Annotated in this window: 52 protein-coding genes, 2 tRNA genes and 1 riboswitch (2 of these 55 cut by a window edge); of the genes, 17 read left to right on the top strand and 37 right to left on the bottom strand. The window is 69.7% G+C overall.

Going from position 1 to position 55,814, the window contains the following annotated elements; genetic code table 11:
* Window positions 1-1,612 carry the 3' portion of a beta-galactosidase gene (locus tag ACT3UF_RS06595; protein WP_444608178.1) on the top strand. 773 nt of this gene lie to the left of the window's left edge, so 1,612 of the gene's 2,385 nt are visible here — the last part of the coding sequence; the start codon falls outside the window, past its left edge; its stop codon occupies window positions 1,610-1,612.
* Window positions 1,613-1,672: 60 nt separating this feature from the next.
* On the opposite strand, the gene ACT3UF_RS06590 is transcribed toward ACT3UF_RS06595, so the two are convergent.
* The 6 genes from ACT3UF_RS06590 to ACT3UF_RS06565 form a co-directional block, all read right to left on the bottom strand.
* Window positions 1,673-2,038 carry a bleomycin resistance protein gene (locus ACT3UF_RS06590; protein WP_444608177.1) on the bottom strand — a complete coding sequence of 122 codons (366 nt, stop codon included), beginning with the start codon at window positions 2,036-2,038 and terminating at the stop codon, window positions 1,673-1,675.
* Window positions 2,039-2,050: 12 nt separating this feature from the next.
* On the bottom strand, window positions 2,051-4,063 hold the full coding sequence (locus ACT3UF_RS06585; protein ID WP_444608176.1) for an ABC transporter ATP-binding protein: 2,013 nt from the start codon (window positions 4,061-4,063) through the stop codon (window positions 2,051-2,053).
* 1 nt (window position 4,064) lies between these two features.
* Window positions 4,065-5,141: an ABC transporter permease gene (locus tag ACT3UF_RS06580; RefSeq protein WP_444592065.1), complete on the bottom strand. Its 1,077-nt coding sequence runs from the start codon at window positions 5,139-5,141 to the stop codon at window positions 4,065-4,067.
* A complete protein-coding gene (locus ACT3UF_RS06575; protein ID WP_444592064.1) occupies window positions 5,141-6,127 on the bottom strand; it encodes an ABC transporter permease in 987 nt (328 codons plus the stop codon). The genes ACT3UF_RS06580 and ACT3UF_RS06575 overlap by 1 nt, the downstream gene beginning before the upstream one ends.
* A 10-nt stretch (window positions 6,128-6,137) precedes the next feature.
* Window positions 6,138-7,823, bottom strand: a complete 1,686-nt coding sequence (locus ACT3UF_RS06570; RefSeq protein WP_444608175.1) for an ABC transporter substrate-binding protein — start codon at window positions 7,821-7,823, stop codon at window positions 6,138-6,140.
* Between the two features lie 232 nt (window positions 7,824-8,055).
* Entirely contained in the window at window positions 8,056-9,393 is a 1,338-nt protein-coding gene (locus tag ACT3UF_RS06565) for an aminotransferase class I/II-fold pyridoxal phosphate-dependent enzyme (protein ID WP_444592071.1), read from the bottom strand.
* Window positions 9,394-9,563: 170 nt separating this feature from the next.
* On the opposite strand from ACT3UF_RS06565, the gene pdxS reads away from it, so the two are divergent.
* Window positions 9,564-10,511 (top strand): pyridoxal 5'-phosphate synthase lyase subunit PdxS, encoded by a 948-nt coding sequence (gene pdxS / locus ACT3UF_RS06560; protein ID WP_444608174.1) that lies wholly within the window; start codon window positions 9,564-9,566, stop codon window positions 10,509-10,511.
* Entirely contained in the window at window positions 10,508-11,161 is a 654-nt protein-coding gene (gene pdxT / locus ACT3UF_RS06555; RefSeq protein ID WP_444592061.1) for a pyridoxal 5'-phosphate synthase glutaminase subunit PdxT, read from the top strand. The genes pdxS and pdxT overlap by 4 nt, the downstream gene beginning before the upstream one ends.
* A 15-nt stretch (window positions 11,162-11,176) precedes the next feature.
* Here pdxT and ACT3UF_RS06550 read toward each other — a convergent pair whose 3' ends face one another.
* Complete coding sequence (locus tag ACT3UF_RS06550; RefSeq protein ID WP_444592060.1) at window positions 11,177-11,671, bottom strand: flavodoxin domain-containing protein; 495 nt, start codon at window positions 11,669-11,671, stop codon at window positions 11,177-11,179.
* A 274-nt stretch (window positions 11,672-11,945) separates the two neighbouring features.
* Between ACT3UF_RS06550 and ACT3UF_RS06545 the strand changes: the two genes are divergently transcribed.
* Window positions 11,946-12,494, top strand: a complete 549-nt coding sequence (locus tag ACT3UF_RS06545; RefSeq protein WP_444608173.1) for an AMIN-like domain-containing (lipo)protein — start codon at window positions 11,946-11,948, stop codon at window positions 12,492-12,494.
* A 110-nt stretch (window positions 12,495-12,604) separates the two neighbouring features.
* Here ACT3UF_RS06545 and ACT3UF_RS06540 read toward each other — a convergent pair whose 3' ends face one another.
* From ACT3UF_RS06540 to soxR, 5 genes are all read right to left on the bottom strand, one after another.
* The gene (locus ACT3UF_RS06540; protein ID WP_444606426.1) at window positions 12,605-13,246 is read right to left on the bottom strand and encodes a response regulator; all 642 of its coding nucleotides are present in this window, start codon (window positions 13,244-13,246) and stop codon (window positions 12,605-12,607) included.
* Entirely contained in the window at window positions 13,243-14,628 is a 1,386-nt protein-coding gene (locus ACT3UF_RS06535; protein WP_345075941.1) for a sensor histidine kinase, read from the bottom strand. Before ACT3UF_RS06535 ends, ACT3UF_RS06540 begins: the two co-directional genes overlap by 4 nt.
* Before the next feature lie 102 nt (window positions 14,629-14,730).
* A complete protein-coding gene (locus ACT3UF_RS06530) occupies window positions 14,731-14,901 on the bottom strand; it encodes a hypothetical protein (RefSeq protein ID WP_345075939.1) in 171 nt (56 codons plus the stop codon).
* Between the two features lie 238 nt (window positions 14,902-15,139).
* Window positions 15,140-15,769 (bottom strand): superoxide dismutase, encoded by a 630-nt coding sequence (locus tag ACT3UF_RS06525; RefSeq protein ID WP_345075938.1) that lies wholly within the window; start codon window positions 15,767-15,769, stop codon window positions 15,140-15,142.
* Window positions 15,770-15,829: 60 nt separating this feature from the next.
* Window positions 15,830-16,318, bottom strand: coding sequence for a redox-sensitive transcriptional activator SoxR (soxR, locus tag ACT3UF_RS06520; RefSeq protein WP_444592056.1), 489 nt, complete (start codon window positions 16,316-16,318; stop codon window positions 15,830-15,832).
* Window positions 16,319-16,445: 127 nt separating this feature from the next.
* Here soxR and fdxA point away from each other — a divergent pair, with 127 nt between their 5' ends.
* From fdxA to ACT3UF_RS06505, 3 genes are all read left to right on the top strand, one after another.
* Window positions 16,446-16,775, top strand: a complete 330-nt coding sequence (fdxA, locus tag ACT3UF_RS06515) for a ferredoxin (protein WP_345075936.1) — start codon at window positions 16,446-16,448, stop codon at window positions 16,773-16,775.
* Between the two features lie 137 nt (window positions 16,776-16,912).
* Window positions 16,913-17,302 carry a MerR family transcriptional regulator gene (locus tag ACT3UF_RS06510; RefSeq protein ID WP_444592055.1) on the top strand — a complete coding sequence of 130 codons (390 nt, stop codon included), beginning with the start codon at window positions 16,913-16,915 and terminating at the stop codon, window positions 17,300-17,302.
* Between the two features lie 91 nt (window positions 17,303-17,393).
* Window positions 17,394-17,849: a YciI family protein gene (locus tag ACT3UF_RS06505; RefSeq protein WP_444592054.1), complete on the top strand. Its 456-nt coding sequence runs from the start codon at window positions 17,394-17,396 to the stop codon at window positions 17,847-17,849.
* 31 nt (window positions 17,850-17,880) lie between these two features.
* Here ACT3UF_RS06505 and ACT3UF_RS06500 read toward each other — a convergent pair whose 3' ends face one another.
* The 3 genes from ACT3UF_RS06500 to aceA all read right to left on the bottom strand — a co-directional run bounded on the left by ACT3UF_RS06500 (window position 17,881) and on the right by aceA (window position 22,688).
* Window positions 17,881-19,362 carry an Hsp70 family protein gene (locus ACT3UF_RS06500; protein WP_444592053.1) on the bottom strand — a complete coding sequence of 494 codons (1,482 nt, stop codon included), beginning with the start codon at window positions 19,360-19,362 and terminating at the stop codon, window positions 17,881-17,883.
* Window positions 19,363-19,537: 175 nt separating this feature from the next.
* Window positions 19,538-21,226, bottom strand: a complete 1,689-nt coding sequence (gene aceB / locus ACT3UF_RS06495; protein ID WP_444608172.1) for a malate synthase A — start codon at window positions 21,224-21,226, stop codon at window positions 19,538-19,540.
* A gap of 91 nt (window positions 21,227-21,317) precedes the next feature.
* Window positions 21,318-22,688, bottom strand: a complete 1,371-nt coding sequence (gene aceA, locus ACT3UF_RS06490) for an isocitrate lyase (RefSeq protein ID WP_441445958.1) — start codon at window positions 22,686-22,688, stop codon at window positions 21,318-21,320.
* A gap of 176 nt (window positions 22,689-22,864) precedes the next feature.
* Here aceA and ACT3UF_RS06485 point away from each other — a divergent pair, with 176 nt between their 5' ends.
* On the top strand, window positions 22,865-24,382 hold the full coding sequence (locus tag ACT3UF_RS06485) for a helix-turn-helix domain-containing protein (RefSeq protein ID WP_345075929.1): 1,518 nt from the start codon (window positions 22,865-22,867) through the stop codon (window positions 24,380-24,382).
* Window positions 24,383-24,394: 12 nt separating this feature from the next.
* Here ACT3UF_RS06485 and ACT3UF_RS06480 read toward each other — a convergent pair whose 3' ends face one another.
* Window positions 24,395-24,784: a barstar family protein gene (locus ACT3UF_RS06480; RefSeq protein ID WP_345075928.1), complete on the bottom strand. Its 390-nt coding sequence runs from the start codon at window positions 24,782-24,784 to the stop codon at window positions 24,395-24,397.
* Window positions 24,785-24,969: 185 nt separating this feature from the next.
* Window positions 24,970-25,581, bottom strand: a complete 612-nt coding sequence (locus tag ACT3UF_RS06475; RefSeq protein ID WP_442332629.1) for a LysE family translocator — start codon at window positions 25,579-25,581, stop codon at window positions 24,970-24,972.
* Between the two features lie 169 nt (window positions 25,582-25,750).
* Here ACT3UF_RS06475 and ACT3UF_RS06470 point away from each other — a divergent pair, with 169 nt between their 5' ends.
* Window positions 25,751-26,179, top strand: coding sequence for an Lrp/AsnC family transcriptional regulator (locus tag ACT3UF_RS06470; protein ID WP_441445960.1), 429 nt, complete (start codon window positions 25,751-25,753; stop codon window positions 26,177-26,179).
* Here the strand turns inward: ACT3UF_RS06470 and ACT3UF_RS06465 are convergent.
* From ACT3UF_RS06465 to ACT3UF_RS06455, 3 genes are read right to left on the bottom strand one after another with little or no spacing between them, the layout of a single operon-like run.
* The gene (locus tag ACT3UF_RS06465) at window positions 26,157-27,653 is read right to left on the bottom strand and encodes a PepSY domain-containing protein (RefSeq protein ID WP_444592051.1); all 1,497 of its coding nucleotides are present in this window, start codon (window positions 27,651-27,653) and stop codon (window positions 26,157-26,159) included. The two genes, ACT3UF_RS06470 and ACT3UF_RS06465, sit on opposite strands and share 23 nt — an antisense overlap.
* Before the next feature lie 9 nt (window positions 27,654-27,662).
* Entirely contained in the window at window positions 27,663-28,436 is a 774-nt protein-coding gene (locus ACT3UF_RS06460) for a class F sortase (protein ID WP_444592050.1), read from the bottom strand.
* A gap of 1 nt (window position 28,437) precedes the next feature.
* A complete protein-coding gene (locus ACT3UF_RS06455; RefSeq protein WP_444502049.1) occupies window positions 28,438-29,217 on the bottom strand; it encodes a hypothetical protein in 780 nt (259 codons plus the stop codon).
* 269 nt (window positions 29,218-29,486) lie between these two features.
* On the opposite strand from ACT3UF_RS06455, the gene ACT3UF_RS06450 reads away from it, so the two are divergent.
* Complete coding sequence (locus tag ACT3UF_RS06450; protein WP_442332632.1) at window positions 29,487-30,095, top strand: flavodoxin family protein; 609 nt, start codon at window positions 29,487-29,489, stop codon at window positions 30,093-30,095.
* A 37-nt stretch (window positions 30,096-30,132) separates the two neighbouring features.
* Window positions 30,133-31,269, top strand: a complete 1,137-nt coding sequence (locus ACT3UF_RS06445; protein WP_444592049.1) for a glucose-1-phosphate adenylyltransferase family protein — start codon at window positions 30,133-30,135, stop codon at window positions 31,267-31,269.
* 166 nt (window positions 31,270-31,435) lie between these two features.
* Here ACT3UF_RS06445 and nagE read toward each other — a convergent pair whose 3' ends face one another.
* The 5 genes from nagE to ACT3UF_RS06420 form a co-directional block, all read right to left on the bottom strand.
* The gene (gene nagE, locus ACT3UF_RS06440) at window positions 31,436-33,385 is read right to left on the bottom strand and encodes an N-acetylglucosamine-specific PTS transporter subunit IIBC (RefSeq protein WP_441445966.1); all 1,950 of its coding nucleotides are present in this window, start codon (window positions 33,383-33,385) and stop codon (window positions 31,436-31,438) included.
* A gap of 187 nt (window positions 33,386-33,572) precedes the next feature.
* Window positions 33,573-34,481, bottom strand: a complete 909-nt coding sequence (locus tag ACT3UF_RS06435) for a MurR/RpiR family transcriptional regulator (protein WP_441445967.1) — start codon at window positions 34,479-34,481, stop codon at window positions 33,573-33,575.
* A gap of 82 nt (window positions 34,482-34,563) precedes the next feature.
* Window positions 34,564-34,636, bottom strand: a tRNA-Ala gene (locus ACT3UF_RS06430).
* 49 nt (window positions 34,637-34,685) lie between these two features.
* On the bottom strand, window positions 34,686-34,871 hold the full coding sequence (locus tag ACT3UF_RS06425) for a DLW-39 family protein (protein ID WP_441444919.1): 186 nt from the start codon (window positions 34,869-34,871) through the stop codon (window positions 34,686-34,688).
* Between the two features lie 21 nt (window positions 34,872-34,892).
* Window positions 34,893-34,966, bottom strand: a tRNA-Ile gene (locus ACT3UF_RS06420).
* A 273-nt stretch (window positions 34,967-35,239) separates the two neighbouring features.
* Here ACT3UF_RS06420 and ACT3UF_RS06415 point away from each other — a divergent pair.
* The 4 genes from ACT3UF_RS06415 to ACT3UF_RS06400 all read left to right on the top strand — a co-directional run bounded on the left by ACT3UF_RS06415 (window position 35,240) and on the right by ACT3UF_RS06400 (window position 39,159).
* Complete coding sequence (locus tag ACT3UF_RS06415; RefSeq protein ID WP_441444918.1) at window positions 35,240-35,929, top strand: fasciclin domain-containing protein; 690 nt, start codon at window positions 35,240-35,242, stop codon at window positions 35,927-35,929.
* A 160-nt stretch (window positions 35,930-36,089) separates the two neighbouring features.
* Window positions 36,090-36,653, top strand: a complete 564-nt coding sequence (locus ACT3UF_RS06410) for a sigma-70 family RNA polymerase sigma factor (protein ID WP_441444917.1) — start codon at window positions 36,090-36,092, stop codon at window positions 36,651-36,653.
* Window positions 36,650-37,597 (top strand): anti-sigma factor, encoded by a 948-nt coding sequence (locus ACT3UF_RS06405; protein ID WP_441444916.1) that lies wholly within the window; start codon window positions 36,650-36,652, stop codon window positions 37,595-37,597. The genes ACT3UF_RS06410 and ACT3UF_RS06405 overlap by 4 nt, the downstream gene beginning before the upstream one ends.
* A complete protein-coding gene (locus ACT3UF_RS06400) occupies window positions 37,597-39,159 on the top strand; it encodes a molybdopterin-dependent oxidoreductase (protein WP_441444915.1) in 1,563 nt (520 codons plus the stop codon). The genes ACT3UF_RS06405 and ACT3UF_RS06400 overlap by 1 nt, the downstream gene beginning before the upstream one ends.
* Window positions 39,160-39,238: 79 nt before the next feature.
* Here the strand turns inward: ACT3UF_RS06400 and ACT3UF_RS06395 are convergent, their stop codons facing one another.
* Window positions 39,239-40,027 (bottom strand): hypothetical protein, encoded by a 789-nt coding sequence (locus ACT3UF_RS06395; protein ID WP_441444914.1) that lies wholly within the window; start codon window positions 40,025-40,027, stop codon window positions 39,239-39,241.
* Window positions 40,028-40,155: 128 nt separating this feature from the next.
* On the opposite strand from ACT3UF_RS06395, the gene ACT3UF_RS06390 reads away from it, so the two are divergent.
* Both ACT3UF_RS06390 and ACT3UF_RS06385 read left to right on the top strand, forming a co-directional pair.
* On the top strand, window positions 40,156-40,596 hold the full coding sequence (locus ACT3UF_RS06390) for a GNAT family N-acetyltransferase (RefSeq protein WP_441444913.1): 441 nt from the start codon (window positions 40,156-40,158) through the stop codon (window positions 40,594-40,596).
* A gap of 34 nt (window positions 40,597-40,630) precedes the next feature.
* Window positions 40,631-41,119, top strand: coding sequence for an aminoacyl-tRNA deacylase (locus ACT3UF_RS06385; protein ID WP_442332270.1), 489 nt, complete (start codon window positions 40,631-40,633; stop codon window positions 41,117-41,119).
* A gap of 33 nt (window positions 41,120-41,152) precedes the next feature.
* Here the strand turns inward: ACT3UF_RS06385 and ACT3UF_RS06380 are convergent, their stop codons facing one another.
* The 11 genes from ACT3UF_RS06380 to dnaA all read right to left on the bottom strand — a co-directional run.
* Entirely contained in the window at window positions 41,153-41,710 is a 558-nt protein-coding gene (locus ACT3UF_RS06380; RefSeq protein WP_441444911.1) for a DUF3566 domain-containing protein, read from the bottom strand.
* A 3-nt stretch (window positions 41,711-41,713) separates the two neighbouring features.
* A complete protein-coding gene (gene gyrA / locus ACT3UF_RS06375; protein ID WP_444608171.1) occupies window positions 41,714-44,608 on the bottom strand; it encodes a DNA gyrase subunit A in 2,895 nt (964 codons plus the stop codon).
* 86 nt (window positions 44,609-44,694) lie between these two features.
* Window positions 44,695-46,839, bottom strand: a complete 2,145-nt coding sequence (gyrB, locus tag ACT3UF_RS06370; RefSeq protein WP_444598855.1) for a DNA topoisomerase (ATP-hydrolyzing) subunit B — start codon at window positions 46,837-46,839, stop codon at window positions 44,695-44,697.
* Between the two features lie 429 nt (window positions 46,840-47,268).
* On the bottom strand, window positions 47,269-47,778 hold the full coding sequence (ribH, locus tag ACT3UF_RS06365) for a 6,7-dimethyl-8-ribityllumazine synthase (RefSeq protein ID WP_444598854.1): 510 nt from the start codon (window positions 47,776-47,778) through the stop codon (window positions 47,269-47,271).
* Window positions 47,775-49,025 carry a bifunctional 3,4-dihydroxy-2-butanone-4-phosphate synthase/GTP cyclohydrolase II gene (locus tag ACT3UF_RS06360; protein ID WP_441444907.1) on the bottom strand — a complete coding sequence of 417 codons (1,251 nt, stop codon included), beginning with the start codon at window positions 49,023-49,025 and terminating at the stop codon, window positions 47,775-47,777. Before ACT3UF_RS06360 ends, ribH begins: the two co-directional genes overlap by 4 nt.
* Window positions 49,022-49,636, bottom strand: a complete 615-nt coding sequence (locus ACT3UF_RS06355) for a riboflavin synthase (RefSeq protein ID WP_444598853.1) — start codon at window positions 49,634-49,636, stop codon at window positions 49,022-49,024. Before ACT3UF_RS06355 ends, ACT3UF_RS06360 begins: the two co-directional genes overlap by 4 nt.
* Window positions 49,637-49,759: 123 nt before the next feature.
* Window positions 49,760-50,818 (bottom strand): bifunctional diaminohydroxyphosphoribosylaminopyrimidine deaminase/5-amino-6-(5-phosphoribosylamino)uracil reductase RibD, encoded by a 1,059-nt coding sequence (gene ribD, locus ACT3UF_RS06350; protein WP_444598852.1) that lies wholly within the window; start codon window positions 50,816-50,818, stop codon window positions 49,760-49,762.
* A 126-nt stretch (window positions 50,819-50,944) separates the two neighbouring features.
* A riboswitch (FMN riboswitch) is annotated at window positions 50,945-51,074 on the bottom strand.
* Between the two features lie 168 nt (window positions 51,075-51,242).
* Window positions 51,243-51,914, bottom strand: coding sequence for a DciA family protein (locus tag ACT3UF_RS06345; protein ID WP_442332265.1), 672 nt, complete (start codon window positions 51,912-51,914; stop codon window positions 51,243-51,245).
* Between the two features lie 218 nt (window positions 51,915-52,132).
* Window positions 52,133-53,392 (bottom strand): DNA replication/repair protein RecF, encoded by a 1,260-nt coding sequence (gene recF, locus ACT3UF_RS06340; RefSeq protein WP_441444903.1) that lies wholly within the window; start codon window positions 53,390-53,392, stop codon window positions 52,133-52,135.
* A 19-nt stretch (window positions 53,393-53,411) separates the two neighbouring features.
* Window positions 53,412-54,536: a DNA polymerase III subunit beta gene (dnaN, locus tag ACT3UF_RS06335; RefSeq protein ID WP_441444902.1), complete on the bottom strand. Its 1,125-nt coding sequence runs from the start codon at window positions 54,534-54,536 to the stop codon at window positions 53,412-53,414.
* A gap of 608 nt (window positions 54,537-55,144) precedes the next feature.
* Window positions 55,145-55,814 carry the final stretch of a chromosomal replication initiator protein DnaA gene (gene dnaA / locus ACT3UF_RS06330; RefSeq protein WP_441444901.1) on the bottom strand. Its footprint extends 1,019 nt past the window's final position, so the window shows 670 of its 1,689 coding nt (coding positions 1,020-1,689); its start codon lies off the right edge, out of view; it ends in the stop codon at window positions 55,145-55,147.

Here is a 55,814-nt window from a genome sequence, read left to right as displayed (position 1 = left end):
CCGGCACGGCATCGAGGGCGTGCCGCTGCTGATCAACATCCATGGCTCCAGCGGAGGCAGCGGTGAGTCCTTCCCGATCGGCATCAGCCAGCTGGTGGAGACCTACAGCGGGCGCCCCGGATTCCTCTCCGGCTCGGACCACTACGTGGGCGACATGACGCTGGATACGACCACCGACATGTACGTGATCAACGCCTTGCAGCAGGCCGTCCACGACGATGACCAGCCGCTGACCTCACTCGAGTTCGAGGCCGGCTCCGGCGACTACGGGGACGGCCTGGAACGGATGAACGAGCCCTCGACGGCGGACCTCAAGAGCCGCTTGTTCGCGGCCCAGGGCAACCGGATGCTGAATTATTACCTGCTGGCCGGCGGCGTCAACCCGCTGCTGGATACGCCGGTGGGTGACGGCAATGACCGCCTCGCCTTCACCGGCCGACGTCACGGCTTCGCCGCCCCGATCGGCCCCGAGGGCCAGGAGTCCCCCACCTACGCCCCGCTGCGCGCCGGCGTGCACCAGCTGCTGCTGCACGAGCGGCACCTCGCCGACAGCGTCGAGGAGCACGATGACCTCGCCCTCGCCTTCGTCATCGACTCCTACGCCACCGAGTACGCCCATCCCGGCAGCGAGGCCATGGCCGCCGTGGTCGAGGACCTCCGCGCCCACCGCGGCGCCGGGCAGCGCAAGGCCCTGGCCCGCAGCGCCCTGCTGCGCGGCCACCGCTTCGATGCGGTCGACGTCCGTGAGATGCGGCCCCGGCCCGACGGCTCGGCCCGCACCGTCCTGATGCTCGCGAGCTCCGCGCACCTGGACCCGCAGGTGCAGAGGAACCTGGTGGCTCATCTCGAGGCGGGCGGCGGGCTGCTGATGCTCGGGGTGCTGCCCGAGAAGGACCTCGAGGGAGCGCCCTGCCGGATCCTCGCCGACGCCCTCGGGGCCCGGGCCGGGGAGCTGGTGCGCGAGGACCCCTCCTTCTTCCCCTCGGTCACCTGCGCCTCGGCCCCGGAGGTGTTCGGGGAGACCCGCGTGGGCTGGTGGCAGGAGCTCCACGCCCCCCGGTCGACGCCCGTGCTGAGCGCGCTGGATGGCACCGTGTGCGGGATCGAGACGCAGGTGGGGGCCGGGCGGGCGGTGCTGCTCGCTGCGGGGATCCCCTCCCACCTGGGCCTGTTCGGCCATCTGCTGGACCGGCTCGGTGCCCGCCGGGGCCTCGAGCTCACCAGCTCGGTGCCCGGCGTGTTCGCCACCTCCACCCGGGACCGCGAGGGCGGGCGTGCGCTGCACGTCCTGAACATCACCGGCTACCGGCCCGAGGTGCGCATCGTGCTGGACGGCGAGGAGCTGCTGCTGCGCCCCGCCCCGCACACCGGCTACCTGCTCGCCCGCGGCCTGGAGCTCGGCGGAGTGCGCATCCTGGAGGCGAACGCCGAGGTCACCGAGGCCGGTGACAGCGTGCTCGCCTTCGGCGCGCCGGCTGCGGACCGCCTGAGGGTGGTTCTCGAGTCGTCGACGCCCGTGCGGGCCGAGGGTCCAGCCGCCGAAGTTCGGCCGGAGGCGGAGGGGCGGACCGTGGTCACCGCCGACGGGCCTGTGCGGGTGCACCTCGGCTGAGTTCCCGCGCGCCGCCGACGGGGGCCGTTCCCGATCCCTGCGGAACGGCCCCCGGGCCGTTCAGGCCGGGTTCTCGATCAGGTGGAGCTGGGTGCAGTCGAGGTCGATGAGATAGCCCGTTCGCAGGTGCCACGGTCTCGGCCGGACCGGGTGCAGGCGCGGCCACCCGGTTTCCCGCTCCGGGACTCCCGCCTCCCTGATCTGTCGGTACAGCGCGTCGACATCGTCCACGCGCACACTGCACATGAACGAGCTCGACGCGGGCACGAGATCCGGGAACGGGAAGAATTCCAGCTGGAGTTCTCCGCGGCGAAGGATCAGCCAGGCCGGGTCCCGGAAGGCGAGTTCGAACCCGAAACCGCCGTAGAAGGCGATCGTGTCCTCGAACCGGCGGGAGGGCAGGTTCGGCACGGCGTGATCAGTCATCCCGCAACCGTCCTAGTCCTTGTACATGTCCGCGAAAGGGTTGGGGATGGCGTCCAGCAGCTGCCTGGTGTAGTCGTCCTGCGGAGAGCGGATGACGTCCAGGGCGGGGCCGTGCTCGACCACCCTGCCCTGGTTCAGCACGATCACATCGTCGGCCAGCATGCGGGCGCTGAGCAGGTCGTGGGTGATGTAGAGGATGCCCACGTCGGAGTCGGCGACCAGGCGCTGCAGCAGCTCGAGCACCTCGGCGCGGATCGACACGTCCAGGCTCGAGATCGGCTCGTCGGCGATGATCAGCTCCGGATCCGCGGCGAGCGCGCGAGCGATCACCACCCGTTGACGCTGGCCGCCGGAGAGCTCGAAGCCGTGGCGGCTGCGGTAGCGACGGGCCGGGGTCAGGGCGACCCGCTCCAGCAGCTCGTCGATCGCGGTCTCGAGCTCGGCCCGACCCATCGAGCGATAGTTCTTCAGCGGCCGGGACAGGATGTACTCGAGGGTCTTGTTGGGGTTCAGCGAGGAGTAAGGGTCCTGGAACACCATCTGCACGAGGCTGCGATAGGCCCGCAGCTTCCCGCCGCCGAGGCTGCCCACATCGATCTCCCCGTCCCGGGCGTGGAAGCGGATGCTGCCGGAGGTGGGTCGATCCACGCCCGTGATCAGGCGTGCAAGGGTGGATTTGCCGGAGCCTGACTGCCCCACCAGGGCTGTCACCATGCCGCGGCGCAGCTGGAAGCTGACGTCGTCGACCGCGAGGGTCTGGGTCTGCCGGAAGCCCTGGCGGGAGTGGAAGATCTTGGTCACGGAGTCGACCTCGAGGAAGACCTCGGCCGCGAAGGCCCGCTCCGTCTCCTCCGCCGACTTCTCGAAGGCGGGGCCGGCGAAGCGGACGGTCCGTGCCGGCAGGCCGGGCGTCTGGCGCTCCTCCCGCTGCAGGCGGGCCACATGACAGGCTGCGCGGGGCGGGCGCCAGGTCCCCTGGGAGTCGAAGCGAAGGGCGGTGACCGCCTCGTCCTTGCGCAGGGACGGCATCTCCAGCAGCTGAGGGGCGTCGGTGGTGCACAGATCGATCCGCTCAGGGCAGCGCGGAGCGAAGGGGCAGCCGACCAGCGGCTGGGACAGGTCCGGGGGCCGCCCCGGCACGTACGTGATCCGCACGGTCTCCTGGCGGGGATCGCCGTAGGAGCCGAGCAGGCCCTTGGTGTAGGGGTGGAGGGGCTCGCGCAGCAGGTCGTCGGTGTCGTGCTCCTCGACGATCCGGCCCGCGTACATCACCAGGATGCGGTCCGACAGGTCCATGACGGTGCCGATGTCATGGCTGATGAACAGCACCGCGAAGCCCTGCTCCTCCTGCAGCTTCCGCACCCCTTCGAGTATCGAGCGCTGCACGACCACGTCCAGGCCGGTGGTGGGCTCGTCCAGCAGCACGAACTTCGGGTCATTGACCAGGGCGAGCGCGAGGTTCACGCGCTGCTTCATGCCGCCGGAGAGCTCGTGGGGGTAAGCGCGGATGAAGCGGTGGTCGATCAGGACCAGATCGAACATCTCCTTGATCCGCTCGGTGACCTGGGCGCCGCGCCTCGGGGTGTGCAGCTCGATGGCGTCGCGGAACTGGTCCTCGACGCGCACCACCGGGTTCAGCGCATTCATCGAGGACTGGAAGACGGTGGAGAAGTCGCGCCAGCGGTACGGGCGCAGCGCCGCCTGGCTCATCTCGGTGATGTCCATGCCGTCGAAGCGGATGCTCCCGCCGGTGATCCGACCGGGTCGCTCGGTCAGGCGCAGGATCGCGGTGCCGAGGGTGGACTTCCCGGAGCCTGATTCGCCGATCAGGCCCACGAACTCGCCGGGCTGGATGTCGAAGGAGACTCCCTCGACGGCGTTCAGCGCCGGGTGGAGCCGCGGCTCGTAGCGCACCGTGAGGTCCCGGACCTCGAGGATCGGGGTGGCCTCCTCGGCCCCGTCGCGGGGAACGGCGCCACTGCGCGGGACTGCCTCTTCGTGGGGCGCTGCCTCGTGAGCGACCATCTCAGGCGTCCTCTCGCAGATGGGGGTTCGAGATCAGGTCGATCCCGAAGTTGATCAGAGTCAGCGCCATGATCAGGCCCGACAGGGCCAGACCGGGCACGATCAGCCACACCCAGAGGCCCTGGGCGAGCGCGCCCTGCAGCTGTGCCTGGTAGAGCATGGTCCCCCAGGACACCGACTCGGTGTTGCCGAGCCCGAGGAAGGACAGCCCTGCCTCGGCACCGATCGCACCGGTGGCCGCGCCGAAGAACCCGGCGGCGGTCAGGGACGTCATCTGCGGGAGGATCTCGCGGAAGATGATGGTGGGAGTGCGGTCCCCGGCGAACTTCGCGGCGGTGACGAAGTCCCGGTTTCGAAGGGTGATCATCAGGGAGCGCTTGGAGCGGGCGGCGCCGGCCCAGGAGATGATGCCGATGATGAGGATCGTGAACCAGATGCTGCGCACCTCGGAGTACGCCATCAGGGTGATGATCAGCGGCAGGGCGGGAACCACCAGGGCGACGTTGGTGATCAACGACAGCACGTCGTCCACCCAGGTGCCCTCGAGGTAGCCCGAGGTCAGGCCCACCAGCAGCCCCACCACGGTCGCGAAGAGGCCACCGAACAGCCCCACGATCAGGGACACGCGGGTGCCCCAGATCAGCTGGCTGAAGATGTCCGCGCCCTGGGTGGTGGTGCCGAACCAGTGCTCGGCGCTGGGCAGCAGCACCGGGGCGAAGGTGGTGTCGTTGCCGCGATAGGGAGCGATCAGCGGTGCGCACAGCGCCACCAGCAGGTACAGGCCCAGCAGCACGATGCCCATGCGCGCCTTCTTCGAGGCCCAGATGATCTGGAACCAGGAGGGGCCGTGATCGCGTCGGCCGGTCTCGGCCGTGTCGGCGGCGTCGACCGCCACGAGGGTTCCCGGGGCCCCGGGGAGGCCGGGAGTCCCGCCGGCGTCGAGCGCCGCCTGCTGCTCGAGCAGGGCCGGGTCGGCCACGGCGGAGGCCGGTCGCGCCTCGAGCGGGAGCTGCCCTTCCGAGCGGCCATCGGAGCTGTCCGGGGAGTGGTCCGGGGAGCGGTCGTCGTCGGCCATCATCAGCTCGCCTTCCGTGCGCGGGGGTCCAGGACGCCGTAGAGCATGTCCGCGACCAGGTTGGCGATCAGGGTGCCGACGATCGTGAACAGCAGCAGGGCCTGCAGCAGCGGGTAGTCCTTGTTGCTCGCGGCCTGCTGCATGAGGCGGCCCAGGCCCGGATAGTCGAAGGTGACCTCGATGAGGATCTGGCCACCGAGGATCCCGCCGAGCGCCATGGCGAGCCCGGTGATCGAGGGCAGCAGCGCATTGCGGGCGGCATAGCGCAGGGCGATCTGCTTGTCCGGCACGCCCTTGGCGCGGGCCAGGCGGATGTAGTCCTCGCCGAGGTTCAGGATCATGGTGTTGCGCATGCCCAGCACCCAGCCCACCGGGCCCAGCAGCATCAGCACGGTCGCCGGCAGGATCGAGTGCTGGACCGCCTCGAGCACGAACTCGGCGTTCAGGCCCGGGATCGCGGCCTCGTAACCGCCGGAGGTGGGGAACCAGCCCAGCACGAAGCCGAAGACGAACAGCAGCAGCAGGGCGACCCAGAAGGACTGCAGGGTGCCCACGAAGGTGGAGCCCAGGGTGACGATCGAGTCGAACCAGGAGTTGCGCCACCAGGCCGCGAAGGCACCGAGGACGGTGCCGAGCAGGAAGGAGAGCACCAGGGTGACCCCCACCAGGATCAGCGTCCACAGCAGCGCGCGGCCGATCACGTCGGTGACCTCGGCGGGGAAGTAGGTGTAGGAGTAGCCGAAGTCCCCTCGGGCCAGCTGGCCGAGATAGGCGATGTACTGCTCGAACAGGTTCCCGTCGGGCTGGCCGAGCATGATCCGCATCGCCTCGATGCGGGCCGGGTCGATCTCGCTGTCACGACCCGAGAGCTGCCTGATCATGAGCTCGGCGGGGTCGCCGGGCTGCAGCCGGGGGATGAGGAAGTTCAGCGTCACCGCGGCCCACAGGGTGAGCAGGAAGTATCCGATCCTTCGGGCGAAGTATCTCATCGCGGGCCGCTCAGGCGCTCGGCGGGACCAGACGGGTCATGATCATCAGCATCTCGGAGTTGGTCCCGTAGGGGTCCTCCTCCGAGGGCCATCCCTCCGCCTTGTCGGTGCGGTAGATCATGCGGGCCGGGGCGTAGAACAGGGTGGTGACCGGGAACTGGGTCATCATCACCTCGACGAGCTTCCCCGTGAGCTCCTTCTGCGCCTCCGGATCGGTCTCCCCGGAGAGCTCGGCGACGATCTCGTCGGTCTCGGGGTCGATCCAGCGGCCGACGTTCGCGAAGACCGTGTCCGCGGTGGGGACCTGATCGGAGGAGAGCTTGGAGCCGAGGTTGCGGGCCACTTCGCAGCCGCCGTGGAGGTACTCCAGCAGCAGGTCGAACTCGCCGTCCTTCTTGTGCTGGTCCACGGCCTCGGGCGGGGAGGTCTGCACGCTCGCGTTGATCCCCATGGTCTGCAGGTTGCGGACGACGACATCCGCCGCAGCCTGGTAGTCGATCCACCCTGCCTGCACCATGAACTTCGGGGCGAAGGCGGTGCCGTCGGGCAGGGTCCGGAACCCGTCGCCGCCCTTGGCGTAGCCGGCGGCGTCCAGCATCTCCTCGGCCTTGGCGGTGTCGAAGGGGATCACGGTGTCTTGGCCGGCATAGGCCTCGGGCAGCAGGTTCTCGGCGTAGGGGAGCTTCAGCCCGGTCTGGGAGGCGGGCGCCATGACGCCATAGGTGGACTTGGCGCTGATCTCGTCCTTGTCGATCCCCTGGCTGATGGCCTCGCGGAAGGCGACGTCGTCGAAGGGTGCCTTGGTGAGGTTGAAGGTGAGCACGGTCGAGCCCGCCGGGGCATACCAGAAGTGGTTGAGCTCCGGATCCTTCGAGGCGAAGGCCTGCTCGGGGTTCGGGATCTCGCCCCAGTAGGCGTCCAGATCACCCGCGGCGAGCTTGAGCGCGGCGTTGGTGGCGTCGTAGTTGCCCTCGAGCACCAGCTCCTGCACAGCAACCTTGTCGGCCTGCCAGTAGTCCTCGCGGCGGGCCAGCACCAGCTGGCGTCCGTTGTAGGAGCCGACGGTGAAGGGTCCGGTGCCCACCGGCTCCTCGTCGACGTACTCGACGGGATCCCCGACCTCGCCCCACACGTGCTGGGGGAAGATCTTCGCGGTGATCAGGCTGTCGAACTTCGCGGCGGCGAGTCCCGAGAACTCGATGGTCACGGTGCTGCCCTCGGCCGTCACCGACTCGGCGGGCGCACCGAAGGTCTCGTTCCACAGCCCGATGTCATCTGCGCCGGGGAACTCCTTCTTCAGGTTCAGGGTGAAGGCGATGTCCTCGGCGGTGAACGGCTCGCCATCGGACCAGGTCACACCGTCGCGCACGGTGAAGATCAGCGTGGTCTCGGAGGCCCATTCGAACTCGGTGGCGAGCCACGGCACGATCTCGCAGTTCATGGAGCTGCGGATCATCAGCGGCTCGTAGAAGTAGGTGCGGGAGGTGGCGTTCGGGGACAGCGGGTTGAAGTTCTTGATGCCGGCGACGTTCTCGGCGACCTCGGAGGGGAAGGTGAGCTGGGGAATCGTGGTGCCGTCCCCGCTCGCTCCACCACCGCCCCCCTGGTTGGTCTGGATCTTCCCGGAGCAGGCGGCGGTGCCCGCGACGAGTGCAGCGGCGAGGGGGCCGGTGGTAAGGAGGGTCCTTCTCTTCATCGAGTACTCCTGGGGTCGTGCCCGGCGTCCGTGGGCGGATGTCCGCACGCCGGGTGGGTCGGGTGCGGGCTTCGACGCGGGAGGCAGGACGTCTCAACGATGAGCGGGCCAACAGTGAGCGGGGTCACGCACCGGTCGAAGAGGATCCATGTTAGCGCTTACATCAAGAATGTCAACGCTTACATTCCCGCCACGAGGGGTGCGAAGCGACAGCCGGCAGGGGACGGGCAGCTCAGGGCGAGAGCTGGGAGGAGGTCGCGGCCGCCGCCAGATCCTCCGCCAGGCGCCGCATCTCCTCGGACGTGAGGTCATGCACGGTCAGCCGCAGATGGCGGGACGGTTCCGCACCGGGCGCGAGCTGGAAGTCGTCCCCGGTGCGCACCAGCCATCCTCGGCGCATGAGCCGCTCGGCGACCACCCGTGCGGGCTCGGGCACGGGGACCCACAGGCTCATCCCGTCACCCGCCTGCACCGGCAGGCCCAGCGCCGTGAGCTGGGCGGCGAAGGCGGTGTTCTGCGCGGCGTAGTGGGCGGCGGCCCGATCGATCAGCGCGAGCGCGTCGGAGTCGGTCATCACGGCGCGGGTGATCCGCTGGAGCAGGTGGCTGACCCAGGTGGTGCCTGGGCTGAGCCGCTGGGCGAGCCGACCGGCTGTCTCGGGGTCGGTCGCGGTGACGGCCAAGCACATGTCGGGGCCCGCGAACTTCGAGACCGAGCGCAGCAGCGCCCAGCGCCGGTGACCGGGGCCGACGATCGAGTGGAAGGGCTGCTGGGAGAGGAAGGAGTAGTAGTCGTCTTGGATGACCAGCACATACGGGTGCTCGTCGAGGACCTCGCGCAGGGCCGCCGCGCGTTGCACGGTGAGGGAGGCGCCGGTGGGGTTCTGGGCGCGAGGGGTGCACACGACGGCCCGCACCCCCTGGTCGAGCGCCGCACGGAGGCCCTCGACGGTCATCCCCTCGGCGTCGACCGGGACCGGGACCGCGCGGTAGCCGCCGTGCCGGGCGATCTGGATGCTGGCGAGGAAGCAGGGATCCTCGAGCGCCACGGCGTCGTCCCGCATCAGGGCTTGGGCGAGCAGCCGCTCCACGGCATCGACGGCGCCGCTGGTCAGGGTGAGGTGCAGGTCCGCAGGATCTCCGGGGGCATCGGGGCTCATCCACTCCCGGGCCCACTGCTCGAGCTCGGGGTCGATGACTGGCTCGCCGTAGAGCACGGGGCGTCCGGCCGCGGCGGTCAGCGCCGGGCCGAGGTCCGGGATCAGCCGCGGGTCGGGGTTGCCGGTGGCGACATCCCGGAGCGATCCGGCGGGCGCGAAGCCCTCCTGCGCGACGGCCTGGCGCTGCGAGACTCGGGTGCCGGCGCGGCCCAGGGAGACCACGACGCCGGAGCGGGCGAGCGTGCGATAGGCGGCGACGGCGGTGTTGCGGTTGATCCCGAGCTGCTCCGCGAGCGCGCGCACCGGGGGCAGGCTCTGCCCGGGGGCCAGGTCGCCGCGGTCCACGAGGGCCCGCACGCTGTCGGCGATCTCCGCCGCGGTCCCGCCGCTGATCACCAGCTCGTCGTCCATGCTCACCCGCTCGAGTCTAGGCCGCTGCTCCGGGCGCCGTTCCCGGGATGACCCGCTCTCGCCCTCTGGCCTGGGCCGTGCTACGTTTTGGCCTAGGTCAATGTGGTGCAGGGAGGGTCGACGCGTCGGATGCCGTCGGCCCGCGCCGCGCGAGCGACGAGAGCACCCCGATGAACACCACTGGCACCACCCCCCGCACCAGCACGCCCACCCCCAGCGCCCCCACCACCGGTGCGCCCGCCACGGGCACCGGCGCGGTCAAGCGCGGCCTGGCCGACATGATGAAGGGCGGCGTCATCATGGACGTCGTCACCGCCGAGCAGGCGAAGATCGCCGAGGACGCCGGCGCGGTCGCGGTGATGGCCCTGGAGCGGGTCCCTGCGGACATCCGCGCCCAGGGCGGGGTCTCCCGCATGAGCGACCCGGACATGATCGACAGCATCATCAGCTCCGTCTCGATCCCGGTGATGGCCAAGGCCCGTATAGGCCACTTCGTCGAGGCGCAGGTCCTCCAGGAGCTGGGCGTGGACTACATCGACGAGTCCGAGGTCCTCTCCCCCGCCGACTACCTCCACCACATCGACAAGCACCGCTTCACCGTTCCCTTCGTGTGCGGTGCGACGAATCTCGGCGAGGCCCTGCGCCGCATCACCGAGGGCGCCGCGATGATCCGCTCCAAGGGCGAGGCCGGCACCGGCGACGTCTCCGAGGCCACCAAGCACATCCGCACCATCAACGCCCAGATCCGGGAGCTGTCGGCGAAGAGCGAGGACGAGCTCTACCTCGCCGCCAAGGGCCTGCAGGCCCCGTACGCGCTGGTCAAGGAGATCGCCGAGACCGGCTCCCTGCCCGTGGTGCTGTTCGTGGCAGGCGGGGTGGCCACCCCGGCGGATGCCGCGATGATGATGCAGCTGGGGGCCGACGGGGTGTTCGTCGGCTCCGGGATCTTCAAGTCCGGCAACCCTGCCGAGCGGGCCGCCGCGATCGTCAAGGCGACCACCTTCTACGACGACGCCTCCGTGATCGCGGAGGTCTCCCGCGGGCTCGGCGAGGCGATGGTGGGCATCAACGTCGCCGACCTCCCCGCTCCGCACCGCCTGGCCGAGCGCGGCTGGTGACCAGCGCTCCTGCACCGTCGTCGGCCACGGAAGGACCCGCCCTGCGGATCGGGATCCTCGCTCTGCAGGGCGACGTGCGTGAGCATGAGCGCGCGCTCGAGAGCCTCGGCGCCACGACCGTGCGGGTGCGCCGGGAGGCGGATCTCGTCGGCCTCGACGCCCTGGTGCTGCCCGGTGGCGAGTCGAGCGTGATCGACAAGCTCTCGCGGGCCTTCGGGCTGCGGCAGCCCCTACGAGCGGCGATCGCGGCCGGCCTCCCTGCGTATGGGACGTGCGCCGGCATGATCCTGCTGGCGGAGCAGCTGGAGGATGCCATCGCGGGTCAGCAGACCCTCGGCGGGCTCGACATCACCGTGCGCCGCAACGCCTTCGGCCGACAGCAGGAGTCCTTCGAGGCGACGCTCCTCCTCCCGGCGCTCGGCGACGAGCCGGTCGCGGCGACCTTCATCCGTGCCCCGGAGGTGGTCCTGGCGGGCCCGGACGTCGAGGTGCTCGCGCGCCTCGAGGACGGCCGCATCGTGGCCGTCCGGCAGGGGAATCTTCTGGCCACGGCGTTCCACCCGGAGGTCTCCGGAGAGCTGCGATTCCACCGGCTGCTGCTGGAGAGCGCCGCCGTGCGACGAGCAGAAGGCACCGCCGAGGCCTCCTGACGCGGCCCCAGGGCTTCAGCCTCGCAGCAACGGCGCGATCTCACGGCCCCACGCCTCGACGGCCGGCAGGTCGCGGAAGTCGCCGGTGGGGGTGCGCATGGACTTCAGCAGCACCCGTTCATGCAGGGGGATCCGGTCCATGAGCACCCAGCCGGGGAAGTTCTTCACCGCGACCGGGCTGACCGGGAGCTTCTCGAGGAAGGCGTCGGTCGCCTTCTGCTTCCCGCCCTTGGCCGGGTCGGAGGCCGAACCGGAGCAGGAGAAGAACGCGAAGGGCTGCCGGTCGAGCACCGGTGCGTGCTGCTGCGCCCAGGCGGCGGCCGTCTTCTCGATTGCCTCGACGCGTACTCCTGAGCCGAGCACCACGGCGTCGTAGTCGGCCGGATCGGGCGAGTCCTCGATGTCGATGAGGTCCGCCTCGAGCCCGGCGGCGCGCAGTGCGGCGGCGAGGGTCTCGGCGAGGGTGCGGGTGGCTCCGGAGTGGGTCGCGTAGGCGACGAGCACGGTCATGGGGACCATCCTGCCAGCCGCTCCGCCAGCCCAGCGGGACCGAAGTCTCGTGGCGCCTGTCTGCCTGACCGAGCGCCCGGTCGAGCACTCGCCTGAGCGCTCGCCCTGATGGTCTCGTTTTCCGGGCGGGCGGCGACGAGATCCCCGGTCAGCGGCAGATCACGATCCTGCTGTCATGACCGCCTGGTCACTGGATAGCGCCCCCGCAAAGGCGGACAATCTCAGCATACGGCCCGGCCGTCGTGGCCACAGCCGCCTCCTTGAGGAGCCCGCCATGAAGAAGAGAGTCCTGTCCGTCCTCGCGACGTGCGCACTGCTGCTCGGCCTGGGGATGTTCGCCCCCGCCACGGCCACCGCCGCCCCCTACTGCGGCCTCACCTGGGGCTCGCTCCCAGAATCCGCCACGGGAATGTCCTCGGCGCAGATCAAGAACCTCCGCTCCGGTCGGCACTCCTGCTTCGACCGGCTCGTCGTCGACCTCCAGGGGGACGTCTCGGGGTATACCGTGCAGTACGTCAGCCGGGTGTCCCAGCTCGGCTCCGGATTCACGGTTCCCCTCAGCGGCGCCGCTGACCTGGAGATCCTGATCAACGCCCCGGCCCACGATGGCGACTACCGCGCGACCTTCAGCCCGCGCCACCGGACACAGGCCGTGAACGTCGACGGCTACCGCACCTTCCGTCAGGTCGCCTTCAGCGGCAGCTTCGAGGGACAGACCCTGATCGGGCTCGGCGTGCGCGCCCGGCTCCCGATGAGGACGTTCGTGCTCGACGGCCCCGGCGACGGATCCCGCCTGGTGATCGACGTGGCCCATCGCTGGTGAGACCCCGTCTCTCCGGCCTTCCACGTGACCGGCGGTCCACCCCCGTGCAGGGGAGGACCGCTGGTCTCCCCGTGCGCGGGCACGGCCTGTCGGCCCGCTTCCCACCTGCATCAGCGGATCAGCCGGCGCTCCCGTGCCACGCGCAGCGCGGAGGTGCGGCTGTCCACGCCGAGCTTGTCGTAGAGGTGGACCAGATGGGTCTTCACCGTCGACTCCGAGATGAACAGAGCCTTGGCGACCTCCCGGTTCGTGGCGCCGGTGGCGAGCGCCTCGAGGATCTCGGTCTCGCGCGGTGAGAGAGCGGTGGCGGGGTTGGTCATCCGGGCCACCAGCCGCTGCTGCACCTCGGGCGAGAGGATGCTGCGCCCGGCCGCGGCCTCGCCGACGGCGGCGATCAGCGCCTCGGTGGGAGAGTCCTTGAGCACGTAGCCGGTGGCGCCGGCCTCGAGGGCGCCGACGATGTCCGCCTCGGCGTCGAACGTGGTCACGGCGAGCACCTGGACCGCGGCATAGCGGGCGCGCAGCTGCCGGGTGGTCTCGATCCCGCCGATCCCATCGCCGAGGTTCAGGTCCATGAGGACGAGATCGGGGACGCTCTCGGGGGTCTGCGCGAGGAGGTTCAGCGACCTCATCGCCTCGTCTCCGGAACTCGCCTCCGCGACCACCTCGATCCCCTCGTCGGCCTCGAGCAGGGCGCGCAGTCCTGCCCTGACCACGGGATGGTCGTCGACCATCATGATGCGGATGCTCATTCGCCTGGCTCCTGGAGGGGGGTCGACCCAGCGGGGTTCGGTGGGGCGGGGTTCGGTGGCGTGGGGTTCGTGGGGTCGGAGGTGAACGGGGTGCGGGTCGGCAAGGAGAGGCCGACGGTGGTGCCCTCTCCCGGTGCCGAATCGATGGTCACCGTCCCCCCGGCGCGGTCCATCCGCGCGCGCAACAGGCGCAGCCCGTCGCCGCCCTCGCCCTCACCCCGGCGGGGAGCGGCAGAAGGATCGAAGCCGCGGCCGTCGTCGACCACGTCCAGGCTCACCCGATCCGGCCACCAGGCGAGGGTGAGCACGCAGCGCTGCGCCTCGGCGTGTCTCTGCACGTTGGCGATGAGCGACTGGGCGGCACGCTGCAGGGTCTCGACCTGCGCTGGTTCCAGCTCGCGCGGTGTGCCGTCGATGCGGAGCTCCCAGCGGGGCTGCTCCCCCAGGTCCCCGAGCGCCTCGGCCCGCGAGATCGCGGCACGCAGCGCCTGTTCGAGGGTGGTCTGCGGAGCGCGGTCGGCGAGATCCCGCACCAGGCGGCGGGCGTCGGCGAGGTTCTCGCGGGCGGTGTCCTCGATGCGGCCGAACTCGACGCCGGCCGTCGGGTGGGCGTTGCGGGCGCCGCGGCTGAGCATGACGATCGAGTTCAACCCCTGGGCGAGGGTGTCGTGGATGTCCTGGGCGAGGCGCTGGCGTTCTTCGGCGATGCCCTTGCGGCGCTCGGAATCGGCCAGCTCGGCCTGGGCGGCCCGCAGCTGGACGACGAGTTCCCGGTTGCGGTCCGTCTCCTGCAGCAGCCGACGGTAGACGGCATGGGCGATCAGTGAGAATGCCGCCCCGACCAGCGGGCCGAGGATCTCGCCGACTCCCAGCGACCACTGCTCGCGGGCGATCACGGGGGCGATCACCGCCCAGAGCGCGACCCCCCACATCACCAGCGGTCCGGCGATGCGGCCGAGCGCGAACAGGACCAGGAAGAACAGCGGGAAGGCGATCCAGACGAAGGCCGCGGAGACGAAGGTGCTGGCCATCCAGGCCACGCAGAGCGTCAGCACCCAGCCGCGCGAGGGCAGCAGCAGGTCGGTGCGGGTGGAGCGTCCCGCTGCGCCGCGGGCCAGGGCGCGCTGGGATCCGAGCAGGTAGATCGCGGCGACCACGGCGGCGGCGAGGATCGCGAGAGCCGGCGTCACCGCCTCGGCAGTGATGGCCCGCAGCGCGCCGACGCTCGGCAGCACCAGGAACGCCACGTGCATCGCGCCGCGCAGGGTGGCGGCGAGGGCGGAGGCGGTGTCGCCCTCCGCGACCGCTCGGCCGGCGGCAGCGGCCGGCGCCGGCATCACAGCACGGGGCGCTTCCGGAGAGGGGGCACGATCGACATCCACCCTGTCACTGTAGAGGGGGCGACAGCGCTGACACATCGTCCGAAAGGTCCGGTGCGGTGAAGGCTCACGGAGCGGCGAAGGCGCCAGGGCCGGCCGAGGCTGCTATCGGCGCGGATGCTCTCGGCCGACGGAGGTCATCGGGGCGGGGCGTGCGGTGGACCTGCGCACGAGCATGATGATCCCGAGCACGACGGCGACCAGAGCGATTCCTGCGATCACCACCACCGCGAGGATGGCCAGGAGGAAGAGGATGCCGAGGACGGAGACGTCCATGGGGACCTCCTCTGCCGTGTTCTGCTGTCGCGGGAGCGCCCGCCTCCCGAGGCTCCAGGATACGTCCGTGCCTGCGACGACTCACCGCCACAGCTGACCCGAAGGCCGTCCCGTCACAGCGCAGCGGCCGGTCCCTCCGCGGAGGGACCGGCCACTGTCACCGCGGAGCACGGACCGGTGAAGGCCGGTGCTGCAGGACGAATCCGGCGCCGTCGTCGAGCCGGCGCCGAGGCTCAGCTCAGGCCGTGGGGATGACCAGGCCGGAGGCGTTGCTCGTCGCGTTCACGAACCGCGCCTGAACATCAGCCCAGTTCACGATGTTCCAGATCGCCTTGACGTAATCCGCCTTCACGTTCTGGTAATCCAGGTAGAACGCGTGCTCCCACATATCCAGTTGGAACAGCGGGATCGTCGCGACCGGCACACCGTTCTGCTGATCGTAGAACTGCTCGATCACGAGATTCCCACCGAGCGGCTCATACGCGAGCACAGCCCAGCCCGAGCCCTGGATACCCAGCGCCGCCGCCGTGAAATGCGCACGGAAAGCATCGAACGACCCGAAGAACTCATCGATCGCCGCAGCGAGCTCACCGGTGGGCTTGTCGCCACCCTCGGGCGAGAGGTTCTTCCAGAAGATCGAGTGGTTCGTGTGACCACCGAGATTGAACGCGAGGTCTTTCGAGAACTGGTTCACCGTCCCGAAATCATTCGCCTCACGAGCCGCAGCGAGCTTCTCCAGCGCCGTGTTCGCGCCCTTGACATAGGTCGCGTGGTGCTTGGAGTGGTGCAGCTCCATGATCTTCCCGGAGATCGAGGGGTCCAGCGCGCCATAGTCGTAATCGAGATCAGGAAGCGTGTAGTCAGCCATGTGGATCATCCTTTCAATGGTGGTGTTGCCACGACAATAAGACCTCAAGTGCACTTGAGGTCAAGACCTCTCCGCGTCGCCCTCGGGGAACTCGGTGACATCCTCGAGGCGGCGTGGTCCCGGGCCGATCTCGGCGAGGGCGTCATCCGGGTTCAGCAGTGCGCAGGCCTTGAGCGAGAGGCAGCCGCAACCGATGCAGCCAGTGAGCTCGTGCTCGAGCCGTTCGATGGCCCGTCGCCGCTCCTCGAGCCGCTTCTTCCAGCGCCGGGAGGCACGCTGCCAGTCCGAGTGCGAGGGGGTGCTCTCCATCGGGACATCTCCGAAAGCCTCTTTGACATCGGACAACGGCATGCCGAGCCGTTTCGCGACGGAGATCAGGGAGACCCGACGCAGCATATGGCGAGGATAGCGACGCTGGTTACCGCCAGTGCGCACCGAGCCCACCAGACCGAGCTCCTCGTAATAGCGCAGCGCCGACGTCGCGACGCCGGTGCGGTGGCTCATCTCGCCGATCGTCAGCAGGTCATCGGGCTCGTGGGTGGGGTTCACCCGGACCCCCTCTCCTCGTGCTCCATGTCATGGCCTGTGCCGCGCCCATCTCGGGTGCGTCTCCTTGACCTCAAGTGCACTTGAGATCCTACGCTCCGAGGAGCATCGAGTGAGAGGACCGAATCCCGTGACCTATGTGATCGCACTGCCCTGCGTGGACGTCAAGGATCGAGCGTGCGTGGACGAATGTCCCGTGGACTGCATCTACGAGGGCGACCGGATGCTCTACATCCAACCGGACGAGTGCGTGGACTGCGGGGCCTGCGAGCCCGTCTGCCCCGTCGAGGCGATCTTCTACGAGGACGACACCCCGGACCAGTGGGCTGAGTACTACAAGGCCAACGTCGAATTCTTCGATGACCTCGGCGCCCCCGGCGGAGCGGCGAAGATGGGCGTGATCAACAAGGACCACCCCATCATCGAAGCCCTGCCCCCGCAGCCGAACCCGCTGGCCTGAGGTCCCCGCCGGCCTGACGTCTCCGCTGGCCTGACGTCTCCGCTGGCCTGATGTCAGAGCCCTCACATCGTTGTCACTTCTGACGACACGCCGCTGACCTGCATGAACCGTCGCCACGGAGGTCGTACAGTGCGGGCATGACCACCACTGACATCGCTGTGAGGACCACCGACGGGTCCACGTTCAGCATCGGTGAGCTGTCCTCCCGCACCGGGGTCAGCCATCGCTCCCTGCGGTACTACGAGGAGCAGGGCCTGCTCCTGGCCGAGCGCACCCCGGCCGGGCATCGTCGCTACGGCCAGGAGGCGGTGGACCGGGTCGGCCTGGTCCAGCGGCTGTTCGCCGCCGGGCTCACGAGCACCGAGATCCAGCCGGTGCTGCCCGGCCTGGTCCGGGAGGGGTGCCGCACCGAAGATCTCGTGGCTGTGCTGAGCGAGCACCGCGAACGCCTGCGGCAGGAGATCGCCTGGCAGCTCGACACCATCGACATCCTCGACGAGGTCATCGAGTTCCACGGACAGTCCTGAAGCCCCCGGCCCGGGAGTCGCCGCGCCTCCCCACTTCCCGTGAGACCTTCCGCGGAGGAGACTGGGCGGACCCTCTCGAAGGAGGCCAGCCATGGCCAAGTACGTGCTCCTGAAGCATTACCGAGGTGCCCCGGCCGGGGTGAACGACGTCCCGATGGATCAGTGGTCCGAGCGCGATGTCGCGGACCACATGAAGTACATGGAGGACTTCGCGGACCGACTGCGGGAGAGCGGCGAGTTCGTGGGCTCGCTGGCGCTGTCCGCCGAGGGAACCTTCGTGAGGTACGACGGAGTGGGCAGTCCCCCGCTCACCGATTCCGCCGCCCTCGACGCCAAAGACCTGGTGGCAGGTTGGATGATCATCGACGTCGCCAGTCATGAACGGGCCGTGGAGCTGGCCGCCGAGCTCTCCGCGGAGCCCGGGAAAGATGGCGAGCCGATCCCACGAATGGCTCGAGCTTCGGCCCGTCCTCGACTGATCACGGCGCCGGTGGTGTCGAGAACCATCCCACCAGGCGGCTCGGGGATGTCCTCGAGCACGACCTGACGGAGATCACTCAGCCGGCCGCGCCTCGCGTTCAGCCCCGACGGGCGAGCCCGTACTCCCGGCTGAACCCGCTGTTCAGGTCGGAGATCCGCACGGTGACGATGCCAGCGGCGTCCACCGTGTAGGTCTCCTCGATCTCCGGCCCGCCGTCCCGGCGCTCGACCGTGACGGCGGCGAGCTCCGCCGCGCCGAGCTCGCGCAGCGCGGGATCGAAGGGGAAGAGGACGTCCGCGAAGGGGACCAGGTCACCGCGGGGCTCCCCGGCCTCGTCGAGCGCGGGATGTTCGACGTAGCGGAACCAGCCCAGATTGTGAGCGGCCGTGTAGCGCCTGGTCACACTGGTGCTGCCGGTCTGCGGCAAGGGCGCGTCCGGGGTGAGGACCTGATCGAAGGTGACGCCCTCGCCGGAATCCGCCTCGCGGAACACCCCGATGCCGCGGGAGAGCCGGTCGGTGAGGGTGACATCGGCGTCAGGGTCCACGGCGATGGCCAGCCCGATCGCTGTCGAGGCTGCGGGATAGGGCGAGCGGTGCACCCGTCGGCCGAAGCGTTCGCGCAGCAGCCTGGCCACCAGCGGCAGACCGGAACCGCCGCCCACCAGGTAGATGCCGGCGATGCCGGAGTCCGCGTCGAGGGCGCCGACCAGCGGCGTCATCACCTCCAGGGTGCGCTCGACGAGCGGTGCCGCGGCGGCGTAGAAGTCGTCCACGGAGAGGATCACCGGGTCATGCTCTGCGGAGATCTCGATCATCACCCGGCGGGTCTGCGGGGTGAGGCGCTCCTTGGCCTCGCGGCACTCCTCACGGAGCGCGGCGTGCTGATCCGCAGTGAGGTCCTCGGGACGCAGTCCCGCCCGTTCGAGCGCGAGGTCCGCGAGGACCTGGTCGAAGTCGTCCCCGCCCAGGCGGTTCTCGCCGCGGCTGCCGAGCACCACGTGGCTGGCGCCGTCGGCTTCCACCAGGGAGCTGTCGAAGGTGCCGCCGCCCAGGTCGTAGACCGCGATCCGGGTGCGGCGCGAGGTCAGGGAGCGACTCTGGTGGTGGGTGTACTCGAAGCCCGCGGCGGAGGGCTCGTTGATCATCGCGATCACGTCGATGCCCGCGCGCCGGAATGCTTCGAGGGTCATCACCCGCTGAGCGGAATGGGCATGGGCCGGGACGGAGACCGCGACCTCCCCCACCGGCTCCGGCAGGGCGGTGCGCACGGCGCTGAGGTAGCCGGTGAGCAGATCCAGCAGGGCGAACTCACGCCCGCCCAGCTCGACCGTGGTCCCGGGATGCGTGGTCGGGTCTCCGAGCAGTCGCTTGAAGGAACGCAGATGGGGTGCCCCGGCCCGCGCCGAACGCTCTGCCTCGAAGCCGTGCACCAAGGCGTCGCCCTCGAGAGCGATCACGGAGGGGAAGTGGTCGTGCGGATCCCCGTCGGGGTCCAGGAAGCTCAGCACCGGGTAGTTACCCCGATCCACTCCCGCTGCAATTGTCCTGGTCGTGCCCACATCTATACCGATCCGCATGTGCTGAAGATACCCCCGGGGGGATTCCGGAGCGTCGCGGTTCCACGCAGTTCCACGTCGCGTCCGTCACGGACGCCCCCGCGCCCCGCTCTCCTCTCACTATTGCTGCCCTGGCGACTGATGCGAAGGTCCGCATCGGTCGCCAGGGCAGCAGAACCGGACACCCCGCCCGCGCTCAGCGCAGGTGCCGCTCGTACGCCGCGGTGGTGAGGAAGGCCGGGAACTCCTCGCCGAGCACCGCATCCTTCAGCAGCTCGACCGCTTCTGGGATCCGGCTGCCCGGGGTGTCCGTTCCGGGATCACCGCCGAGCTCCTCGGCGCAGCGGTCGATGAAGTACTCGATCCGCTCTTTGACGATCGGCATGCCCTCCTCGGTGAGCATCCCCTGGTTGATCCACTGCCACAGCTGAGAGCGGGAGATCTCGGCGGTCGCCGCGTCCTCCATCAGGTTGTCGATCGCCGCGGCGCCCTGGCCCCGCAGCCAGGAGTCGAGGTAGCGCAGCGCCACCCGGATGTTCTGGCGGATCCCGGCGGTGGTGATGCGGCCGCCCTCGACCCGCAGGTCCAGCAGGTCCGCGGCCGTGACCCGCACGTCCTCCCGCATGCGTGCGAGCTGGTGGGGTCGCTCCCCCAGCACCGCGTCGAACTCGGCGCGCGCCGCCGGGATCAGGTCGGGGTGCGCGACCCAGGTGCCGTCGAATCCGTCGGCCGCCTCCCGCGCCTTGTCCTCGGAGACCTTCGCGAAGGCGTTCGCGGTGACCGCAGGGTCCCGACGGTTCGGGATGAAGGCGCTCATCCCGCCGATCGCGTAGGCGCCGCGGCGGTGGCAGGTGCGCACCAGCAGTTCCGTGTAGGCCCGCATGAACGGGACAGTCATGGTCAGCTGCGAGCGGTCAGGCAGGACCTGGTTGCGGCCGCGATCGCGGAACTGCTTGATGATCGAGAACAGGTAGTCCCAGCGGCCCGCGTTCAGCCCCGCGCAGTGATCGCGCAGCTCATAGAGGATCTCGTCCATCTCGAAGGCTGCGGGGAGCGTCTCGATGAGCACCGTGGCGCGGATGGTGCCGTGCTCCAGGCCCAGGTGCTGCTCGGTGATGGTGAACACCTCGTCCCACAGCCGCGCCTCGAGATGGGACTCCAGCTTCGGCAGGTAGAGGTAGGGCCCGGTGCCGCGGGTGATCAGCTCGTGGGCGTTGTGGAAGAGGTACAGGCCCACGTCCACCAGCGAGGCGGAGGCTCGGCAGGAGCGGCCATCGGCCCGCTGATACCGCAGCTGCTGCTCGGGGAGGTGCCAGCCGCGGGGCCGGAACACGATGGTGGGGGTCTGCTCCCCCAGCCGGTACTCCTTGCCCTCGTCGCTCACGAAGTCGATCCGCCGACGGATCGCGTCATGCAGGTTCAGCTGCCCGGTGATGACGTTGTGCCAGGTGGGGCTCAACGCGTCCTCGCCGTCGGCGAGCCACACGTTCGCGCCGGAGTTCATCGCGTTGACGGTCATCTTCCGATCGGTGGGGCCCGTGATCTCGACCCTGCGGTCCGTCAGGCCCGGGCCGGCGCCGGCGACCTGCCAGGTCGGGTCGTCCCTGATTGCGGCGGTCTCGGGGCGGAAGTCGAACATCGCACCACCCGAGATCGCCTCGCGCCGCATGGCTCGCGAGGTGAGCAGCTGCGAGCGGCGGCTGGCGAAGCGGTCGTGCAGCTGGGCGAGGAAGCTCATCGCCTCCGGGGTGAGGATCTCGTCGAAGCGGTGCTCCATCGGTCCGAGCAGCTCGATCCGGCTCGGCTGGGGGGTAGCCGGGACGGTCTGCGGGGGCCGCGGGGAACGAGGGCCGGGCGGGGTGGGACGCTGCTGGGTGAGGGTCATGATCCTGCTCCTTCTGGGGAGGTCGTGCGGGGGGCCGACGGCGGGGCGCGGGCGCGGGTGCAGCCCGGTACGTGGGGGTGGGGTGCGGCGATCAGAACTGCGCCGTCTCGGTGGAGCCGACGAGCGCGAGGGTGCTGGAGGACGGGTTCAGGGCGGTGGCGACCCGGTCGAAGTAGCCGGTGCCCACCTCGGCCTGGTGGCGGTGGGCGGTGAAGCCGCGGTCCGCTGCCGCGAACTCGGCCTCCTGCAGCTCGACGTAGGCGCTCATCTGGCGTTCCTGGTAGCCGGCGGCCAGCTCGAACATGCCGTGGTTCAGCGAGTGGAAGCCGGCCAGGGTGATGAACTGGAAGGCGTAGCCCATGGCGGAGAGCTCGCGCTGGAAGGTGGCGATCTGGGCGTCGTCCAGGTGGCGCTTCCAGTTGAAGCTGGGCGAGCAGTTGTAGGCGAGCTTCTGCTCGGGGAAGTCGCGGTGGATCCGCTCGGCGAAGGTGCGGGCCAGCTCCAGATCCGGCTCGGAGGACTCCACCCACAGCAGGTCCGCGTACTCCGCATAGGCCAGGCCCCGTGCGATCACCGGCTCGATCCCGGGGCGGACCGCGTAGAACCCCTCCGCGGTGCGCTCCCCGGTGAGGAAGGGCTGATCCCGTTCGTCGATGTCGCTGGTAAGCAGGTTCGCGGCGAGGGCATCGGTGCGGGCGATGATCACCGTCGACGCGCCAGCGACGTCCGCGGCGAGGCGCGCGGCGCTGAGGGTGCGCACGTGCTGCGACGTGGGGACCAGGACCTTGCCACCCATGTGGCCGCACTTCTTCTCGCTGGCCAGCTGGTCCTCCCAGTGCACACCCGCGGCGCCGGCCTCGATCATCGAGAGCATCAGCTCGTAGGCGTTCAGCGGGCCGCCGAAGCCGGCCTCGGCGTCGGCGACGATCGGCGCCATCCACTCGCGGCTGGTCGTGCCGGTCTCCGCGTGCTCGATCTGAGCTGCGCGCTGCAGGGCGTTGTTGATGCGGCGCACCACGGCGGGCACCGAGTTGACGGGGTAGAGGGACTGGTCGGGGTAGGTCTTCCCGGAGAGGTTCGCATCGGCCGCGACCTGCCAGCCGGAGAGGTAGATGGCCTTCAGCCCGGCGCGGACCTGCTGGACGGCCTGGTTGCCGGTCAGAGCACCGAGGGCCCGCACCCACTGCTCCGGATCGGAGGTGTTCAGCTCGATGAGGTCCCACAGGGTCTCCGCGCCGCGGCGGGCGAGGGTGCGCTCCTCGCGGACGGGCCCGGCGAGCGCGATGACGTCCTCGGCGGTGTGGTCGCGGCGCACGTTCCGCCAGCGGGGGTCGATCTCCCAATCGCGGGCGAGCTCCTCGGCGGTCATGGTCTGGTCTCCGGCACGGGGGGTGCCGGGCGCGGTAGGAGGGAGAGAGGTTGCGGGAGGGATGGGGGTGGTGGGAGGGATGGGCGTGGTCATCGTCGGCTCCTCGGGATCGATCGGGGTGTGCGGGGCGGTGGGTCCACCGTCGCTCTCGACGAACTTCATCGAGTAGTCACACTCTGCAGCCCACGTAAGCCCCCTAGAACCCCCCGATTCGAAGAACTTTCTCGATATTTCTGTCGATCAGAACTTTTCTATGGCACCGTGTGCGCATGGTGCACGACGAGGTTGCTCCCGGCCCGGCGACGACCCCTGCGACAGATGTCGAGGATGACTCCTTCGACCCGCTGCTGATCGGTCAGCGCATCCGTGCGCGCCGGCTGGAGCGTGGTCTCTCCCTCGCCCAGCTGGCGCAGCGGGTCGAGCGCGCCCCTTCCCAGCTGTCCGTGATCGAGAACGGCAGGCGGGAGCTGAAGCTCGGCGAGCTGCGAAGGATCGCCCGCGCGCTCGAAGTGGGCGTGGATGACCTGCTGGAGCCCGAGCCGCCGTCCCGTCGGGCGGCACTGGAGATCGCGCTGGAGAGAGCCCAGGCCGGCACCCTCTACCAGAGCCTCCCACTGCCCGAGCTGCCGGTGCGCAAGTCTCTCTCCGATGCGGCGATCGAGACGATCCTGGCCCTGCACGAGGAGCTGCGGCGCCTGCACGAAGAGCGGGCCGCGACCCCGGAGGAGGCGCGGCGGGTGAACGGACAGCTCCGCCAGGAGCAGTCCGAGGGCGGGAACTACTATCCCGAGCTCGAGGAGGCGGCCCGGGAGCTGCTGGAGCAGATCGGGCATCGAGGCGGGCCGCTGTCCCAGTCGAAGGTGTCACTGCTGGCCGCGAAGCTCGGCTTCTCCCTGCACTCGGTGCCCGACCTGCCGCATTCGACCAGGTCGATCACGGATTCGGAGCATATGCGGATCTACCTGCCGCTGGGCAGGGCAACCTCGGATCCTCGCACCACGGTGCTGCAGGCGATCGCCGCCCATGTGCTGCAGAAGGGCGAGCCCGCGGACTACGGGGACCTCCTGCGTCAGCGCGTGGAGACGAACTACCTGGCCTGCGCGCTGCTGCTGCCCGAGGCGGGGGCACTGGACTTCCTGCACCGGGCGAAGGCGGAACGGGAGCTGTCGGTCGAGGATCTGCGGGACGAGTTCGCTGTCAGCTACGAGATGGCTGCGCACCGCTTCACGAACCTGGCCACCCATCACCTGGGCATCCCCGTGCATTTCCTGAAAGTCCACTCCTCCGGCACGATCCTCAAGGCCTACCAGAACGACGAGGTCCGCTTCCCCACCGATGCGCTCGGCGCGGTGGAGGGGCAGCGGGTGTGCCGCTGGTGGAGCGCGCGGCGGGTGTTCCGCAGCGAGGACCGGATGGGGCAGTACTGCCAGTACACCGACAAGCCGGGTGGCACCTATTGGTGCACCTCGCACATCGAATCCGGTCCGGGTGGGGAGTTCTCGATCTCGGTGGGCACCGCCTACCAGCACACGAAGTGGTTCCGGGGCCGGGAGACGACGGTGCGCCACTCCTCCTCCTGTCCCGATCCGGTCTGCTGCCGAGAGCCGGATCCGACGCTCGTGGAGCGCTGGGAGGGGTCGGTGTGGCCGGTCGCGCGGCTGCACGCCTCGCTGCTGGCCGCGATGCCGACGGGCACCTTCACCGGGGTGGACCGGGTCTCGATGCTCGAGTTCCTCGAGCGGCACGCCCCGGTGGCCGACGGGAGCGCTCAGGGGCAGGAGGACTGAGCTGCACTCCGCTCAGGCCAGCACGAGCTCGATCCCCGGGTGAGACCCGAAGATCTCCAGCACCGTCTCGAAGTAGGTGGGGCCGCCCTCGGCGTCGAGCTGCTCGAGTCGGCGACGGAGGAGGTCCTGGTCATACCGCTGCGGGGTCGCGAGCTTCGTGAGCAGCTGCTCGCGGGTGGCGCGGAGACCGAGTGCGGCGGCGGACAGTTCGTGCTCCTCCCACACCACCCGGGCCGACTCGTGCCGGTGCAGGGCACCGTACCCGCCGTACAGCAGATCGTCGAGGGCATCGAGGCTCTCCCCCAGGCGCCAGTCCTCCCCCTGCATGAAGACGCGGTTCACCTCCTCGTAGAAGGAGGCGATGTCTTCGACCCGTCGGCCGTCGATGTGCAGAGTGATCATCGGGTCCCTCCTCGCAACTCGGTGCGGATCCGGGGCAGGGCGCCGGGATCTCCGGCGCATGACGCGCGGGCACCGGCATGCCCGTGCACCGGCATGCCTGGGCACCATCATGTCCGCGCACCATCATGACCGAGCCGGCCCGTGCGCCAACACCGCGAGCGATGCCGAGGGGCAGCATCTCGCCGCTACGAGCGGGCGACCCCCACGACCAGGAGGGTGGCGAGTGCGGCGTAGACCGTGCCGGCCGCGCCGTCGAGCGCCAGGCGCACCTTGCGGCGGCCCAGCACAGCATCCCGGAACAGTCCGGCCGCGCTGCCGATCGCGATGTCCGCGATGAGCCCCGTGGCCTGCAGCAGCAGGCCCAGCATGAGGATCTGGCCGAAGGGGTGCTCATCCGCCGAGCCGAGGAACTGGGGCAGGAAGGCCACGAAGAAGAGCGCGACCTTGGGGTTGGTGAGGTTCACCAGGAAGCCGCGACGGAACACGTGGGGGACCGTCTGCGCGTCTGCCATCGCCGCCCCCGCGTTCCGCCAGGTGGTGACGGCGAGGAAGAGGAGATAGCCCGCGCCGGCGATCCGGATCGCATCGAGGGCCGACGGCAGCTGCGTCAGCGCCACCCCCAGCCCCGTCGCCGCGACGAGCACCCAGATGGTCATCGCCGAGGTGACACCGAAAGCTCCGCACACCGCCGCTCTGCGGCCCTGATTGATCCCGGTCGCGACCAGGAAGGCCATATCCGGTCCGGGGGTCACCAGGATCACGAGCACCGCCACCAGGAAGGCAGGGAGGACGGACACATCGAGCACTTCGCTACCTCGAACTCTCAGCGGGAGGAACTCCCGGAACCACGCCCTCACCTGGGCCAAGAGAGACGGTAGAGCTCGGCGATGTGGCGGCGCAATCGCCGACTTGCGGGCAGAATGCGCGATGTTTCCGCACTCTGTCGGGTGGCGTTACGCTGATTGCGTGCTCGACGACCTGGACTACCGCCTCATCGCCCTTCTGCGCTCCAACAGCCGCACCCCGGTGGCGGTCCTGGCGCGGGAGCTGGGGATCAATCGCTCGACCGTCACCTCGCGGATCGACCGGCTCGTGGACACCGGCGTGATCGAGGGATTCACGATCCGGGTCAGCAGCGATCTCGAGCAGGACTCGGTCCAGGGCGTCATGCTCGTGTCCACCGAGACCCGGCGCAACCACGACATCGTCCACGAGATCCGCGGCTACCCGGAGATCGAGCTGCTCCACTCGACCACCGGGACCTGGGACCTCGTGATCCAGCTCCGCTGCCGCAACCTCTCCGAGTTCGATCTGGCGCTCGAGCGGATCCGGGCCATCCCCGGGGTCAACTCCACGCAGACAAGCCTGCTGTTCAGCTCGCTGCGGACCGCGTAGTCACGCGTCGGCACCGGAGGCCCCACCAGGGGGCGCGGTGCAATGCTCCGCGGTGTGGGGGCCTGCCCGGCCCGCGGCCCCCACGGGTCGGGCGCCGCTGCCACCACATCGCGTAGCCCCACAGGATCATCGCGACCAAGGTCGAGGCGATCAGGAAGAGCACGATCTGGTTGACGAGGCCGAACATCGTCCCCATGTGCAGGTCGATGCCCCAGCGCGTGAGCTTCGCGGCAAGATCCTGCTCGGCGAAGTCGGTCCGGTCGATGACCTCGAGAGTGGCGCCGTCGACAGCCACGGCGTCGACCTTCGTCGGGTAGCTGCGTTGGATCTCCTGCACCACCCAGGCCGAGTCGGCGTCGGCCGGGGGAAGGATCTCGACCAGGCCGGTGTCGACGTTGACGGCCTTGCCGGCAGCGAGAACGTCGTCGATCGCCGCCGGATCGGTGCGGTCCGTCGGCCCGGTCGTCGACGCCTCGCCCGACACCGCGCCCGGCGCATCGCCCAACGCCCCGTCGGAGCCGTGACCGGGCTCCCCGGCCCCCTCGCCGTACATATCGTGCTCACCGTGCGCGTCCTGCTCGCCATCGGCCCCATCCCCGTCCCCGTGCTCGCCGTGCTCGGTGTGCGCCCCCTGCTCGCCCCCGGCTACGGTTCCGTGGCCTTCATGCGCCCCCTGTCCGTCGGCCGCCACCTCCGTCCCAGCACCGGCAGCGGGCAGCTCGGAGCTGACGGCCTGGGTGGTGAATCCGAAGGCCTCCCTGATCGTGCCGATGTTCCCGCCGCCGTACTGCGACCAGGTGATCCCCGTGGCGGCGAGGAAGAGCGCGCCCAGCAGCACCCAGATGCCGGCCGAGGAGTGCAGGGAGAGGGTGCGTCGGTAGCCGCGCGCCCGCAGATCCGGTCGCACCAGGTCGCGCCTTCGCCGGGAGCGCCGAGCCCGCCGGATCCACAGCCCCAGCCCGGCCAGGGCGATCACTCCGAGCCAGGAGGCGGAGAGCTCGCTGTAGAGCCGTCCCGCGTCCCCGAGGTGCAGGTTCCGGTGGAGCTGGTCGATCCAGCCGCGCAGCGGCAGGGCCCTGCTGGTGCCGTACACGGTGAGGTCACCGCGCACCTCGCCGGAGGCGGGATCGAGGAAGATCGCCCGGGACTCGCCCTCGGCGAGCGCTTCGTCGACGAACATCACCCGGGTGGTGTCCCCGGGCTGCGGTGCCGGTCTCACGGCGGCGAGCTGTGCGTCTGGCCCGATGTAGGCCTGCGCCGCCTCCACCTGGTCTGCGAGCGGAAGCGGGGCGGCGTCGGCCGGGGCGGTGAGCGCCTCGGCGTGGACGACCTTCTCGAGCTGGGGGCTCACCGCGTAGAGAGCCCCGCTGGCGGCGGAGATCAGCAGGAACGGGCCCACCAGGATCGCGGCGTAGAAGTGCAGGCGCAGCAGCAGCGGACCGAGCCAGCCCTGCGAAGTGCGGGAGGCGGCCATGGTCTGTCCTCAGCTCTCGATGAGTCGTGCGGAGATCACGGTGTTGTCCAGGTGGTGCCCGTCCACGTCGAGGTCACCGCTGCAGGTGATCAGGCGCAGCTCCGACCCGTCCGTCTTCCCGTAGACGGCCACCGTGGGGAACTCGTCCTTCGGGTACCGAGCCGCGTCGTACACCTCGAAGGTCGCGACGGTGCCGTCCTCCCGGTCCACCTCGATGCGGTCCCCCGGCTGCAGGCCCCCGAGCTCGAAGAAGACCGAGGGTTCACCGCCCCAGGTCACGTGACCCTCGATGACGGCGGGCCCGGACTCCCCCGGGGTGGGAGAGCCGTCGAACCAGGCCGCGAGATCCGCCTGCTCCCCACGGGGGGCCAGCAGCTTCCCGTCCTCGCCGAGACCGATCGGGAAGACCCGCTCGTCGACGCCGATCGAATCGATGCGCAGGCCAGTCGGCTCGGACGCCGGGAGCGCAGCCGCGGCGGCCGTCTCCGGCGCCGCGGTCGCCGGCTGCTGCGAAGGCTCGGCGGTCTCGGCGCGGTGAGCGGCCGACGACTCGTCACCTCCGGCGTCCGACGGCTCCGCGCCGCCGCCGTCCGAACCTGCGCCGTCCGAAACTGTGCCGTCCGCACTCGCACCGGTCGTGCGCAGCGCGGGCTCCGGCGGGGCGCCGACCTGACTGGTCAGCGCGAACACCAGGAGCGCCGCACCCAGCAGGGCGAGGGCCGCCAGAACGACGGCCGCCGTGCGACGGCCGCCGTTCTGTCGGGATTCTCCGTGAGAGGTCATCTCACTTCTGGGTCTGACGACGACGCAGTGCGAAGGCACCGGCGGCCGCTGCGGTCAGCAGCCCACCACCGGCGAGCATCGCACCGGACTGCTCGATCCCGGCAGTGGTGCCGTCACCGGTCTCGGCACCACCCTCGGGCCACTGCTCCATCTGGGCAACGTCGAGCGTTCCGCAGGCGGCCGGATCGGTGGCCTCGGAGGGCAGGTTCGGGTCGAGGTCGGAGACGACATCGCCGTCGTACGCCCCGCTGCCGTTGTGGTCGACGCCGTGGACGACGATCACGCCGTCGCCGGCGGCGATATCCGCGGCGACCTCGTCGCTGACCTCGATGGTCCGCTCATACGCATCGTCGCCCACCGGGAACCGGTCCACGGCCAGGCCGCTGTCCGGGCTGGTGTCGCCCTCGGTGGTCAGCGAGGTGACGATGTGTCCATAGTCGTCGTGGGCGTCGGAGACCTGGATGGCCCCGTTCTCGCCGCTTCCCTCCATGTTCGGATCGGGGCACTGGTTCTTGCCGCCGACGTGGATGTGCTGGGCATGCGGGGACCCGGCCAGCAGGCCCGTGTTCTCCAGGTTCACGGTGACTTCATTGCCCTCGACCGTGACCCAGGCGGTGCCGGAGGCCCCGGAGTCGTTCAGCTCGGTGAGGTGGGCCTCGAGGGTGGTGGATCCGTGTCCGCCGTCATGCCCCTCGGCCAGGGCGGCACCGGAGGCCCCGAACATGCCGAGCACGGCCGTGGCCGCGAACAGGGGGAGCAGTCGCTTCGTCGTCGTGCGCATCATGACTCCTTCGTCGGACGCCGGACGACCATGCAGCCGTCGTGGGCGGCGTTCCATCACGTGGTTCGGAACCCAGGGCGGATCGGATGGGAGGGAATTTCCCGGCGCGGCGGGGAGGGCTCGTGACCGGAGGCCCCGGGCGCAGAAGCCGCTGGTCACCGGCGCCGACCGCGTCGGCCCGACTGATCGGTCGAGAATCTCGACAGGCCCACCCGCGGAGGCCAGCATGGCAGGACCGGCAGTCCGCCCCTCGATGGAAGGAACCACCGATGACCGACCTCTCCGCCCTTGCCCTCACCTGCTCGCTCACGCCCTCCCCCGCGCCCTCGAGCAGCGATCGTCTCGCCCGACAGCTGCTGGACGAGCTCGAGCAGCACGGCGTGAGCACCTTCTCCGTGCGGGTCGTCGACCATGACGTCAGGCCGGGCGTGGCGGTCGACATGGGCGCCGGAGACGCGTGGCCGGCCCTGTACGAGAAGGTGCTCGCGGCGGACATCCTGGTGCTGTCCACCCCGATCTGGCTCGGCCACCCCAGCAGCATCGCCCAGCGCGTGCTGGAGCGACTGAACGGCGACTCGGAGACGGACGAGGGAGGTCGTCCCCGCGTCTTCGACAAGGTCGCTCTGATCGGCGTGGTCGGCAACGAGGACGGCGCGCACAAGGTGACCGCGGATCTCGGTCAGGGTCTGAACGACGTGGGCTTCACCCTGCCCGCGCAGGGCGCCACCTACTGGGTGGGCGAGGCGATGGGCTCGACGGACTACCAGGACCTCGAGAAGGTGCCCGAAGCGGTCGCGTCGACGATGGCCACAGCCGCCCGCAACGCCGCCCACCTGGCACGGCTGCTGCGCGGCACCCCGTACCCGGCGCTCGACTGAGGCCCGCCGGCTCCGTCACGGACGTACCCTGACCCGCATGCGCATACCCCGTACCCTCGCGATCGTCCTCGCCGGCGGTCAGGGCTCCCGAATGGGCGCCCTGACAGACGAGAGAGCCAAGCCCGCCCTGCGGATGGGTGGCTCCTACCGGCTGATCGACGTGGCACTGTCCAACCTCGCCAACAGCCACCTGTCGACCGTCTGGGTGATCGAGCAGTACCTCCCCCACTCCCTGAATGCGCATCTGGCAGCGGGCCGGCCCTGGGACCTGGATCGCAATCACGGTGGCCTGCGCACCCTGGCCCCGTTCGAGGGAGCTGAGGGTGAGGGCTTCGCGGCAGGGAACAGCGACACCCTGTGGCGGCAGAGGGCGCTGATCGCCGAGTTCGATCCCGAGCTGGTGGTGGTGCTCAGCGCCGATCACCTCTACACGATCAACCTGCTGGACGTGCTCGACACGCATGCGGCCGCCGGCGCGGACCTCACCATGGTCACCACCCGCCTCCCGCAGGACGCGTCCCGCCACGGGGTGGTGCGCGCCGCGGAGGACGGGGCCATCGAGCGGTTCTGGTACAAGCCGGAGAATCCACCGACCGACCTGGTCGCCACGGAGATCTTCTGCTTCGACGCCATGGCACTGCTCGATGCGCTCGAGACCCTGCCCGATCAGGTGGGTGAGCTGCAGGACTGGGGCGATGACCTGATCCCCCACTTCGTGGAGCACCGTCGCACCGTCGAGCACCGCCTCGAGGGCTACTGGCGGGACATCGGCACGCTCGCCTCGTACTGGGAGGCTCACATGCATCTGCTGGACGGGGACGGGGTCACGCTGGATGATCCCGACTGGCCGATCTTCTCCGCCCAGCCGCAGCTGCTGCCCTCCCGGGTGCGGGACGGCGCGCACGTGCGCGACGCGCTGCTCGCCCAGGGCAGCGACATCGCGGGCACGGTGGTTCACAGCGTGATCTGCCCGGGAGCGGTGATCGAGGCCGGCGCCGAGCTGGTGGACTGCGTGGTGCTCGACGGCGCGCGCATCGCCGCCGGTGCACGTCTGCACGGCTGCCTGGTGCAGGACGGGGCGCAGGTTCCGGCGGGAGCCCGGCTCGGGACCGAGGAGATGGTCACGCTCGTGGCGGCCGACGGCACGGCGGCGGAAGCGGTCTCGCGGGAGTGACGCCGGTCGTCATCCGCGTCACGCGCCCTGGGCCGGCCTCGGAAGTGCAGGACTCATCCGTGGAACCCTTCGCCAGGGCCGCCTCGTTCCACAGATGAGTCCCGTGCTCGCCCCGTCCTCGCCGGAAAAGGGCCTCTGCCATCGGGGAGCGTCGCCGGGGAACTTCTCAGACCAGCTCGATGCGGGCGTCCTTGTCGTTCATGACGATCACCGGCGTGACGACGGGATATCCGGCGTTCTGGATCGCCGCGAGGTCCGCGCGCAGCAGCGGGGTGCCCGCGCTGACCCGCTCCCCGGAGGCCACGAGCGTCGTGAAGCCCTCGCCCTGCATCTTCACGGTGTCCAGGCCGACGTGGATCAGCACCTCGGTGCCGTCATCGAGGGTCAGGGCGACCGCGTGCCCGGTCGGGAACACGTGCGTCACTGTCCCGGCGGCCGGCGCGACCACCTCTCCGGAGGTGGGTTCGATCGCGACGCCAGGCCCCATGATCTCCTGTGCGAAGGTCGCATCCGGCACCTCCGACAGCGGGATGACGTTCCCGGCCAGGGGCTGGCGCAGACGGACCAGCGTGCTCGCCCGCACCGCGGTCACGGTGCCGCCGGCGCTCTCCACCGCAGCCGCGCCGTCCACGTCGCCGACAGCAGCGACGGCGGCGACGGGCTCGGCCTGACCGGTGATGATCCGCTCCATCGCGTCCTTCACGAACTGGACGCTGGTGCCGTAGATGACCTGGACCGACTGGCCGCCCGGCTTCATCGTCCCGGCAGCGCCGGCACGCTTCAGCGCAGCCTCGTCGACCTTGGAGGTATCGGCGATCTCCATCCGGAGCCGGGTCGCGCAGTTCTCCAGATCCACGATGTTGTCCTTGCCGCCCAGGGCTGCCAGGAACGCGGTTGCGGTGATCGCGTACTTGTCGCCGCCGATGGCGACCCCGCCCTGCTCGTCCTCGAGGAGATCCTCGTCGTCCTCACGGCCGGGGGTCTTCAGGTCGAAGCGCAGGATGATGGCGCGGAAGACGACGAAGTAGACCGCGAACCAGAACACGCCCATCACCGGGATCGCCCACGGGTTCTGGGCCATCGGGTTCACCCAGCCCAGCACGAGGTCGATGAAGCCGCCGGAGAACCCGAAGCCCATCCTCACCGGCAGCAGCGCGCTGATGCCCATGGAGATGCCCGTGAACACGGCGTGGACCAGGTAGAGGCCCGGCGCCAGGAACATGAAGGAGAACTCGAGCGGTTCGGTGACACCGACGAAGAAGGAGGCGATCGCACTGGAGAGCAGCACACCAGCTGCGACCTTGCGTCGCGCGGTCTTCGCGGTCACGTACATCGCCAGCGCCGCACCGGGCAGGCCGAGCATCATGATCGGGAAGAAGCCGGTCATGTACTGGCCGGTGACCCCGTAGGTCCCCTCGGCGTCCAGGAAGTTGCCCAGATCGTTGATCCCGGCGACATCGAACCAGAACACCGAGTTCAGTGCGTGGTGCAGGCCCAGCGGGATCAGCAGGCGGTTGAGGAAGCCGTAGATCCCGACGCCCACGGGACCGAGGGTCAGGATGAACTCACCGAAGCCCACGAGGCCCGAGTACACCAGCGGCCACACGAAGAACAGCACCAGGGCCAAGCCGAGGGAGACGCCGGCGGTGATGATCGCGACCGAGCGGCGGCCCGAGAAGAAGGACAGCGCGTCCGGAAGCTCGGTCTCCTTGAAGTGGTCGTACGCCCAGGCACCGATCAACCCGCAGAGCATGCCCACGAACACATTCTCGAGGTTGGAGAATGCGGGGTTGACCTGTGACTCCTCGATGCCCTTGAACAGGGCCACGTTCGCGGGGGCCAGCAGGGTCGTCACCATCAGCCACGACACCAGACCCGCCAGCGCGGAGGTGCCGTCGGGCTTGGTCGCCATGCCGATGGACACGCCGATCGCGAACAGCAGCGGCAGGTTGTCCAGCAGCGCGCCACCGGCAAGCTTGAGGAACACGCCCGCGAGATTGCCGTCATCGCCGGTCGCGGTCAGGATCCAGTAGCCGAGACCACTGAGGATCGCGGCGACCGGCAGCACGGCCACGGGCAGCATCAGCGATCTGCCCAGGCGTTGGAAGAACTTCATCGGAACCTCTCATGCCGACGGCTCACGCCCGGACGGCAGCGATGCAGAGCCGGGGAGCCGAGGAGTCGGCGTTCGGTGGTGGGGCGAGGACTGCGGGCACGGCCCCGCAGATCGCGACGGAACATATCATCTGGCCGACGGTGTTATGAAGGAATCCTTCACCCCTCGGCGGGATGTGTCCGGATCCTCACTCCCCGTCGGACGGTGTGCCCGGAGAGGCCGACGGTCCCAGCCGCGGCAGCTTCCACGGGGACACCGCCTCGTCCATCCGGTGCATGACCGCGACCTCCGCCTGATGATCGGCGGTGCGCAGCACGGTGACCAGGACGTCGACCACCAGGAGCTGGGCGATCCGGTCCGAGGTGCCGCCCGAGCGCAGCCCCGCCTCGTAGGCGGATGTCCGCAGCACATGGGTGGCGGCGCGCGCCAGTCGGGATTCCGGATCGGAGGTCACCGCGATGACGGGAGTGGCATGGGACCGGCCGACCTCGGCGAGCGAGACGGAGTCCTGGGTATACCCGGTGGTGCTGATGATGACGAGACCGCAGCGTCCCCGGTACCTCGCCAGCAGTGCGGCCGCCAGGTGGCGGTCGGAGGTCGCGGTCGCGCTGACGTCCGCCATCACCAGCTTGGTCGCGAGGTCCTCGGCCACCGGGGCGGACGATGCGAGCGCGTAGACGATCGCGGTACGCGTCTCCCGCAGGATCTCGCACACCGCGCTGATCTCGTCGGGGTCCAGCCCTTCGGCCGTCAGCAGGATCGCGTCCCGGTGGGAGCGGGCGACGACGTCGATGATGGCCCTCGGACCCGCACTCTCATCGATCGTGGCGACGTTCACCGAGGGACGGTCCGCCACACGCGAGAGTGACACGGCGAGACCGGACTTCAGCGCGGGGTACCCGGACAGCCCCACCCGCTCGCACAGACGCGACACGGCGGCTTCCGAGGTCTCGGCGGCATGCGCGAGCTGCGAGGTGGACATGCCCACCACCGCGGAGGGGTACTCCAGGACGTAGTCCGTCACGCGCATGAGCGCGGGGGGCAGCGAGCTCCTCCTCGCACGCAGCAGTGCGAGCACGTCGGAGGGCGGAAGCATCCGCTCAGAGTACCGGGCCGGCGACGGACCCCCGGACAGCAACGACCCCCAGCTGATATCTCAGCTGGGGGTCGTCTATGGGTGGAGACTAGGGGGGTCGAACCCCTGACCTGAAGCTTGCAAAGCTACCGCTCTACCAACTGAGCTAAGTCCCCATATTCGGTTGTCACGATCCTACCGCCGCACGCAGCGGCAGGCCGTGGATCAGGCGCGAGCTGCGGGAGCCGGCTGAGCCTGCTTCGCAGCAGACGCGTCCTGCTCGGCGGAAACGCGCTCCGCCTCGCTCCACAGATCATTGCGGATGCGGTCAGATTCGACCTTCCGCCAGGTGAGGATCCCGGCGATCGACGTCCCGAGAAGGACGACGGCGGCGGTGATGAACTTCTTCATACGTTCCTCCGATCCTCGAAGTGGGCCTAACTGGACTTGAACCAGTGACCTCTGTCTTATCAGGACAGCGCTCTAACCGACTGAGCTATAGGCCCATGGGGGCTGATCTCCGAAGCGTACCGGTGTCAGCCACCGACGGACTACGTTACCGCGACGCAGGCCACCGCGTCCAACCCGTCCGACCGGGTGTTTCCGAGGTCACAGCGGACCCATCGCTGGACCGGTCCGGGCAACGACACCGCACGCCTCGGCGAAATACCTCCAATCCGGTCGCCGTCCGGCTCCGAACTTCCGGCATGACCCCCTTCCGAGGAGGTCCGGTGCTCGGGTCCTCCGAGCTCGACAGCAGGATCACCAAGGAGATCGCCATGAACACTCGCATGATCCTTCCCCGACTCGGGGCACTGGCGGCGACCGTCGCGCTGATGAGCGCATGCTCCGGCGGGATGACCGATGATCCGACCTCTGCCGACGGCGGAGAGCAGCCCGCGTCCACGCAGAGCGAGGACAGCGGGATGACGTCCGACGGCGGCGGAGACATGGACCCCGCGGCGAATCTCGTCGGCGCCGGCTGCGCGGACTATGCCGCGATGGTGCCGGACGGCGCCGGCTCCGTGGAGGGCATGTCCCAGGACCCGCTGAGCGTGGCGGCCTCGAACAACCCGATCCTCACCACCCTGACCTCAGCGGTCTCCGGCGAGCTGAACCCGGACGTGGACCTCGTCGATACCCTCGATGGAGACGAGTTCACCGTGTTCGCGCCGGTGGACGACGCCTTCGCGGCAGTCCCCGAGGCGGACCTGAACGCCCTGGCCGGTGACGCCGAGGGTCTCTCCTCCGTGCTCACCTACCACGTGGTCCCCGGGCAGCTCTCCCCCGACGAGATCGCCGGCACGCACACGACCGTGCAGGGCGAAGAGGTCGAGGTGACCGGCAGCGGCGACGATCTGATGGTCAATGGATCCACCGTGATCTGCGGCGGCGTGAAGACCCAGAACGCGACCGTCTACCTGGTCGATACCGTTCTGATGCCTCCGTCGATGGCGGACGCCAGCTGATATCAGCGCACACTGTGGAGACGCGGTGAGCGGGCGGGAGCATCGACCCGATGACCTCCGCCCGCTCGACCGGTCCTCGAAGGAGCTGTGAATGGTGCACGACCCTCCCGAGACATCAGCCGAGCGACGGCGACCGCCGGAGACCAATAGCGGAAGGTACGTGGCGGAAGCTCCCGCCGCGCCCACTCTCTCCGAGCTGTTGCCCCGCGTCGCTCGGGGTGACGAGGATGCCTTCTCCCGTCTCTACGACGACTCCTCGTCGCTGCTGTTCTCACTGATCAAGCGCGTGGTGAGGGATGTGTCGATCAGCGAAGAAGTGCTCCAGGAGGTGTTCGTGGAGATCTGGAAGCAGGCCCCGCGGTTCGATGCTCGGCGCGGATCCGCCCACGGATGGATCTGCACCATCGCCCACCGCCGCGCGGTGGACACGGTCCGCTCCAGCGCCGCCGCTCGGCGCCGCGACTCCCAGGAGGGGCTGCGGATCATCCAGGACGAAGTCGTCGACGTGCAGGAGGAGGGCATCATGAGGGTCGAGGCACAGCGCGTGCAGGCAGCGATGGGCTCGCTGAGCGGGCTGCAGGCCGATGCGATCCGCCTCGCCTACTTCGGCGGCTACAGCCACACGGAGGTGGCGAAACTTCTGGACATCCCCGTCGGGACGGCCAAAACACGAATCCGGGACGGAATGATCGTCCTCCGCGACAGCCTGGGGGTGACCTCGTGAACGATCAGCAGCATGACATGACTGGTGCCTGGGCGTTGAACGCCCTGGATGCCGAGGAGCGCGCCCTGCTCGAGGAGTTCCTCGCGAAGGATCCCGAGGCCGCGGCCGAGGCACGCTCCTTCGAGGAGACCGCCGGCGAGCTGGCCGGGAGCCTCGAGCGCGAGGCTCCCCGACCCGAGCTCAAGCGCGCACTGATGGCGCAGATCTCCCAGACCCGCCAGCTCTCGCCGGAGCCGGCTGAGGACGTCTCCACAGGCGACAGAGACACAGGCACAGGCACAGGCACAGGCACAGGCACAGCCACGCACTCAGCCGTCGAGCCGGACACCCGCACGGAGAGCGCCTCCGCGGCCGAGCACGACGCTGCGGAGCACAACCCCACTGGGCGCGACGCCGCTGAGCACAACTCTGCCGGGCACGACGCTGCTGTGATCCCCCTGGACCGCTATCGCTCCCGCACTCGCTGGCTCGCCGTCGCGGCCGCGGCGCTGATGGTCACGACGATCGTTGGCTTCGGCCTGTGGGGCACCGAGCGGGGCGCACAGCAGGAGACCCTGGAGGCCCTCGCGGCGATGGAATCCGCACAGGCCGGTGCGGAGCAGGAGAGCCAGCTGGTCTCGACGATCATGGCCTCCTCCGACGCCGCCCACCTCACGGTCCCCTCCCAGCACGGCGGCAGCCTGAACCTCATGTACTCGAAGGATCAGCAGGCCATGATCATCCAGTCCGCCGGACTGCCCGCGCTGCCCGCGGATGAGGACTACCAGCTGTGGGTCATCGAGAGTCCCGAGAGCATCCACAGCGCGGGGACGATCGAGGACCCGGCGACGGCGGTGATGAGGACCGGCGAGATCAGCGAGGGCGCGAGCATCGGCCTGACCATCGAGCCGGCCGGGGGCTCCGACCAGCCGACGATGACCCCGATCGCGATGGGTGTGCTGTGATGTCCGCCGCCACACAGCCCGCCGCTCCTCGCCGGGCCCGACAGCCCCTGTGGTCGATGCTGGCCGGGACCATCTCCGGGGTGGTGCTGGTAGCCGTCGCGGAGCTGGTCTCCCTGGCCTTCAGCTCCTCCTCCGCGCCCTTCGTGGCCGTCGGAGGTGGCTTCGTCGACATCATCCCGCCTGCAGTGAAGGACCTGGTGGTGGGTCTGTTCGGCACCTGGGACAAGGTGGTGCTGTTCGCCTCGATGATCGCCGTGTACCTCGTGCTCACGGCATTGATCGGCCGTCTCGGGGATGCCCGGCCGCGCCTCGCCGCCGGCCTCCTCGCGGTTCTCGGGGTGTTCGCGATGATCATCGTGCTGACCCGCGCGCAGAACTCTGCGCTCGATGTCATCCCCACTCTGCTTGGCACCGTGATCGCCGCGCCCACTCTGCTGTTCCTGCTGCGCACCGTCCACGCCCCCGTCGAGGAGCGCGGCGACGGCTGGACGCGGCGCCGCTCACTGGTGGGCATCGGCGCCGTGGGCGTCCTGGCAGTGATCGCCGCCGCCACCGCCCGCGGGGTGAGCGCGAGCCGTGAGGTGGCTCAGCGTGCGGCGCAGTTCATGCTCCCCGCTCCGCGCACCCCCGCGGACCCGATCCCGGAGGGCGCCCAGGTGAACCTCGAGGGCATGCCGCCCTTCGTCACCCCGAACGGGGACTTCTATCGGATCGACACCGCTCTCGCGGTGCCTCGGGTGGACCCCACCACCTGGCAGCTGCGGATACATGGGCTCGTGGACCGGGAGCTGACGCTGAGCTTCGAGGAGCTGCTCGCGGAGCCCATGATCGACACGAATCTGACGCTGACCTGCGTCTCCAATGCGGTCGGCGGGGATCTCGTGGGCAACGCGATCTGGCTGGGGGTCCCCGTGCGCACATTGCTCGAGCGCGCAGGGGTCAAGGACGGGGCCGACATGGTCCTCTCTCGCTCGATCGACGGGTTCACCGCCTCCACCCCTCTCGAGGCGCTCACCGACTCCCGCGACTCGCTGATCGCGGTGGGCATGAACGGCGAGCCGCTGCCTGCGGAGCACGGCTATCCGGTGCGGATGGTGGTGCCGGGCCTGTACGGCTACGTCTCCGCGACCAAATGGCTCACCGAGCTCAAGGTCACCCGTTTCGCGGACGACGTCGCCTACTGGTCCACCCGTGGCTGGTCCGAGCGCGGGCCGATCAAGATCGCCTCCCGCGTGGACGTTCCCCGCTCCTTCGGGGATCTCCGCCCCGACGCCAGCGGTGCCGTGATGCTCGGCGGCACCGCCTGGGCTCAGCAGCGCGGCATCGCGGCGGTCGAGGTACGGATCGACGACGGCGACTGGCGCGCGGCCGAGCTCGGCGCGGAAGTCTCCGAGGACACCTGGGTCCAGTGGTCCCTGCGCTGGGAGGATGCGTCCCCCGGCGACCACAGCATCATGGTCCGCGCGACCGACGGCGAGGGCGAGGTGCAGACCGAGGAGCGGGCGAACCCCGCACCCGACGGGTCCAGCGGCTGGCACACGGTGCGCTGCACCGTGGTCTGAGCGCGGCACCGTGGCCTGAGCGGCTTCGTGGCCTGCGCGGCACCCACGGGCAGGCGCCTCTCAGCGAGTCAGCCGCCTCTCAGCGGGGCAGGCCGTCGCCCACGACCAGCTCGTGCACCGTGACCAGCTCATGGAGCGCCTCCGGGGACGCGGCCAGCGCTGCGCACACCTCAGCGGCTTCGCCGTGGGTCAGCGGATCTCCGGTGAGCCCGACCAGTTCGTCGAACATCTCCTGCTGGCGATGGCGCAGCGGGATCGGCTGCTCCTCCCGGGCGATCACGCCCCAGAGCGAGGCGTAGACATCGAAATGTGCAGGCCTCACACCGGTGGCAAGGGTGAGGGGGAAGTCGTCGGTGGACAGCCGCACCCGGTCGTAGTTCGGCTCGGTGGCGTCGACGACCTCGAGCTGTTCGTCGTCGAACCAGGTTGCGACGAGCTCCATCCGCTCCCCTGGGGCGAGGTACGGGGCTGCGGGCACATACCCCGGTGCAGCGGTGTGGGCGACGTGCCCGACGGCGAGGTTGTGCACGGTGCATCGCACGAACGGCGTGGTCGCCGGGATGCGGCGGCCGGAGCGGTGGTATTTGCGGGCGATCGTCTGCGGGGTCTGGTTGGAGCCGACGGCCACCACCAGGGTGCGCTCGGCCAGCGGGGCCACCCCGTCGGCGGCGAGGGCCTGCTCGATCGCCGCGGTGTCGATGAGCGCCTCCTCGAGCTGCTCGCTCGGGGCGTCCACGCCGCCGCTCGGATCCAGCTCCACGACGCCCTCGCTCCGCAGCAGGGCCGAGCGCACGGCCGGACCGAGCCACGGGTAGTCCTCGGGAGCGGCAGAGGGAGCAGCGACGGCGGTCATCGTGGAGGAAGACATCCTTCGACCATAGCGAGGTCTGTGCACCCCGCCCAGGGAACCGCGATCACCCTCACGCCCGTCGCAGAGATGGTCCGCAGAGCAGGACACCTGGGACACACGGCGCCCGAGCACCCACACTTCTTCCCATGGTCACGCCTCCCCAGCTCCCCTCCGGCTACGAGTTCTCCACGGATTCCGGGCGGATCGACGCGGTGCGCGTGCACCAGCTGCTGCTCGAGCACGCGCACTGGGCGCAGGGCCGTGACCGGGAGACTCAGGAGGCGATCATCGCCGGGTCCCGGAACTACGGGATCTACCAGGGGCGCACCGGTGACCAGGTCGCCTACGCCCGAGTCGTCACCGACGGGGTGACCTTCGCCTGGCTCGCCGACGTGGTCGTGGATCCCGCCCACCGCAGGTGCGGCCTGGGCGCGGCGATCGTCGACGGCGTGCTCGAGGACCTCGCACCCCTGGGCCTCACGAGGGTCGTGCTGAAAGCCTCCGCCGAGGCCCGAGTGCTCTACGAACGCGCCGGCTGGACTCCCCTCGACGGCCCCGAGGACTGGATGGAGCGCCGCCGAGGTTGAGAGCGAGGTTGAGAGCCGGGCCTACCCTGGCACCATGAGCGAACAGCGTGCGATCGACGCCCTGGAGGCTTCCGGCCTCACCTACGAGATCACCCGGCACGGCCGGGTGGGCTCCCTCGCCGAGGCGGCGGCCGCTCGCGGGGTGGAGCCTCGCGACATCATCAAGACCCTCGTGGTGCGTCGCGGCGAGGGGGACTTCCTGTTCGTGCTGGTCCCGGGTGATCGTGAGATCTCCTGGCCGAAGCTGCGGGCGCTGCTGGGGGTGAACCGGTTGTCGATGCCGGACAAGGACGTCGCCCAGGAGGTCACCGGCTATGAGCGCGGCACCATCACACCCTTCGGGTCGATCACCGCCTGGCCCGTGATCGCCGACATGGACCTCACCGGTGACCCACAGCGCACGATCTCCCTCGGTGCCGGCGCCCACGGGGTCGCGGTCACTGTTCCCGCCGAGGCGGCACTCTCCCACCTCGCCGCCCAGCTCGCCGACATCACCGACCTCACCGACCCTCAGGGCGCCTGAGCCACCGGTCTCACGCGGGGCCCGCCATGAGCCTCACTCGTCGGTGAAGGTCATCTTCAATCCACCCAGCAGCGCCGCCACCAGGTTGTAGAGGAAGGCCAGCAGGGTGCCGAGGGCGGTGATGATCACGACGTTCACCACCGCGACGATGGTGCCGTAGCTGGTCATCTTCGAGAAGCTGAAGAACTCCATGAAGGGCAGCGGATCGCCGCCGTTCAGGGAGCGACCCAGCTCTTCGATCTGGTCCCACATGCCGATCGCCTCGACCAGGTTCCACAGCAGCACCACGGCGACCACGGTCGCGATGCCGATGGCGATCGCGGCCAGGAACGACAGCTTCATCACCGAGAACGGGTCGAGCCGGGCCAGGGTCAGGCGCACACGGCGGGGGCCGCGACGTTCCTTCTCCGCCGGATTCGCGATCCCACTGGTCTTCTTCGGGCTGCGGCTCGCGCCCTTGGCCGCGGAGCCACGGCCCGCACCCATCGGGGACTCGGCCGGCGAGGACGTGTCCTCGAAGGCCGGGAGCTTGGTGGTGGACTCGGCCGGGCTGGGGGACCCGGAGGCTGTCCTGGACTCACTGGTGCTCACGGGTCACTCCTGGTTCGGGTCGGCGTCGCCCTGCGGCGACTGGTCGGACTCGTCAGAGCCTAGAACATCAGCCTCGTCGGCCACACCCTCGGGCGCGCCCTGCGAGGAGATCTCCACAGCATCCTCGCCTGCGCCGTCGACAGCGCCCTCGGCCACCTCAGCAGCCTCGGCAACTCCAGCTGCGTCGGTGCTCACGTCGGCGTCGATGATCTCGGGTGCCTCGGCGTCCTCGTCGTCGACCTCGGTCTCCTGGCCGGTGGTGACCAGCAGGATGCGGTCGCCCTTGTCGGGCTTGGCGAAGACGACGCCCATGGTGGTGCGGCCCTTGGCCGGGACCTCGGCGACCTTGGAGCGGACCACGCGGCCGCGCTCCATGACCACCAGCAGCTCGTCGGACTCCTCGACGACGGCGGCACCGACGAGGTGGCCGCGGTCGTCGGGCAGCTTCGCGACCCGGATGCCCAGGCCGCCACGACCCTGCAGGCGGTACTCGTCGACGCTGGTGCGCTTGGCGAAGCCGCCGTCGGTCACGGTGACCACGAAGGTGTCCGGACGCACCACGTCCATGGCCAGCAGCTGGTCGTCATGGCGGAACTTCATGCCGGTGACGCCGCTGGTGGCGCGGCCCGTCGGGCGCATCGTGCCGTCATCCGCAGGCATCCGCACGGACTGGCCGTTGCGGGAGACCAGCAGGATCTCGTCGTCGGCGTTCACGGCGCGGGCCGCGATCACGCGGTCCGGGCGGGTGCCGTCGACGCCGTCGACCTCGCGCAGGTTGATCGCGATGATGCCGCCGGTGCGGTTCGAGTCGAAGGCAGACATAGCCGTCTTCTTGACCAGGCCCGACTCGGTCGCGAGCACGAGGTACTGGGCGTCCTCGTAGCTGTCGATCGCGAGCACCGAGGCGATGTGCTCGTCCGGCTGGAAGGCCATCAGGTTCGCGACGTGCTGGCCCTTCGCGTCCCGCGGCGCCTCGGGCAGCTCGTAGCCCTTGGAGCGGTAGACACGGCCCTGGTTGGTGAAGAACAGCAGCCAGCGGTGCGTGGTCGTAGTGAAGAAGTGCTCGACCACGTCGTCCTCGCGCAGCGACGCGCCGCGGACCCCCTTGCCGCCCCGCTTCTGGGCGCGGTACTGGTCCTCACGGGTGCGCTTGACGTAGCCGCCGCGCGTGATGGTGACGACCACATCCTCCTCGGGGATCAGGTCCTCCATCGCCATGTCTCCGGCGAAGGGGAGGATCTGGGTGCGACGGTCATCGCCGTAGCGGTCCACGATCTCGGCGAGCTCCTCGGAGACGATCTCGCGCTGCCGCACGGGCGAGGCCAGGATCGCGGTGTACTCCTCGATCAGGGCCTGCAGCTTGTCGTGCTCCTCGATGATCTTCTGGCGCTCCAGGGCGGCCAGGCGGCGCAGCTGCATCGCGAGGATCGCATTGGCCTGGATCTCGTCGATCTCGAGCAGATTCATCAGGCCCGTGCGCGCCTCATCGACGTCCGGGGAGCGGCGGATCAGCGCGATGACCTCGTCGAGCGCGTCGAGCGCCTTGAGGTAGCCGCGGAAGACGTGGATCTGCTCCTCGGCCTTGCGCAGGCGGAACTTCGTGCGGCGCACGATGACGTCGATCTGGTGCTTGGTCCACTCGCGCACGAAGGAGTCGATCGACAGGGTGCGGGGCACCCCGTTCGCAAGCGCCAGCATGTTCGCGGAGAAGTTCTCCTGCAGCTGGGTGTGCTTGAAGAGGTTGTTCAGCACCACCTTCGCGACGGCGTCGCGCTTGAGGGTGATGACCAGACGCTGGCCGGTGCGGCCGGAGGTCTCGTCGGTGATGTCGGCGATGCCCTGGATTTTGCCGAGCTTGACCATCTCGGCGATCTTCCGCGCAAGATTGTCGGGGTTGACCTGGTAGGGCAGTTCGGTGACCACGAGGGACATCCGGCCGTTGATCTCCTCGGTGGAGACCACGGCGCGCTGGGTGATGGAGCCACGGCCGGTGCGGTAGGCATCCTCGATGCCGGAGGTGCCCACGATGGTGGCGCCGGAGGGGAAGTCGGGGCCCTTGATCAGGCGCAGGCAGGCCTCGAGCAGCTCAGGCTTGGTGGCCTCGTGGTTGGTCAGCAGCCACTGCACGGCCTCGGCGACCTCGCGCAGGTTGTGCGGCGGGATGTTCGTGGCCATGCCGACGGCGATCCCGGAAGAGCCGTTGACCAGCAGGTTCGGGAAGCGGGCGGGCAGCACGGTGGGCTCGTCGACGGTGTTGTCGTAGTTGCCCTGCATGTCGACCGTCTCCTGGTCGATGTCGCGCACCAGCTCGAGGGCCAGCGGGGCCATCTTGCACTCGGTGTACCGGGGGGCGGCGGCGCCGTCATCACCGGCGGAGCCGAAGTTGCCCTGGCCCAGGATCAGCGGATAGCGCAGCGACCAGGGCTGCACCAGGCGCACCATGGCGTCGTAGATGGCGCTGTCGCCGTGGGGGTGGTAGTTGCCCATGACCTCGCCGACGACCTTCGCGGACTTCGAGAAGGAGCGGTCGGGCCGGTAGCCGCCGTCGTACATCGCGTAGACGATGCGGCGGTGGACGGGCTTGAGACCGTCGCGGACGTCCGGCAGAGCGCGCGAGACGATGACGCTCATCGCGTAGTCGAGGTAGGAGCGCTGCATCTCCTGATTCAGATCGACCTGCGTGATGCGGTCGACCTCGTGCTCGTCCAGCGGATCCACCAGGGTGACCGTGCGCGAGGCGGCCTCCTCGGCGGAGATCTCGTGGGCGCCCTCGGGCGTCTCCTGGCCACCGATGCCGGCGCTCTGCGCGGGGGTGGTCTCATAGCCCGAGGTCTGCTCCGGGCTCGGGTCCTGGTCGGGGCGCGGGGTCTCGTCTGGGTTCTGCGGGGTGTCACTCATGGGGCACAGGGCCTTTCCGGTGGGGCCGATGGGTCAGGGGCTCCCGGGGGCGCACGGCGGGCCGGCGCCGCCCCGGGGGCCGACGATCAGATGTCGAGGAAGCGGACGTCCTTGGCGTTCTCCTGGATGAAGCGGCGCCGGGACTCGACGTCATCCCCCATCAGGACGGAGAAGATGGTGTCCGCATCGGCGGCCTCATCGACCGTGACCTGCTTCAGCGTGCGCGTGTTGGTGTCCATGGTGGTGGACTGGAGTTCCTTCCAGTCCATCTCGCCCAGACCCTTGTAGCGCTGGATGCCGTTGTCCCGGGGGATCCGACGGCCCGCCGCGCGGCCCGCCTCGAGACGCTCGTCCCGCTCGACGTCGCTGAAGACGTACTCGTGCGGGGCGTTGGACCACTTCAGGCGGAACAGCGGCGGCATCGCGATGAACACATGGCCCAGCTCGATCAGCGGTCGCATGTAGCGGAACAGGAGCGTCAGCAGCAGGGTGCAGATGTGCTGGCCGTCGACGTCGGCATCCGCCATCAGGATGATCTTGTGGTACCTCAGCTTGGTGGCGTCGAAGTCCTCGCCGATGCCGGTGCCGAAGGCGGTGATCAGGGACCTGACCTCCTGGTTGTCCAGGGCCCGGTCCAGACGCGCCTTCTCGACGTTCAGGATCTTTCCGCGGATGGGCAGGATCGCCTGGGTGCGCGGATCCCGGCCCATCACGGCCGAGCCGCCGGCGGAGTCGCCCTCGACGATGAAGATCTCGGACTCGGCGGGGTTGCGCGAGGCGCAGTCGCGCAGCTTGCCGGGCATGCCGCCGGTCTCCAGCGGGGACTTGCGACGGGTGGCGTCGCGGGCCTTGCGGGCCGCCTCGCGGGCGGCCGCGGCGGCCTGGCCCTTCATGACGATGGACTTGGCCTCCTGCGGATGGGAGACGAACCAGTCCTGCAGCTGATCGGTCATCACCTTGACCATGAAGGTGCGGGCGATGGTGTTGCCGAGCTTGGTCTTGGTCTGGCCCTCGAACTGCGGCTCGCCGAGCTTCACGGAGATGACCGCGGTCAGACCCTCGCGGATGTCCTCGCCGGTGAGGTTGGCGTCCTTCTCCTTGAGCAGGCCCTGGGCGCGGCCGTAGCGGTTCACGATCGAGGTGAGCGAGGAGCGGAAGCCCTCCTCGTGGGTGCCGCCCTCGTGGGTGTTGATCGTGTTGGCGTAGGTGTGCACCGACTCCGAGTAGGCGCCGGTCCACTGCATCGCGACCTCGACGCTGATGTGCGCGTCGGTGTCCTCGGACTCGAAGGAGATGATGTCGGGGTGGATCACCTCGGCCCGCTTGGAGGTGTTGATGAACTCGACGAAGTCCTGCAGGCCGCGCTCGTAGTGGTACGAGATGGTGCGGGGGCCCTTGTCCTTCTCGGCGCCCTCCGCCTCGAGCTCGACGTCGACGATGTCGTCCTCGCCGTCGTCTCCCTGTTCCGGGAGGCGCTCGTCGGTCAGGGTGATGCGCAGTCCCTTGTTCAGGAACGCCATCTGCTGGAACCGCTTGCGCAGCGTCTCGAAGTCGTAGACGGTCTCGTCGAAGATCTCGTCGTCGGCCCAGAAGCTGATGGTGGTGCCGGTCTCGGTGGCCTCCTCGCCCTTCTCGAGCGGGGCCAGCGGGACGCCGCGGCTGTACGCCTGGCGCCAGACGTGACCCTGGCGGCGGATCTCGACCTCCATCCGGATGGACAGGGCGTTGACCACGGAGGAGCCGACGCCGTGCAGACCGCCGGAGACCGCATAGCCGCCGCCGCCGAACTTGCCGCCGGCGTGCAGGACGGTGAGCACGAGCTCGACCGCAGGCTTGCCCTCGGTGGGGTGCATGTCCACCGGGATGCCGCGGGCGTGGTCCACCACGCGCACGCCGCCGTCGGCCAGCAGCGTGACCTCGATGGTGTCGCCGTGACCGGCCATCGCCTCGTCCACCGAGTTGTCGACGATCTCCTGGACCATGTGGTGCAGGCCGCGCTCACCAGTGGAGCCGATGTACATGCCCGGACGCTTGCGGACCGCCTCGAGGCCCTCGAGGACCGTGATGTCCGAGGCCTCGTAGTGCTCGGGCGCACGGGCCGCACGCTCTCCGGCGGTGGGCTCCGTCGAGCCGGACTCGACCGGCACGGCACCCTCGCCCGGCACGGGGGTTGGGTCCGTCGTGCCCACGGGCACGTCCTGATCGGGCATGGGGCGGTCGCTGTCGCTCACCTGATGTGGCTCCTCGCAGTCCAGGGTCCCTCGGTCGGGAGAGCGCCGAGGGTGGTTCAGCAGACCAGGCGGACGGGACCGCCGACTCTTCGCACAGGCGGCCCACTGATGCCCGCGCGCGTGCGCGCGTGAGACATCCGTAGGCCACGGCGATCGAGCCGACAGCATCGAGTCCACGAGGACGTCGGAGGACGTCGGCCGAACCTCCCTGATTCTAGCGGAAATCGTCTCCTGAACCTATTCTCATGGCCAGTTCTGTGGACAACGTGACCCGGAACGGCCCTCAGATGGCCTGGAACCCCCTCGATTTCGACATCAACCTCCGTGGGACGGGGTCCCGTACCCCTCCCCGGGTCCTGTCGCGGCACAGGGGCGCCTGGCGTGCTCGCACCAGACGCCCCGATAGCCTCGGGCTCGCGGGAGCTCCCCTCAGCCTCGCGGGAGCTCCGAGGAGGCTCCGGCGCCGCTCCCGTTCAGCTCTCTCAGCACGCTCGCGGTGATCAGAGCAGCGGCCACCGCCTCGTAGCCCTTGTCCTCGCGCGAGTCCGCAAGCCCCGCCCGATCGAGCGCCTGCTCCTCGTCGTCGCAGGTCAGGAGGCCGAATCCGATCGGCACGCCGTGATCCAGGGCGACCCGGTTCAGGCCGTCCGTCGCCGCGGAGCACACATACTCGAAGTGCGGGGTGCCGCCGCGGATCACGACGCCGAGCGCCACGACCGCGTCGTGCTCGCGGGCCAGGGCGTCCGCGATCACCGGCAGCTCGAAGGAGCCGGGGGCGCGCACGACGGTCGGGGCGGTGATGCCGGCTTCGGCGGCGCCTCGCAGAGCGCCGGCGAGCAGTCCGTCCATGACCTGCTCATGCCAGGACGCCGCGACGATCGCGAGCCGGGTGGTGGGCTGGTGGGGGACCTGGGTGGTGGGGCTTCCGTGGCCGCTCATGCGGTCTCTCCTTCGAGGTGGGTGGTGGGGAGGTCGGGGAGATCGCGGAGGCGATGTCCCAGTCGGTCCCGCTTGGTGGTCAGATAGGTGAGGTTCTCAGGGGTCGGATGGGTGGTGAGGTCGGTGGTGCCGGCGACCTCGACGCCCCCGCCCACCAGGGCGTGGGCCTTCTCGGGGTTGTGGGTGAGCAGCTCGACGGCGCGCACCCCGAGGTGGGCGAGGATGCCGGGGACCGCGGCGAAGGAGCGGGCGTCCACCGGCAGGCCGAGGTCGAGGTTCGCGTCGACGGTGTCCCGCCCTGCGTCCTGCAGGGCGTAGGCGCGCAGCTTCTCGACCAGGCCGATGCCGCGGCCCTCATGGCCGCGCAGCAGGATCAGCACCCCTCGCCCGGCCGCGTCGATGCGGGCCAGGGACTCCTGCAGCTGGGGACCGCAGTCGCAGCGGCGGGAGCCGAAGACATCCCCGGTGACGCATTCGGAGTGCACCCGGGTGAGCACCGGGCCACCGGCGGTGACGTCTCCGCGCACCAGCACCAGGTGCTCGGCGGTGCCCTCGCGCACGGCGAGCGCCTGGAAGGTGCCGTGAGGGGTGGGCAGCGGGACCGGCGCCGTGATCTCGAGGGCCGGCTGATCCTCCCGCCTGCGGTATGCGGCGAGGTGCTCGATCGAGATCATCGCCAGGCCGTGCTCGTCGGCGAACTCGCGCAGGGCGGGGCCGCGCATCATCTCGCCGTCGTCGTGGACGAGCTCGACGATCATCCCCACCGCGGGCAGGCCGGCGAGGCGGGTGAGGTCGACGGCCGCCTCGGTGTGGCCGCGACGTTCGAGCACGCCGCCGGGCTTCGCGCGCAGAGGGAGCACGTGACCGGGACGGATGAGGTCTCCGGGCACGGTGTCCGCTCCGGCGAGGACCCGGAGGGTGCGGGCACGGTCGGAGGCGCTGATGCCGGTGGTCACGCCCTCGCTAGCGTCGACGCTCACGGTGTAGGCGGTGCGCAGCGGGTCGGCGTTCTCCCGCACCATGAGCGGCAGCTCGAGGGCGTCGGCCCGCTCTCCGCTCATCGGGGCGCACAGCAGACCGCTCGAGTGGCGCACGGCGAAGCCGATCAGGGCGGGGGTCGCGGCGGAGGCGGCCAGGATCAGGTCGCCCTCGTTCTCGCGGTCCTCGTCGTCGACGACGACCACGGCGTGACCGGCGGCGATCGCGGCGATCGCCTCCTCGACGGGATCCAGGCGCAGGGCGGTCATCGGGTCTCCTCAGTGGTGGGCAGCAGGCTTGCGGTGAGCTTCTCGACGTACTTCGCCAGCACGTCCACCTCGAGGTTCACGCGGTCGCCGACGTCGCGGCCACCGAGGGTGGTGCGGGCGAGGGTCTCGGGGACCAGGCCGATCGTGACCTGGTCTCCCTCGATCTCGGCGACGGTGAGGCTCACGCCGTCCACGGCGAGGGAGCCCTTCGCCACGACGTAACGCGCCAGACCGGCAGGCAGCGCGAGGTGCAGCAGGGTGGTCCCCTCCGCCTCCTCACGCCCGCTGACCTCGCCGACGCCGTCGACGTGGCCCTGCACGATGTGGCCGTCCAGGCGGCCGCCCGCCCGCACGCATCGCTCGAGATTCACGCGGTGCCCGGGCGCGAGGTCGCCGAGGGAGGTCGCGGCGAGGGTGGTGGAGATGACGTCCGCGCTCCAGAGCTCGCCCTCGTGCGCGGTCACGGTCAGGCAGCAGCCGTTCACGGCGATCGAGTCGCCGAGGGCGATGCCGTCGAGCACGTGCGGGGAACGGATCTGCAGGCGGGTGGGATCGGCGCCCGGGGTGAGCGACTCGACGGTGCCGAGCTCTTCGATGATGCCGGTGAACATGAGGGTCCTTCCAGGTCAGGCGGGATGGGTAAGGCGGTGGGGACCAGACAGTGGGGATCAGACGGTGCGAATCTGACGGTGCGGTTCAGGCGATGCGGTTCAGGTGTCGCACGTCAGACGGCGCTAGTTGGCTGGTGGAGAGGGCCGGATGCGGGGGCGGAGGGTGAGGCGCAGATCCGTCGGCCCCTCCGGTGAGGGCAGCGGAGAGACGTCGACCAGGTCGAGGTCGAGCCGGTCGGTGAGGGTGGTGATGGAGAGGTCCGCGACGGCGGGGCGGCCGGCCCCGAGCAGCGTCGGGGCGAGGTGGAGGATCAGCTCATCCACCAGGCCCTCCCGCAGGAAGGCGGCCGCGAGGATGGGCCCTCCTTCGAGCAGCACATGCCGGGCACCGCGATCGAACAGCTCCGCGAGGGCGGCCGACGGGTCGCGGGTGAGCAGCCGGATCTCCTCGCCGGCACCGTCGATGGCGGGCAGCGTGGGCGCCTCGCCGATGCCCATCACGGCCCGCAGCGGCTGTCGCGGATGCAGTGTCCCGTCGGGCCGACGGGCCGTGAGGGCTGGGTGGTCGATCCGGGCCGTGCCGGTGCCCACCAGCACGGTGTCGCAGGTGGTGCGCAGGAGGTGGACCTCTTCGCGGGCTGCCGGGCCGGTGATCCACTGGCTGGTGCCGTCGGCGGCGGCCGCGCGGCCATCGAGGGTGAGGGCGATCTTGGCGGTGACCAGGGGACGCTCGTGCCGCAGTCCGTGTTCCCAGCCTCGGTTGAGGGCTGCCGCAGCGCCGGCGAGATCGTCCGGTACGTCGAGCACGACGTCGATCCCGGCCTCGCGCAGGCGCTGGATGCCGCCGCTCGCAACGGGGTTCGGATCGCGGCGGGCGATGATCACCCGGTGGATGCCGGCCTCGATCAGCGCCTCGGCGCAGGGGCCGGTGCGGCCCACATGGTTGCAGGGCTCGAGGGTGACCACGGCGGTCGCACCGGTCACGGGGACGGTCGCGCGGGAGAGGGCGTCGGCCTCGGCGTGCGGGGTGCCGGCGCCTCGATGGTGACCCTCGGCGAGGACCTCTCCGGCGGGGCTCAGCAGCACACAGCCCACTCGGGGGTTCGGGCCCAGGGGCACCGCGGGATCGGCCGCGATCTCGAGGGCTCGGCGCAGCGCCTGCCGCTCGGCATCCTCCAGCATGGTCTCTCCTCCCGTCCGCTGCTCGCGGTCCCGGAGGGAGAGGAAGGGTGTCCGGAGACGACGTCACCCAGGGGTCACCGTACGGCGCACCGAGGTGCGCGATGGCGGATCGCCCGGGGACATCGTTCGCGTGCGCTTCCCATCCGGACTCTTACCGTCGGTCCAGGAGTTTCACCTGGTCAGCCGAGGGCCAGAGGCCATCGGGTCGCGGACTATCACCGCCGGCTCGGAATTTCACCGACCCCAGTGCACGCGAGCTTCATCAGCTCGTCAGGAGCCACCGTAGCAGGGCGCCGCCGGGAGATGACGGGGCGTGAACTGCGCATCACATCAGCCGGGACATCGTCCCCGTCCCTCACAGCATGTCGATCAGGCACTGCCTCATCCGCTGATCTCCTGCCGTTCGTCCCTCACAGCACGTCGATCAGCCGTAGGTGTCCCGGGGGCCGCGCCAGGTCACGGTGCGGCGGCCCTTCTTCCAGGTGCGCTCGGCCGCGGCGGGACCGGTCACCTTCAGCTCGGAGATCACATGGGAGCCCACATGCTCCTCGATCGTGGTGATCAGCTGGGGAGTGAGCATCCGCAGCTGCGAGGCCCAGGCAGAGGAGGACGCGCTGACCACCAGCACACCGTCGTCGAGGGACACCGGGCGGCAGTGGGTGGCGAGCCGTTCGCCGACGATCTCGTCCCACTCCTCGAGCACCCGCCCGGCGTTCATCCCCGCATTCCAGCCGAGGTTTCCCAGCACCTTCTTCAGCACGTTCTCGATCCCCTGCGGATCGCGCGGGTCGGGCCGGGATCCAGAATAGCCTGGGGCCCGGCCGGAACGGTCTCGCACGTCCCTGGCCTGCGTCTTCGCGGAGATGGGGAACAGTCCGCGGTCCCGAGCCGCGGCCCGAGAGCGGTTCACCGTGCGCCGGGCGAGCTCGAAGGGATCCTGCGGGGTGGGAAGCTGCGGCGGATCGAAGAGCACCTCGACGGCAGCGCCAGAGCGGCTCGCATAATCGTCGGCGGTGTGGTCGTCGGCGTCGTACGGATCGAACGAGCGGATGCTCGGCTCGAATCCAGATGCACGATCCGGCTCGTGGTCCGGCATCCGGCGGACCTCCGGGCGGTCACGACCCGGCCGGGTCGCGGACTGATCCGCCGCAGATCGCCGCGCGGGCGGAGGCGTGGATCCGCGCTCAGTCTCGGCGGCTGAGCTGTTCCCGCCGGACCAGGTGCCCAGGTCATAGGGGTTCGCGAGGCGGGGACGGGCAGTTCCGTCACCGCGGCCAGCACCGCCTTTTCGGCTCGTTCCACCGGCACGGCCCGTCACAGCCCGCCGCCGTTCTGACGTGGCACTGCCTCTCCCAGGCTCACCTCGACCACGTGGATCTCGCCGTCCAGAGAATCTGGGATGTCGGAATCGTTGGCGGTGGTGATCAGCACCTGGGAGGCACCGGTGACGATCCGACCCAGCCGCTCGCGGCGATAGGCGTCGAGCTCGCTGAACACGTCATCGAGGATCAGGATCGGCTCGCCGTCACCGAGATCCCCTTCCTCGAGACGCAGCAGATCGTAGGAGGCCAGCCTCAGGGCGAGGGCGAGCGACCAGGACTCGCCATGGCTCGCATAGCCCTTGGCCGGGAACTCGTGCAACCGGATCTCCATGTCGTCGCGGTGGGGTCCGGTGAGGGTGGCCCCGCGATCGATCTCCTCGTCGTGCCGGGCGGCGAGCATCTCCAGCATCCGGTCGTGGATCTCGCGCGTGGCGGGGAGGGTGCCCGGCAGGGTGCCCAGGCCGTCGAGCACCTCGGAGCGGTAGAGGATGTCCGCCGGGGAACTGACCTCGCCCCGCTGATCAGGAGGGAGATCCAGCGCCTGGTCTGCGCCTTCGTCGGTGGCGACGCGCAGGTACGAGTAGCCGAGGTGGGGGCGCAGGCGGTTGACCAGATGGAGGCGGGCGCGCAGCAGCTCCGCGCCATGGCGGGCGAGCTGCTGGTCCCAGACCTCGAGGGTCGAGGCAGCGGTGTCTGCGGGATCCAGCCCGCCGACGCTGCGGCCGCTTCCGCCGCGGCGCATCGACCGCATCTGCTTGAGCAGGTTGCCGCGCTGTTTGAGCACCCGGTCGTAATCGGCCTTGACCGAGGCGTAGCGCGGGGCGATGACGAACAGCAGCTCATCGAGGAATCGGCGGCGGCCTTCGGGATCGGCCTTCACCAGGCCCAGGTCCTCGGGGGCGAAGAGCACCGCCCGGACCTCGCCGAGCAGATCGCGCAGGCGGGAGATGTTCTGTCCCTGCCGCCGTGCCCGGTTGGACTTGCCTGGCGTGATCTCGAGGTCGATCTGGAGCGGCCGACCCGCACGCAGGAAACTCGCACGGATGATCGCGGTGCTCTCGCCGCGGTGGACGAGGGCGGCGTCGTGCGGGACCCGATGGCTGGACAGGGTCGCGAGGTACCACAGGGCCTCGACGATGTTGGTCTTGCCCTGCCCGTTCTTCCCCACCAGCACGGTGATGCCGGGCTGAACCGGCAGGGAGAGCCGCTGGTAGGAGCGGTAATCGGTGAGTTCGAGCGAGGTCAGCTGCACGGAGGGAGCACTCCCTCCCTCAGATCCGCATCGGCATGATCAGGTACTTGTACGAGTTGTCGGGCTCACCCTCGAGGGAGTCCTGACCGGTCATCACGGAGGGCTTGATCGAGTCGGTGAAGGTGAGCCGGGCGAACTCGGTGCCCAGGGCGCCGAGGCCGTCGAGCAGGAACCCGGAGTTGAAGCCGACCACGAGGTCCTCGCCCTGGAGATGCGCCTCGAGCACCTCGCTGGCCTGGGCGTCGTCGCCGGCGCCGGCCTCAAGGGCGACCTGGCCCTCGGTGAAGGACAGCCGCACGGGGGTGTTCCGCTCGGCGACCAGGGAGACGCGCTTGACCGCGTCGATCAGGCTGCCGGTGGAGACCACGGCGGTGATCGCCGAGGTGTCCGGGAACAGGCGACGCACGGGCGGGTAATCGCCGTCGACCAGCGTGGAGGTGGTGCGACGACCGCCGGCCTCGAAACCGATGAGGTTGGCCGAGGAGTCATCGGACAGTGCGATCTCGACGCTGCCGCCGGTGGAGAGCGAGCGTGCCACCTCGTGGAGGGTGCGGCCTCGGACCAGGGCGGTGAGCTCGGTGCTGGGGGTCGACGGGTTCCAGGTCAGCTCGCGCAATGCCAGGCGGTAGCGGTCGGTGGACATCAGCGTCATCGTCTCGCCGGAGATCTCGACCTTCACGCCGGTCAGCAGCGGGAGGGTGTCGTCCTTCGAAGCCGCGACGGTGACCTGCGAGATCGCCTCGGCGAACACGTCCGCCGCGACGGAGCCGGCCACCGGGGGCATGCTCGGCAGCTGCGGGTACTCCTCGACGGGGAGGGTCGCCAGGGCGAAGCGGGCGCTGCCGCAGCGGACCTGGAGCTTGGTCCCCTCGAGCGCGATGGAGACGTCCTTGTTCGGCAGGGCCCGGACGATGTCGGAGAGCATCCGTCCCTGGACGAGCACCTCACCGGGCTGCTCGATCTCGGCCTCGAGCCGGATCTGGGCGCTGACCTCGTAGTCGAAGGTCGAGAACTGCAGTTCGCCGCCGGCTTCGGCAACGATCCGCACCCCCTGCAGGATCGGCATCGCCGGACGGACGGGGAGGGTACGGGTGGCCCAGGAGACGGCGTCGCCGAGGACGCCGCGATCGAGGTGGAACTTCACCGTTGCCACTCCTTCGCAGTGGTCGAATGACGGAATCAGATCGACCGCGTCATGTGCCGCGGCCGAACCGAGCACAGCGTATCGGTTCCTGAGGACTCTCGCCGACACACCGGGAAGGATCCTTGACTTCCATGGTCACCGGACCCCGCTTCAGCCGTGGTGAGAACATCTGCTCGCGCACTCATCCCGCCGTGTTCCCCGGGAGCCGACCCCTCCTGGTCCCGGCTTCCTGTCGTTCCCCAGCACCCAGAATCACAGGCTCTGCGGTCGCTCCCGAGCAGCCCTCCCCGTCCACATCCCCGTCGAGCAAGTACTTACAGTCCTCTTCTTCACGACTGTGGATCTGGTGGATAACCGTCATCACTGCAGGTCACTACGATCTCCATCGGCGTGGACGGATCGTTGAGGAGTGTCAGCGCGTCGTGCGTCGGCTGTGCATGGAGGCACTGATCGAGGGAATTCTTGTCATTCGCCCGTGCACATCGGCTCCTGCAGGAACAGCTGTAGTTCCACAGTTTCCACAGAGTTATCCACAATTGGGGAGAACTCCGTGCTGACCTGCTCTGTTCTTCTCCGGGCCCAGCTGCCCGCTCCGAGCGGGCGCCGCCTCACTGACGAGACGCGGAGCTCGAGCTCTTGATGCGGGCGGTGAGCTCGGTGACCTGGTTGAAGATCGCCCGACGCTCCTTCATCAGCTCGCTGATCTTCTTGTTCGCGTGCATCACAGTGGTGTGGTCGCGGCCACCGAACTCGTCACCGATGCGGATCAGCGGCATATCTGTGAGCTCTCGGCACAGGTACATTCCGATCTGGCGGGCTGAGACCAGGCGGCGGGAGCGACCGGTGCCCACGATCTCCTCGACGGACAGGCCGAAGTAGGTCGCCGTCTGGACGATGATCGTCGACGCGGTGATCTGCGCACCGTCATCGTGGGAGAGCAGATCCTTCAGCACGGTCTCGGCGAGGGTGACGTCCATCGGCTGCCGTGAGAGGGAGTGCAGCGCCTGCACCCTAATCAGCGCCCCCTCCAGCTCACGGATGTTGGTGGCGATGTGCGAGGCGATGTATTCGAGCACGTCATGGGGCACTTCCCCAGTGTTCTCCTGCGCGACCTTCTTGCGCAGGATGGCAATCCTGGTCTCGAGGTCCGGTGGCTGAACGTCGGTCATCAGGCCCATCTCGAAGCGCGAGCGCATGCGGTCCTCGAACCCGCCCAGCTCCTTCGGCGGCAGATCGGAGGTGATCACGATCTGCTTGTCCGAGTTGTACAGCGTGTTG

Source organism: Brachybacterium sp. AOP24-D1-21 (assembly GCF_052378665.1).
GTDB lineage: Bacteria > Actinomycetota > Actinomycetes > Actinomycetales > Dermabacteraceae > Brachybacterium.
This window is presented reverse-complemented; position numbering and strand designations above follow the sequence as displayed.

Bases quoted from the DNA above. Each gene is read 5' to 3' on its own strand.
- ACT3UF_RS06590 (WP_444608177.1), bottom strand. From the start codon at position 2,038: ATGACTGATCACGCCGTGCCGAACCTGCCCTCCCGCCGGTTCGAGGAC.
- ACT3UF_RS06585 (WP_444608176.1), bottom strand. From the start codon at position 4,063: ATGGTCGCTCACGAGGCAGCGCCCCACGAAGAGGCAGTCCCGCGCAGT.
- ACT3UF_RS06580 (WP_444592065.1), bottom strand. From the start codon at position 5,141: ATGATGGCCGACGACGACCGCTCCCCGGACCACTCCCCGGACAGCTCC.
- ACT3UF_RS06575 (WP_444592064.1), bottom strand. From the start codon at position 6,127: ATGAGATACTTCGCCCGAAGGATCGGATACTTCCTGCTCACCCTGTGG.
- ACT3UF_RS06570 (WP_444608175.1), bottom strand. From the start codon at position 7,823: ATGAAGAGAAGGACCCTCCTTACCACCGGCCCCCTCGCCGCTGCACTC.
- ACT3UF_RS06565 (WP_444592071.1), bottom strand. From the start codon at position 9,393: ATGGACGACGAGCTGGTGATCAGCGGCGGGACCGCGGCGGAGATCGCC.
- pdxS (WP_444608174.1), top strand. From the start codon at position 9,564: ATGAACACCACTGGCACCACCCCCCGCACCAGCACGCCCACCCCCAGC.
- ACT3UF_RS06550 (WP_444592060.1), bottom strand. From the start codon at position 11,671: ATGACCGTGCTCGTCGCCTACGCGACCCACTCCGGAGCCACCCGCACC.
- ACT3UF_RS06545 (WP_444608173.1), top strand. From the start codon at position 11,946: ATGAAGAAGAGAGTCCTGTCCGTCCTCGCGACGTGCGCACTGCTGCTC.
- ACT3UF_RS06540 (WP_444606426.1), bottom strand. From the start codon at position 13,246: ATGAGCATCCGCATCATGATGGTCGACGACCATCCCGTGGTCAGGGCA.
- ACT3UF_RS06530 (WP_345075939.1), bottom strand. From the start codon at position 14,901: ATGGACGTCTCCGTCCTCGGCATCCTCTTCCTCCTGGCCATCCTCGCG.
- ACT3UF_RS06525 (WP_345075938.1), bottom strand. From the start codon at position 15,769: ATGGCTGACTACACGCTTCCTGATCTCGATTACGACTATGGCGCGCTG.
- ACT3UF_RS06510 (WP_444592055.1), top strand. From the start codon at position 16,913: ATGACCACCACTGACATCGCTGTGAGGACCACCGACGGGTCCACGTTC.
- ACT3UF_RS06505 (WP_444592054.1), top strand. From the start codon at position 17,394: ATGGCCAAGTACGTGCTCCTGAAGCATTACCGAGGTGCCCCGGCCGGG.
- ACT3UF_RS06500 (WP_444592053.1), bottom strand. From the start codon at position 19,362: ATGCGGATCGGTATAGATGTGGGCACGACCAGGACAATTGCAGCGGGA.
- aceB (WP_444608172.1), bottom strand. From the start codon at position 21,226: ATGACCCTCACCCAGCAGCGTCCCACCCCGCCCGGCCCTCGTTCCCCG.
- aceA (WP_441445958.1), bottom strand. From the start codon at position 22,688: ATGACCACGCCCATCCCTCCCACCACCCCCATCCCTCCCGCAACCTCT.
- ACT3UF_RS06485 (WP_345075929.1), top strand. From the start codon at position 22,865: ATGGTGCACGACGAGGTTGCTCCCGGCCCGGCGACGACCCCTGCGACA.
- ACT3UF_RS06480 (WP_345075928.1), bottom strand. From the start codon at position 24,784: ATGATCACTCTGCACATCGACGGCCGACGGGTCGAAGACATCGCCTCC.
- ACT3UF_RS06465 (WP_444592051.1), bottom strand. From the start codon at position 27,653: ATGGCCGCCTCCCGCACTTCGCAGGGCTGGCTCGGTCCGCTGCTGCTG.
- ACT3UF_RS06460 (WP_444592050.1), bottom strand. From the start codon at position 28,436: ATGACCTCTCACGGAGAATCCCGACAGAACGGCGGCCGTCGCACGGCG.
- ACT3UF_RS06455 (WP_444502049.1), bottom strand. From the start codon at position 29,217: ATGCGCACGACGACGAAGCGACTGCTCCCCCTGTTCGCGGCCACGGCC.
- ACT3UF_RS06450 (WP_442332632.1), top strand. From the start codon at position 29,487: ATGACCGACCTCTCCGCCCTTGCCCTCACCTGCTCGCTCACGCCCTCC.
- ACT3UF_RS06445 (WP_444592049.1), top strand. From the start codon at position 30,133: ATGCGCATACCCCGTACCCTCGCGATCGTCCTCGCCGGCGGTCAGGGC.
- nagE (WP_441445966.1), bottom strand. From the start codon at position 33,385: ATGAAGTTCTTCCAACGCCTGGGCAGATCGCTGATGCTGCCCGTGGCC.
- ACT3UF_RS06435 (WP_441445967.1), bottom strand. From the start codon at position 34,481: ATGCTTCCGCCCTCCGACGTGCTCGCACTGCTGCGTGCGAGGAGGAGC.
- ACT3UF_RS06425 (WP_441444919.1), bottom strand. From the start codon at position 34,871: ATGAAGAAGTTCATCACCGCCGCCGTCGTCCTTCTCGGGACGTCGATC.
- ACT3UF_RS06415 (WP_441444918.1), top strand. From the start codon at position 35,240: ATGAACACTCGCATGATCCTTCCCCGACTCGGGGCACTGGCGGCGACC.
- ACT3UF_RS06400 (WP_441444915.1), top strand. From the start codon at position 37,597: ATGTCCGCCGCCACACAGCCCGCCGCTCCTCGCCGGGCCCGACAGCCC.
- ACT3UF_RS06395 (WP_441444914.1), bottom strand. From the start codon at position 40,027: ATGTCTTCCTCCACGATGACCGCCGTCGCTGCTCCCTCTGCCGCTCCC.
- ACT3UF_RS06390 (WP_441444913.1), top strand. From the start codon at position 40,156: ATGGTCACGCCTCCCCAGCTCCCCTCCGGCTACGAGTTCTCCACGGAT.
- ACT3UF_RS06385 (WP_442332270.1), top strand. From the start codon at position 40,631: ATGAGCGAACAGCGTGCGATCGACGCCCTGGAGGCTTCCGGCCTCACC.
- gyrA (WP_444608171.1), bottom strand. From the start codon at position 44,608: ATGAGTGACACCCCGCAGAACCCAGACGAGACCCCGCGCCCCGACCAG.
- ribH (WP_444598854.1), bottom strand. From the start codon at position 47,778: ATGAGCGGCCACGGAAGCCCCACCACCCAGGTCCCCCACCAGCCCACC.
- ACT3UF_RS06360 (WP_441444907.1), bottom strand. From the start codon at position 49,025: ATGACCGCCCTGCGCCTGGATCCCGTCGAGGAGGCGATCGCCGCGATC.
- ACT3UF_RS06355 (WP_444598853.1), bottom strand. From the start codon at position 49,636: ATGTTCACCGGCATCATCGAAGAGCTCGGCACCGTCGAGTCGCTCACC.
- ribD (WP_444598852.1), bottom strand. From the start codon at position 50,818: ATGCTGGAGGATGCCGAGCGGCAGGCGCTGCGCCGAGCCCTCGAGATC.
- ACT3UF_RS06345 (WP_442332265.1), bottom strand. From the start codon at position 51,914: ATGCCGGACCACGAGCCGGATCGTGCATCTGGATTCGAGCCGAGCATC.